Origin of the sequence: Haloferula chungangensis (assembly GCF_042664875.1) — a bacterium.
GTDB lineage: Bacteria > Verrucomicrobiota > Verrucomicrobiia > Verrucomicrobiales > Akkermansiaceae > Haloferula > Haloferula chungangensis.
The window spans coordinates 1-56784 of the sequence record NZ_JBHTBS010000011.1; the positions used below are offsets into that span (position 1 = coordinate 1).

General features: G+C 58.7%; 53 protein-coding genes (1 of these 53 only partly in view). 29 read left to right on the forward strand and 24 right to left on the reverse strand.

Annotated features, from left to right (window positions below; translation table 11 throughout):
• A partial coding sequence (locus tag ACFQY0_RS17025; RefSeq protein ID WP_379714869.1) for a LamG-like jellyroll fold domain-containing protein occupies nucleotides 1-2254 on the reverse strand: 2254 nt, incomplete at its 3' end.
• 429 nt (nucleotides 2255-2683) lie between these two features.
• On the opposite strand from ACFQY0_RS17025, the gene ACFQY0_RS17030 reads away from it, so the two are divergent.
• The 3 genes from ACFQY0_RS17030 to ACFQY0_RS17040 all read left to right on the forward strand — a co-directional run bounded on the left by ACFQY0_RS17030 (nucleotide 2684) and on the right by ACFQY0_RS17040 (nucleotide 7257).
• The gene (locus ACFQY0_RS17030) at nucleotides 2684-3952 is read left to right on the forward strand and encodes an adenylosuccinate synthase (protein WP_379714871.1); all 1269 of its coding nucleotides are present in this window, start codon (nucleotides 2684-2686) and stop codon (nucleotides 3950-3952) included.
• A 116-nt stretch (nucleotides 3953-4068) separates the two neighbouring features.
• Nucleotides 4069-4779 carry an isoprenyl transferase gene (locus ACFQY0_RS17035; RefSeq protein ID WP_379714873.1) on the forward strand — a complete coding sequence of 237 codons (711 nt, stop codon included), beginning with the start codon at nucleotides 4069-4071 and terminating at the stop codon, nucleotides 4777-4779.
• 252 nt (nucleotides 4780-5031) lie between these two features.
• On the forward strand, nucleotides 5032-7257 hold the full coding sequence (locus ACFQY0_RS17040) for an ammonia-forming cytochrome c nitrite reductase subunit c552 (protein WP_379714875.1): 2226 nt from the start codon (nucleotides 5032-5034) through the stop codon (nucleotides 7255-7257).
• A 17-nt stretch (nucleotides 7258-7274) separates the two neighbouring features.
• Here the strand turns inward: ACFQY0_RS17040 and ACFQY0_RS17045 are convergent, their stop codons facing one another.
• Nucleotides 7275-8141 carry an MBL fold metallo-hydrolase gene (locus ACFQY0_RS17045; protein WP_379714877.1) on the reverse strand — a complete coding sequence of 289 codons (867 nt, stop codon included), beginning with the start codon at nucleotides 8139-8141 and terminating at the stop codon, nucleotides 7275-7277.
• On the opposite strand from ACFQY0_RS17045, the gene ACFQY0_RS17050 reads away from it, so the two are divergent.
• The 6 genes from ACFQY0_RS17050 (at nucleotide 8140) to ACFQY0_RS17075 (ending at nucleotide 14293) form a co-directional block, all read left to right on the forward strand.
• Nucleotides 8140-10659, forward strand: coding sequence for an AsmA-like C-terminal region-containing protein (locus ACFQY0_RS17050; protein WP_379714879.1), 2520 nt, complete (start codon nucleotides 8140-8142; stop codon nucleotides 10657-10659). The genes ACFQY0_RS17045 and ACFQY0_RS17050 overlap by 2 nt on opposite strands.
• A gap of 116 nt (nucleotides 10660-10775) precedes the next feature.
• Nucleotides 10776-11216 carry an ElaB/YgaM/YqjD family protein gene (locus ACFQY0_RS17055; RefSeq protein WP_379714881.1) on the forward strand — a complete coding sequence of 147 codons (441 nt, stop codon included), beginning with the start codon at nucleotides 10776-10778 and terminating at the stop codon, nucleotides 11214-11216.
• Between the two features lie 75 nt (nucleotides 11217-11291).
• Entirely contained in the window at nucleotides 11292-11702 is a 411-nt protein-coding gene (locus ACFQY0_RS17060; protein WP_379714883.1) for a phage holin family protein, read from the forward strand.
• Nucleotides 11660-12070, forward strand: a complete 411-nt coding sequence (locus tag ACFQY0_RS17065) for a hypothetical protein (protein WP_379714885.1) — start codon at nucleotides 11660-11662, stop codon at nucleotides 12068-12070. The genes ACFQY0_RS17060 and ACFQY0_RS17065 overlap by 43 nt, the downstream gene beginning before the upstream one ends.
• Before the next feature lie 8 nt (nucleotides 12071-12078).
• Nucleotides 12079-13161, forward strand: a complete 1083-nt coding sequence (locus ACFQY0_RS17070) for a type IV pilus twitching motility protein PilT (protein ID WP_379714887.1) — start codon at nucleotides 12079-12081, stop codon at nucleotides 13159-13161.
• A gap of 22 nt (nucleotides 13162-13183) precedes the next feature.
• The gene (locus ACFQY0_RS17075; RefSeq protein ID WP_379714889.1) at nucleotides 13184-14293 is read left to right on the forward strand and encodes a type IV pilus twitching motility protein PilT; all 1110 of its coding nucleotides are present in this window, start codon (nucleotides 13184-13186) and stop codon (nucleotides 14291-14293) included.
• 621 nt (nucleotides 14294-14914) lie between these two features.
• On the opposite strand, the gene ACFQY0_RS17080 is transcribed toward ACFQY0_RS17075, so the two are convergent.
• Both ACFQY0_RS17080 and ACFQY0_RS17085 read right to left on the reverse strand, forming a co-directional pair.
• Nucleotides 14915-15790 carry a hypothetical protein gene (locus ACFQY0_RS17080; RefSeq protein ID WP_379714891.1) on the reverse strand — a complete coding sequence of 292 codons (876 nt, stop codon included), beginning with the start codon at nucleotides 15788-15790 and terminating at the stop codon, nucleotides 14915-14917.
• Nucleotides 15791-15900: 110 nt separating this feature from the next.
• Nucleotides 15901-16044 (reverse strand): hypothetical protein, encoded by a 144-nt coding sequence (locus ACFQY0_RS17085; RefSeq protein WP_379714893.1) that lies wholly within the window; start codon nucleotides 16042-16044, stop codon nucleotides 15901-15903.
• A gap of 311 nt (nucleotides 16045-16355) precedes the next feature.
• Between ACFQY0_RS17085 and ACFQY0_RS17090 the strand changes: the two genes are divergently transcribed.
• From ACFQY0_RS17090 to ACFQY0_RS17100, 3 genes are all read left to right on the forward strand, one after another.
• Entirely contained in the window at nucleotides 16356-16922 is a 567-nt protein-coding gene (locus tag ACFQY0_RS17090) for a sigma-70 family RNA polymerase sigma factor (RefSeq protein WP_379714895.1), read from the forward strand.
• A gap of 69 nt (nucleotides 16923-16991) precedes the next feature.
• A complete protein-coding gene (locus ACFQY0_RS17095) occupies nucleotides 16992-18356 on the forward strand; it encodes an FAD-dependent oxidoreductase (protein WP_379714897.1) in 1365 nt (454 codons plus the stop codon).
• A gap of 35 nt (nucleotides 18357-18391) precedes the next feature.
• A complete protein-coding gene (locus tag ACFQY0_RS17100) occupies nucleotides 18392-19636 on the forward strand; it encodes an MFS transporter (protein WP_379714899.1) in 1245 nt (414 codons plus the stop codon).
• A 101-nt stretch (nucleotides 19637-19737) separates the two neighbouring features.
• On the opposite strand, the gene ACFQY0_RS17105 is transcribed toward ACFQY0_RS17100, so the two are convergent.
• The 7 genes from ACFQY0_RS17105 to ACFQY0_RS17135 all read right to left on the reverse strand — a co-directional run bounded on the left by ACFQY0_RS17105 (nucleotide 19738) and on the right by ACFQY0_RS17135 (nucleotide 24132).
• Nucleotides 19738-20214: a rhodanese-like domain-containing protein gene (locus ACFQY0_RS17105; RefSeq protein ID WP_379714901.1), complete on the reverse strand. Its 477-nt coding sequence runs from the start codon at nucleotides 20212-20214 to the stop codon at nucleotides 19738-19740.
• Nucleotides 20215-20232: 18 nt separating this feature from the next.
• Nucleotides 20233-20901 carry a DUF1573 domain-containing protein gene (locus ACFQY0_RS17110; protein WP_379714903.1) on the reverse strand — a complete coding sequence of 223 codons (669 nt, stop codon included), beginning with the start codon at nucleotides 20899-20901 and terminating at the stop codon, nucleotides 20233-20235.
• An 8-nt stretch (nucleotides 20902-20909) separates the two neighbouring features.
• Nucleotides 20910-21407, reverse strand: a complete 498-nt coding sequence (locus tag ACFQY0_RS17115) for a hypothetical protein (protein ID WP_379714905.1) — start codon at nucleotides 21405-21407, stop codon at nucleotides 20910-20912.
• Nucleotides 21404-21991 carry a hypothetical protein gene (locus ACFQY0_RS17120; RefSeq protein ID WP_379714907.1) on the reverse strand — a complete coding sequence of 196 codons (588 nt, stop codon included), beginning with the start codon at nucleotides 21989-21991 and terminating at the stop codon, nucleotides 21404-21406. The genes ACFQY0_RS17115 and ACFQY0_RS17120 overlap by 4 nt, the downstream gene beginning before the upstream one ends.
• A complete protein-coding gene (locus ACFQY0_RS17125; RefSeq protein ID WP_379714909.1) occupies nucleotides 21972-22604 on the reverse strand; it encodes an RNA polymerase sigma factor in 633 nt (210 codons plus the stop codon). Before ACFQY0_RS17125 ends, ACFQY0_RS17120 begins: the two co-directional genes overlap by 20 nt.
• Before the next feature lie 107 nt (nucleotides 22605-22711).
• Nucleotides 22712-23890, reverse strand: coding sequence for an FAD-dependent oxidoreductase (locus ACFQY0_RS17130; protein WP_379714911.1), 1179 nt, complete (start codon nucleotides 23888-23890; stop codon nucleotides 22712-22714).
• Nucleotides 23887-24132, reverse strand: coding sequence for a phosphopantetheine-binding protein (locus tag ACFQY0_RS17135; RefSeq protein WP_379714913.1), 246 nt, complete (start codon nucleotides 24130-24132; stop codon nucleotides 23887-23889). Before ACFQY0_RS17135 ends, ACFQY0_RS17130 begins: the two co-directional genes overlap by 4 nt.
• 117 nt (nucleotides 24133-24249) lie before the next feature.
• Here ACFQY0_RS17135 and ACFQY0_RS17140 point away from each other — a divergent pair, with 117 nt between their 5' ends.
• A complete protein-coding gene (locus ACFQY0_RS17140; protein WP_379714915.1) occupies nucleotides 24250-25566 on the forward strand; it encodes a CPBP family intramembrane glutamic endopeptidase in 1317 nt (438 codons plus the stop codon).
• A 273-nt stretch (nucleotides 25567-25839) separates the two neighbouring features.
• Nucleotides 25840-26730 carry an EamA family transporter gene (locus ACFQY0_RS17145; protein ID WP_379714917.1) on the forward strand — a complete coding sequence of 297 codons (891 nt, stop codon included), beginning with the start codon at nucleotides 25840-25842 and terminating at the stop codon, nucleotides 26728-26730.
• Between the two features lie 20 nt (nucleotides 26731-26750).
• Here the strand turns inward: ACFQY0_RS17145 and ACFQY0_RS17150 are convergent, their stop codons facing one another.
• Entirely contained in the window at nucleotides 26751-27602 is an 852-nt protein-coding gene (locus ACFQY0_RS17150; protein ID WP_379714919.1) for an ROK family protein, read from the reverse strand.
• 139 nt (nucleotides 27603-27741) lie between these two features.
• Here ACFQY0_RS17150 and fbaA point away from each other — a divergent pair, with 139 nt between their 5' ends.
• Nucleotides 27742-28773 (forward strand): class II fructose-bisphosphate aldolase, encoded by a 1032-nt coding sequence (gene fbaA / locus ACFQY0_RS17155; RefSeq protein WP_379715097.1) that lies wholly within the window; start codon nucleotides 27742-27744, stop codon nucleotides 28771-28773.
• A 102-nt stretch (nucleotides 28774-28875) separates the two neighbouring features.
• Here the strand turns inward: fbaA and mdoH are convergent, their stop codons facing one another.
• Genes mdoH through ACFQY0_RS17170 form a run of 3 tightly spaced genes read right to left on the reverse strand, consistent with a single transcriptional unit; the run spans nucleotide 28876 to nucleotide 32761 of the window.
• Entirely contained in the window at nucleotides 28876-30876 is a 2001-nt protein-coding gene (mdoH, locus tag ACFQY0_RS17160) for a glucans biosynthesis glucosyltransferase MdoH (protein WP_379714921.1), read from the reverse strand.
• Between the two features lie 20 nt (nucleotides 30877-30896).
• The gene (locus ACFQY0_RS17165; RefSeq protein WP_379714923.1) at nucleotides 30897-31208 is read right to left on the reverse strand and encodes a hypothetical protein; all 312 of its coding nucleotides are present in this window, start codon (nucleotides 31206-31208) and stop codon (nucleotides 30897-30899) included.
• A gap of 8 nt (nucleotides 31209-31216) precedes the next feature.
• Nucleotides 31217-32761, reverse strand: a complete 1545-nt coding sequence (locus ACFQY0_RS17170; protein WP_379714925.1) for an OpgD/OpgG family glucan biosynthesis protein — start codon at nucleotides 32759-32761, stop codon at nucleotides 31217-31219.
• Nucleotides 32762-32870: 109 nt separating this feature from the next.
• On the opposite strand from ACFQY0_RS17170, the gene ACFQY0_RS17175 reads away from it, so the two are divergent.
• The gene (locus ACFQY0_RS17175) at nucleotides 32871-33647 is read left to right on the forward strand and encodes a VC0807 family protein (RefSeq protein ID WP_379714927.1); all 777 of its coding nucleotides are present in this window, start codon (nucleotides 32871-32873) and stop codon (nucleotides 33645-33647) included.
• A gap of 31 nt (nucleotides 33648-33678) precedes the next feature.
• Here the strand turns inward: ACFQY0_RS17175 and ACFQY0_RS17180 are convergent, their stop codons facing one another.
• Nucleotides 33679-33963 carry a 4a-hydroxytetrahydrobiopterin dehydratase gene (locus tag ACFQY0_RS17180; protein ID WP_379714929.1) on the reverse strand — a complete coding sequence of 95 codons (285 nt, stop codon included), beginning with the start codon at nucleotides 33961-33963 and terminating at the stop codon, nucleotides 33679-33681.
• Nucleotides 33964-34173: 210 nt separating this feature from the next.
• On the opposite strand from ACFQY0_RS17180, the gene ACFQY0_RS17185 reads away from it, so the two are divergent.
• A complete protein-coding gene (locus ACFQY0_RS17185) occupies nucleotides 34174-34617 on the forward strand; it encodes a hypothetical protein (RefSeq protein WP_379714931.1) in 444 nt (147 codons plus the stop codon).
• A 24-nt stretch (nucleotides 34618-34641) separates the two neighbouring features.
• The gene (locus tag ACFQY0_RS17190) at nucleotides 34642-35316 is read left to right on the forward strand and encodes a L,D-transpeptidase (RefSeq protein WP_379714933.1); all 675 of its coding nucleotides are present in this window, start codon (nucleotides 34642-34644) and stop codon (nucleotides 35314-35316) included.
• Between the two features lie 82 nt (nucleotides 35317-35398).
• Here the strand turns inward: ACFQY0_RS17190 and ACFQY0_RS17195 are convergent, their stop codons facing one another.
• The 5 genes from ACFQY0_RS17195 to ACFQY0_RS17215 form a co-directional block, all read right to left on the reverse strand.
• Nucleotides 35399-36022, reverse strand: a complete 624-nt coding sequence (locus ACFQY0_RS17195; protein WP_379714935.1) for a LysE family translocator — start codon at nucleotides 36020-36022, stop codon at nucleotides 35399-35401.
• A 35-nt stretch (nucleotides 36023-36057) separates the two neighbouring features.
• Nucleotides 36058-36360: a hypothetical protein gene (locus ACFQY0_RS17200; RefSeq protein WP_379714937.1), complete on the reverse strand. Its 303-nt coding sequence runs from the start codon at nucleotides 36358-36360 to the stop codon at nucleotides 36058-36060.
• Between the two features lie 97 nt (nucleotides 36361-36457).
• Entirely contained in the window at nucleotides 36458-36841 is a 384-nt protein-coding gene (locus ACFQY0_RS17205) for a hypothetical protein (RefSeq protein WP_379714939.1), read from the reverse strand.
• A gap of 55 nt (nucleotides 36842-36896) precedes the next feature.
• Nucleotides 36897-37259, reverse strand: coding sequence for a hypothetical protein (locus tag ACFQY0_RS17210; RefSeq protein ID WP_379714941.1), 363 nt, complete (start codon nucleotides 37257-37259; stop codon nucleotides 36897-36899).
• Between the two features lie 5 nt (nucleotides 37260-37264).
• Entirely contained in the window at nucleotides 37265-37537 is a 273-nt protein-coding gene (locus tag ACFQY0_RS17215; RefSeq protein ID WP_379714943.1) for a c-type cytochrome, read from the reverse strand.
• A 285-nt stretch (nucleotides 37538-37822) separates the two neighbouring features.
• On the opposite strand from ACFQY0_RS17215, the gene ACFQY0_RS17220 reads away from it, so the two are divergent.
• The 3 genes from ACFQY0_RS17220 (at nucleotide 37823) to acnA (ending at nucleotide 44248) form a co-directional block, all read left to right on the forward strand.
• On the forward strand, nucleotides 37823-40597 hold the full coding sequence (locus ACFQY0_RS17220) for a bifunctional aconitate hydratase 2/2-methylisocitrate dehydratase (RefSeq protein WP_379714945.1): 2775 nt from the start codon (nucleotides 37823-37825) through the stop codon (nucleotides 40595-40597).
• A 253-nt stretch (nucleotides 40598-40850) separates the two neighbouring features.
• Nucleotides 40851-41300 (forward strand): DUF6036 family nucleotidyltransferase, encoded by a 450-nt coding sequence (locus ACFQY0_RS17225; protein ID WP_379714947.1) that lies wholly within the window; start codon nucleotides 40851-40853, stop codon nucleotides 41298-41300.
• Nucleotides 41301-41410: 110 nt separating this feature from the next.
• On the forward strand, nucleotides 41411-44248 hold the full coding sequence (gene acnA, locus ACFQY0_RS17230; protein ID WP_379714949.1) for an aconitate hydratase: 2838 nt from the start codon (nucleotides 41411-41413) through the stop codon (nucleotides 44246-44248).
• A gap of 76 nt (nucleotides 44249-44324) precedes the next feature.
• Here the strand turns inward: acnA and ACFQY0_RS17235 are convergent, their stop codons facing one another.
• Nucleotides 44325-46679, reverse strand: a complete 2355-nt coding sequence (locus tag ACFQY0_RS17235) for a DUF5060 domain-containing protein (protein ID WP_379714951.1) — start codon at nucleotides 46677-46679, stop codon at nucleotides 44325-44327.
• Between the two features lie 227 nt (nucleotides 46680-46906).
• Between ACFQY0_RS17235 and ACFQY0_RS17240 the strand changes: the two genes are divergently transcribed.
• Nucleotides 46907-47827 carry a sugar phosphate isomerase/epimerase family protein gene (locus ACFQY0_RS17240; protein ID WP_379714953.1) on the forward strand — a complete coding sequence of 307 codons (921 nt, stop codon included), beginning with the start codon at nucleotides 46907-46909 and terminating at the stop codon, nucleotides 47825-47827.
• Nucleotides 47828-47865: 38 nt separating this feature from the next.
• Here ACFQY0_RS17240 and ACFQY0_RS17245 read toward each other — a convergent pair whose 3' ends face one another.
• Nucleotides 47866-48936, reverse strand: coding sequence for a DUF3500 domain-containing protein (locus tag ACFQY0_RS17245; protein ID WP_379714955.1), 1071 nt, complete (start codon nucleotides 48934-48936; stop codon nucleotides 47866-47868).
• A gap of 304 nt (nucleotides 48937-49240) precedes the next feature.
• On the opposite strand from ACFQY0_RS17245, the gene ACFQY0_RS17250 reads away from it, so the two are divergent.
• The 6 genes from ACFQY0_RS17250 (at nucleotide 49241) to ACFQY0_RS17275 (ending at nucleotide 55234) form a co-directional block, all read left to right on the forward strand.
• Complete coding sequence (locus ACFQY0_RS17250) at nucleotides 49241-50581, forward strand: Fic family protein (RefSeq protein ID WP_379714957.1); 1341 nt, start codon at nucleotides 49241-49243, stop codon at nucleotides 50579-50581.
• A 98-nt stretch (nucleotides 50582-50679) separates the two neighbouring features.
• Nucleotides 50680-52032 carry an MATE family efflux transporter gene (locus ACFQY0_RS17255; protein WP_379714959.1) on the forward strand — a complete coding sequence of 451 codons (1353 nt, stop codon included), beginning with the start codon at nucleotides 50680-50682 and terminating at the stop codon, nucleotides 52030-52032.
• Nucleotides 52033-52623: 591 nt separating this feature from the next.
• Nucleotides 52624-53124, forward strand: a complete 501-nt coding sequence (locus tag ACFQY0_RS17260; protein ID WP_379714961.1) for a nuclear transport factor 2 family protein — start codon at nucleotides 52624-52626, stop codon at nucleotides 53122-53124.
• 13 nt (nucleotides 53125-53137) lie between these two features.
• A complete protein-coding gene (locus tag ACFQY0_RS17265) occupies nucleotides 53138-53683 on the forward strand; it encodes a pyridoxamine 5'-phosphate oxidase family protein (protein WP_379714963.1) in 546 nt (181 codons plus the stop codon).
• A gap of 63 nt (nucleotides 53684-53746) precedes the next feature.
• The gene (locus ACFQY0_RS17270; RefSeq protein WP_379714965.1) at nucleotides 53747-54667 is read left to right on the forward strand and encodes a L,D-transpeptidase family protein; all 921 of its coding nucleotides are present in this window, start codon (nucleotides 53747-53749) and stop codon (nucleotides 54665-54667) included.
• Between the two features lie 63 nt (nucleotides 54668-54730).
• On the forward strand, nucleotides 54731-55234 hold the full coding sequence (locus ACFQY0_RS17275) for a methylated-DNA--[protein]-cysteine S-methyltransferase (protein WP_379714967.1): 504 nt from the start codon (nucleotides 54731-54733) through the stop codon (nucleotides 55232-55234).
• Here the strand turns inward: ACFQY0_RS17275 and ACFQY0_RS17280 are convergent.
• Nucleotides 55214-55915, reverse strand: a complete 702-nt coding sequence (locus tag ACFQY0_RS17280) for a DUF3109 family protein (RefSeq protein WP_379714969.1) — start codon at nucleotides 55913-55915, stop codon at nucleotides 55214-55216. The genes ACFQY0_RS17275 and ACFQY0_RS17280 overlap by 21 nt on opposite strands.
• Nucleotides 55916-56012: 97 nt before the next feature.
• Here ACFQY0_RS17280 and ACFQY0_RS17285 point away from each other — a divergent pair, with 97 nt between their 5' ends.
• Nucleotides 56013-56784: the 5' portion of a DMT family transporter gene (locus ACFQY0_RS17285; RefSeq protein WP_379714971.1), read on the forward strand. 116 nt of this gene lie beyond the right edge of the window; only the first 772 of its 888 coding nucleotides appear in the window; its start codon is at nucleotides 56013-56015; its stop codon lies off the right edge, out of view.

Consider the following 56784-nt stretch of genomic DNA (forward strand, 5'->3'; position numbering starts at 1 on the left):
GATCGGCCGTTTCCACATCGAAGGGATTCGAACTCACCGCCACTGCCGGATCGACGCCGATGAACGAGCCCGAAGTCACCCCATCCTGCACCGCGAGCGACAATCGATCCGCCGTGGCAAAGGTTTCGTTGTCCCCGCTTTCGGCGAGGAAGTTACCTTTGCCGACAATGGTGAACTCCGCCATGTGGGCCGACGCCAGCGAGTTGCCCGCGCGATCCTTGACCTGGGTGCCGATCGTCAAACGATAATCGCCTGGTGGCAAGATAGCGCCATTGAAGGAAAAGAAGGCCCGATTGTCCCAAGTGAAAGGACCAAAGGTCAGCGGAAAATCCTCATCGTCAGAGTTCCCGAATGTCCCATCCGCGCCAGCGGATGCTAAAGTCACGGCCCCGGCGGCAGCTAGACTCACAGGGTCAATGGGCTCGGAAAATCCGATCCACAAGCGCGGATAAATTTCATCCCAAGTGAATGCGGAGGGAGGCTCGTATCGCTCCACTCGGTAACTGCCGGCAAAGGCGCCATGGCTGCTGCTCGAAACTCCAAAACGAGAGGATCCCTCATAGAATGCCTCTCCAGGCAGGACGGTGACTTTGACCGCCCCGACTTCTCCGTCCATCAGCACACCGGCATGGATGGCTGCACGGGCGAGGTTCGAATCGTCTCTATAGACTTCCGTCCCCCAGGCACTTCCGCTGCTACTCGCACTCAACGAGTATAGGAATGATTGACCGACGTTTCCGCGGAGCGCCGTCATGTTAGACGGAGCTGGGGTTGTGCCATCGAACAGCTGGGGCGAAATCGGGACCGGGTGCGCCCGGGTAATCACCGATGGAGCGACGACGTCCCCAATGGTGCCGCGCAGCAAATAAGAGCCGTCTGGCCCCTGGCTTGTGAAACCGGCGAGGGTAGCGGTGCTCACCCCCGCCCGGTCGGGGCTGCCAGTGATCACCCCGGAAATGCCACTATTGCTCAGGTCATTGACGACATTTCCCGATTCTTCGTTGAATTGATAGTAGGCGACCAAACCCGCTTCATTGCCAACCAGCGGCGCGACACGTCCCGCTTGAATCTCGGCTTGGGTGCGAGCGACGTTCCAGATCCTGAATTCATCCAGCGACCCACTGAATGCTCCCGCATAGCCGGTGCCAATGAGCGCATTCAGACTGCTGACAGTGGCAGCAGCATACTGCGCAGTCGCCTCGGAGACCAACTTTCCGTCGAGATACCAGCGAAGCTGCTTGGGCTCCGAGTCGAGGTCGCGGACCAGGGCCAGGTGCTGCCAGCGTCCCACCTGCAGTTGCGAGTTCGAGCTGAAGGTCTGATAGCTACCACCGTTTCCGCCGCCGGTTCCGTAGTAATAATTGATCACTCCGCTCGTTTCCAACGTCATGGTTCCCTCACCGCCGTAGGCTTTTGAATAGGGATTCTGGCGGGCATTCAGATGATCCGGTTTGATCCAAAATTCGATGGTCTGTGAGCCCAAAATCTGGAGCGGTGCCGGATTGCCGAGGTCGATCTGATCGGAGTCTCCGTTGAATTGAAGATATCGCCCGTCAGGCCCCGGCATGGTGGCGCGGATACGGTAGCGACCAGCGACCGCCACGTTATGGGACAAGTTGCCCCCTGTCGCCGAGGCCAGCGGGGCAACATCATCGTCGCGGAACAACGCAATCTCGGCAGCCGATGTCTGAAGCGCGGAACTTGCAGGTGTTTCCAGATTGAAATCGACCGTATTCCCGGGAGCGAGTTCGCCCAAATCGAACCAGTCCTCCTCGTGATTCAGGGTTCCCGCAACGGCGGCGGAAAATCCCCCACCCACCAGTTTCGGCGCCAGCGGACCCGCCGAGGCCCGCAGGCTGTTGTCCCCGGATTCCAGTTCCACACCGCGTCCAAAAAGAACGTCCAACGAAAATGCGGATGGCGCGTTGTTGCTGTACGCTGTGACTCGATAAACCCCGGGCGTCTCAATCGCGAAATTCTCGACCTGTGCGAAACCCTCAACGGTCCCCACAGTGGAAAACAAGTTCGCCCCTTCCGATGTGGAAATCTGAATCCGTGGGTAGCTGTTCGTCGTCAGCGTGGTCTGCATGGCAACCGACACCCGATCGCCACCTTCGGCATTGAACAACCAAGTCACACCGTTATTCAAACCGATGCCGGAATAACTTCCGGTCTCATGCGATGTGAATAGTCCAGATGCGGCGGGGGATTCCTGAAGTCCGAGAAATTCCTGTGCTTCTCCAATCAGAGCCATGGCGCAGGAACAAAGTCCGACTAAGGACAAGCACCTAATTTTCATACGCCAAGTCCATCACTTCCCCCGAAATCCTGTCAAACCCTAGAACAAACATTATTTACAACCATCTGATTCCGAAGCGATTCCAACTCGCCGACGACAGAAATAATGATTGAGCTTACTAAAGCGATAAAAAGCATCTCCCATCGTCTGACTCACGAAAGGGGACGCCTCTGGCAAGCCGGCGGTGGGAGACGAATCGATGTTGGGACCAGCGCTAAGGGACAGATCTCCGAAATTTTTCTTTCGGTTTCCTTCAAATTCACGCACGGAACTGACGCATTTGCGAGCGCGCCACTAACGTTTTTCTGAAAACGGGCATTTCGCACGCCCTCAAAACAAGCCACAAGACCTCTGCGGGGAAAACGGACCCCGATCAACTCATTCATGAACACCATCGTCACCGGTCTCCAATGGGGAGACGAAGGAAAAGGCAAAATCGTCGACTATCTCACTGAAAGCGCCGACGTCGTCGTCCGTGGTCAGGGAGGAAACAACGCCGGCCACACCGTCATCGCCCGCGGCACGAAGTACGTCCTTCACCTGCTCCCTTCCGGCATCCTCTGGGATGGCAAAAAGAACTTCATCGGCAATGGTGTCGTCCTCGATCCGATCGGCCTCGTCGCCGAAATCGAGAAAGTCGAAGCCCAAGGCGTCTCGATCACGCCCGACAAGCTTTTCATCTCCGACCGCTGCCACGTCGTGCTTCCGCTTCACAAGGAGCTCGATGCCGCTCGCGAAGCCGCCCTCGGCGACCGCAAGATCGGCACCACCAAGCGCGGCATCGGCCCGGCCTACGCCGACAAGATCAACCGCAACGGCCTGCGCGTCGCCGACCTGCTCAACGAAGATTACTTCCGCGAAATGATCGCCCACCGCACCGCCGAAGCCAACGAGGTGCTCGAGAAATTCGACCTCCCCACCTTCGACGCCAAGCAGCAGGCCGACGAAGTGCTCGCCGCCTTCGAGCGACTCAAGCCGCACGTCACCAACACCATCCCCGCTCTTCACAAGGAATGGAAAGCCGGCAGCACGATCCTTTTCGAAGGCGCTCAAGGCGGCCTGTTAGACATCGACTACGGCACCTATCCCTTCGTCACTTCATCGAACACGACATCAGGCGGATGCTGCACCGGCACCGGTCTGCCGCCGACCGCCATCGATGAAGTCATCGGCGTCTGCAAAGCCTACACCACCCGTGTCGGTTCCGGCCCTTTCCCCTCCGTCGACGAAGGCCTCTCCCAATACCTTCACGATCTCGGTCGCGAGTTCGGCGCCACCACCGGTCGCGCCCGCGGTTGCGGCTGGCTCGATGCCGTGCTGCTCCGCCACGGCTGCATGGTCAACGGCACCACCGGCCTCGCCGTCACCAACGTCGACGGCCTCGACAACTACGAGACCCTTCGTATTTGCGTCGCCTACGACATCGATGGCACCCGCCACGAACTCCCCCCGGCCGATCGCCACGCTTGGGACCGCGCCAAGCCAGTGTATGAGGAACTCCCCGGCTGGATGAGCGACACCACTGCCTGCACCAGCTACGACGAGCTCCCTGAGAACGCCAAAGCCTACCTCCAGCGTCTTTCCGATCTCTGCGAAACCCCGATCAAATTCATCGGTGTTGGCCCCGACCGTGCTCAGACGATCATCCGTTAGTCCCATCGGCGCCCGCCACACTTCGGTTTTGAAATTGGAACATTGAACATTGGAAATTCCTTCGCAATTCACCTTTCGTTCATCCATCCACCAGGGCGTTCCGCCACATTCACCCCATGCCCGACACCTCCAACGTCCCTCGCCACGTCGCCATTATCATGGATGGCAACGGCCGTTGGGCGAAAGAGCGCGGGCTTCCGCGGTTAGAAGGCCACCGCGCTGGTGCGGAGTCGGTTCGTGAATGTGTCGAGGCCTGCAAACAACTCGGCATCGAGTATCTCACGCTCTACGCCTTTTCCTCGGAGAACTGGAGCCGACCGCCCGCCGAAGTCTCCGCCCTGATGACCCTGCTCGAACGCTTTCTCGACCAGAAAGCCAACGAGATGATGAAACAGGACGTGAAACTCACAGCCATCGGTCACCTGGAACGCCTTCCGGAGAAAACCCGCGCCAAGCTCAGCAAAGCGATGGAGCGCACCGCGAACAACCAATCGCTCACGCTTGTCCTTGCCCTATCTTACGGCTCGCGTGAAGAGATCACCGAAGCCGCCCGATCGCTGGTCAAGGATGCTGTCGAAGGCCGTCTCGTTCCTGGCGATGTCACCGCCGAGCTCTTTGCCACCCGTCTCTACACTCACGACATCCCCGACCCGGACCTGATGATCCGCACTTCGGGTGAAATGCGCGTCTCGAATTTCCTGCTCTGGCAGATCAGCTACGCCGAGCTCGTCATCTTCAAGAAGTTCTGGCCCGACTTCGGCCAGTCCGACCTCTTCGAAGCCGTCGAAGAATACTCCCGCCGCCACCGCCGCTTTGGCGGACTGTGAGCGAGTTCGGTTAGCCTTCCGGAGCATCGACCTTATTGTCGCTAGCTCAGTTCGGGGTAAGATGGACCGGACTTTTCGAAGACTGAGAAAATTGGACCCGACCGACCGTTCGCTGGCGAGGTCCATCGACAATAAGGTCGATGCTCCGAAACGAGAATCCCGCCACCGCCAATCGCCCTCCCGACCAACGACGATCGCATTTTTTTTGAGCCCACACTGGCGCGATCTTCGCCCAGCGTCTAACTCCTTTCCATGCGCTTTCGTTCCCTGACGATCCTCGTCGCCCTCTCCCTCGTCTCCTTCTCCTGCAAGAAGGACACTCCCGAGAGCGATGCGGCCACGCCATCCGCAACGATGCCACCGCGCCCGACCGGCCCGCTAGCCAAGTCTTCCGAGTGCGCGGCCTGCCACAAGGAAGCCACCGAGGCCTGGGAAAAATCCCATCACGCCCTCGCTCACCGCGATTTCGGCACGGAAATGGACGCCGAAGCCTTCGCGGGCTTCGAGGTCACGCTCGGCAATGCTTCCTGGAAATTTTCCGGAAGCCTCGATGAACCCCGCATCATCTGGTCGCACAAGGACAGCGACGTCTCGCAGCCCGGCACCCAGCAACCGAACATGGCGATCGGCGTGGATCCGCTGGTTCAGTATCTGCTCCACACCGGCGACGGACGGTATCAGGTCCCCGATCTCGCCTGGGATCCGGCAAAGAAGGAATGGTTCAGCATCTATGGCGATGATCAACGCAACCCCCACGAGTGGGGCCACTGGACCGAGCGTGGCATGAACTGGAATTCCCAGTGCGCCTACTGCCACTTCACCGGATTGGAGAAAAATCACGACCTGGAAAGCGACGGCTACCACACCACTTGGATCGAGCAGGGCGTCGGCTGCGCGCAGTGCCACGGCCCCTCCCGTGAGAACCACGGCAGCAACGAGTGCATCATCGATCCCGCACGGAAATACACCAAGGAGCAATGGATGCATTCCTGCGCCACCTGCCACGCCCGGCGCGGTGAGTTCGACGAAAAATTCTCGATCGGCGACTCCTTCCACGATCACTACTCGCTCTCGCTCCCCAGCCAGGCAGGCCTCTGGTATCCCGATGGTCAGCAGCTCGACGAGGTCTACAAATTCAACAATTTCCTGCTCTCCCGCATGGGCCACAAGGGCATCGGCTGTACTGATTGCCATGACCCCCACGCCGCCGAACCGATTGGTGGCGGAGACGATGTCGCCCTGCGTTCGAACGCTCTCTGCATGACCTGCCACGGAGCCGGCGCCAACGAAGCCACCGTCATCAATCCTGCCGAGCACACTTTCCACACGCCCGGCACCGCTGGAGCAAGCTGCATTGACTGCCACATGCCGAAGCGCAACTACATGGGCCGCGATCCACGCAGCGACCACCGATTCCCCCGCCCCGATCCGCTTCTAACAAAAGAGCTCGGCACTCCGAACGCCTGCAACAACTGTCACGAAGACAAAGGCCTCGATTGGCAGATCGAGTGGTCCCACAAGTGGTATGGCGAGGACATGAACGCCGTCAGCCGCAAGCGCACCCGCGCCGTTCATGCCGCCAACGAGCAACGCCCCGGCGCGCTTGATCAACTCATCGATGTCTTCGATGTCGAAGAAATCGATGCCTGGCAAGCCACCCTGCTGCGCCTCATGGAACCATGGGCCGCCGACAGCCGCGTTGTCCAGCGCGCCAACCGCAGCGCCAACGACGGAGGCCCACTCGCCCGCACTGCCGCCGCCCTGCTCATCGGTCGCCGCGGCGAAACCGGGCCGCTGATGGAAAAGGTCCTCTCTGATCCGATCAGAGCCGTGCGGATCGAAGCCGGCTGGTCATCGCTCGACCGACTTCCCGTGGATCACCCAGTCTTCGCCGAAATCACCGCCATGGCAAAGCACCAGTCCGACCAGCCCACCGGCGCCATGACCATGGCACGCCTCGCCGTCAAACGCGGTGACATGGAAGACGCCGAGAAGTGGTTCAAGCGCGCCGCCAAGTGGGATCCGAGCTCATCCGTTCCACGTCGTGATCTCGCGATCTTCCTCAGTGGTCAGGGCCGCACCGGCGATTCGATCAGCTGGCTCGAAGAAGCCGCCACCCTCGCTCCCGACAACGCGGAAATCCCTTATCTAACGGCACTCGCCCTTTCTGAGCTCGGCAGGCCGACCGAAGCCCTCACGAAGTTTCAGACCACCGTGCAGATTCAGCCGGGCTTCGCTCGCGCCTGGTACAATCTCGGACTCCTTCAGAACAGCCAAGGCAATCCACAGGATGCCGTAGCCAGCCTCCAGCAGGCAGCGGCCCTGGAACCCGGCAACCCCGACGCCCCCTACGCCATGGCCACCATCTATCTCCGCATGGGCAACGCCGAGTTCGCGATCAACTCCGCCGAGGAAGCCGTCCGCCGCGATCCCGGCCACGAAGCCGCCAACCAGTTCCTCCGGCAGCTGGGCCGCTGAGTTCCGCCAAGGCATTGCTAGCCAAACAATTCGTCTTTCTGAAACTCGATCCCGCACTCTTCCGCAGCCTCCTCCGCTTCGGCAGCATGCCAGGTCGTCGGTTCGTGCTGGCAGGCACAGGCGACTTCGATACCGAGCGAGCTCATCGCTGCAATGGCCACTTCCGGGTTGTTGCAATCACGACTGAGATGACCGAGCACGACGCGCCGCAGGCCCGCAGGCACCAACTCCGCGACCAAAGCCGCCGTCTGGGCATTCGAGAGATGCCCGTGACGCGACGAAATCCGCTGCTTGGTCGACCAGGGACGCTTGGTATCCGCTTCTAACAACTCATCATCGTAGTTCGCCTCGATGAACAGCGCCTGCACCCCGGCGAGCAGATCGCTGACGCGTTTGGTGACGTGGCCGGCATCACTGACCAGCCCGATCGAGCGACCACCGCGATGAAAAACGAAGCCGACCGGCTCGACCGCATCGTGAGGAACGGCGAAAGACTGGACCTCGAGATCGCCAATCGCAAAACGAGAGCCACTTTCAAAAAGTTTCCACGAAATCGCCCCGAGATTCTCACGCACCACGTGACTGGTCGACGGCGTGGCATACACCGGGACCGAGAGCGATTTCATCAGCACCCGGAGACCGGAAACGTGATCGCCATGCTCGTGGGTAAGGAGGATGCCACTGAGGCTCTCCGGCTCGATGCCGACACGCCGTAGACGCAGGACCAGCTGCTTGGCGGAAAGTCCGGCGTCCACAAGCAAGCGGGTGCCGCCGGATTCCACGACCGCCGCATTTCCTCCGCTACCACTGCCCAAAACCGCAAACCGCATGCCGGAGAGTGGAATGAAGCAACCCGGGATTGAAAGCTGAATCCAGCTCGCCATGATACTTGCAGGTTTGAAACGAATCCGGATCATCCATCGTCTGCGCGTCGCCATGGCCCTCCTCGGCTTTCTGGTGCTCGTCGCCGCGCTTGGCGGATTATGGTGGGCGAACCATACCGGTCTGCCGGATTCGTGGCGGGCCAAGATCGAGGACGCCCTCGCCAAACAAGGCATCTATGCCGAGGTGGCCAGCCTGCGCTACCGCCCGCTTCGCGGCATCGAGGCCGGTGAAGTCGTCGTCTATGCCGATGACTCCCACAGCCGGGTCGTCGCCCGCCTTCACGAACTGCTGCTCGATGTCGACCGCACCAAGCTCTCGCGGGGAGAAGTAAAAATTGACCGTCTCGATCTGGCTGGGGCCCGCGTCTCTCTCGCTGCGGATCCGGAAGTCCCCGACTCGGAAACCCTCGATATTCTCGACGCCCAGGGCCGCATCTTGATTTCAGGAGGCCGCCACATGGAGATCCAGAATGCCAGCGGCATGGTGGGCGGCGTGCGCCTGGAGCTCGACGCCGTGCTCGAAATGTTCCGCCCCAGCGCAAACCCCACTCAGGAAGAAATCGATCACTCCCGCGCTCAGCGCCGCCAGGTCCTCACCTCCGTCATTGATGCGCTCGAAAACTGGGGCCCGAAGGGCAGCTCGCCACCCAGCATCCGCATCAAGGCCAGTGGCGATCTGGAAGATCATTCCACTCTGCGCGCCACCATCGATGTCCAGGGTGCCGGCATGAAAAGCCACTCGCTCGAAGTCCGCCACCTCATCCTGCAGGCCGAGCTCCGCGGCTCCGTGATCGTCGTGCAGAACGCCGATATCAGCACCTCAAACGGCACCCTAACAGGCCGGATGGAGTATGACATGTGGAAATCGCGAGGCCGCTTCGATGCGAACTCGAACATCGACATCGCCGCCCTGCTCACGAGCCTCGACATGCCCGTCCCGGAAAAGATGCCGAGCTTCGGTGCCCCCCCCGCCATCGAGGTTCGTGGAAGCTTTTTCAAAGAAGAAGAAGCATGGGATCTCAAGCTCATGGGCAAGCTTGAACTCGATCAACCGAAGTTCGAACACCTCTCCGCCGATCGCGCATCCACCGCTTTTTCATGGGATGGAAATCAGCTCTTCCTCGAGGACATCGCCGTCCACGAAGGAGCCCACCAGATCACCGGGCGCGCTTTCATCACCAGGGAAAAGGTCCTCTACGAAGCCAGGACCGACCTGCCCCCCGCCTTCTGGCAGAACGCCATCCGGTTCGAACCCCTCAGCACCATCCTCGATCGCTTTCAGGGGAGCGAAGACACCACCGTCTCGGTGGACTTTCAGGGCACCGCCGATCCCCGCGACAAGTACCTCTGGACCTTCAAGGGTGACGCCGCCGCCACCAACATCAGCTACGAAGGCGTCCCCGCCCTGCGCGCCAGAACCACCCTGGATCTGTCCAGTCAGCGCCTCGATTTCTCCAGGAACGAAGTCGAGTTCGACTACCGCGACTACCCCCTCCGCAAAGCCCACGGAGGCCCGATGACAGGACAGGTCAAGGTCGATCTCATTCGCTACGACCGCGAACCATCCACGGTGACCATCCGAAATCTGAAAGGCGAAGCATGGCCGGGGCCGATCGCCCGGACCTTTTCCCCCAAGCTTGCGGAAACCCTCGAGACCTACGGCTTTCATAGTAATCCAGCACTCGAGGCGAGTGGCGTCATCGGCGTGAAGCACGGCGTCGCCAAACAGGACTTCACCGTTCGCTTCGCCACCGCCAAGCCCGCCAACTACGAATTCCTCGGAGCCAATTTGGAAGTCGACTCTCCAAAAGGAGTGGTCCGGGTTTTACCCGACAGCGTCAACGTCAGCGATCTGAGCCTCGGGGTCTTCGGCGGCCTCGTCCGTGGGTCGCTGAAAAGCGCCACAAGTGGCGGCAGAAAGATCTCCGGCGAACTCGACTGGACCCGAGTCTCACTTCCCGAGCTAAGCAAAGCCTACGACTTCGAAAACAAGGCCCAAGGCCTGGTAACCGGACGTCTCGACTTCACCCAACTCGGCAACGACGTCTCAGGTCTGAGCGGCGCCGGCCACATCGCGCTCGAAAAGGGCGAGCTTTTCGAGGTGCCGATTTTCGGCCCGCTCTCCCCCGTCATTTCCACGGTTCTCGGTCGACGACAAGCCGGCTTCCAGGAAGCCAACGAAGCCTTCTGCACCTTTACCCTGAAAAAAGGCGTCCTGGAGACCCAGGACTTCAGAACCGCCACCTCATCCATCGTCTTCACCGGTGACGCTCTGATCGACCTCAACAAAATGACGATGTTCATGACCCTCAGAATGAACGCGCAAGGTCTATTCGGCGTCATCACCCTGCCCCTGCGCCCCTTCTACGGCATGTTCCAGTTCCGCGGCACCGGCCCGATCCGCGAACCCGAGTGGACCAACGTCATGTTCACTCGTCCGCCGAAACAGCAGGAGGAAACCCTCCTCGAGCCACCCCGGGCGCGACGAATCGAGCCCCCCGGTCCCAGAAAACCCTGAAGCCACCCCCGCATTTTCTCCCCCTCCGCAAAAAGTCATGCCTTGCACGCCTACTGCTTCGATGGCAGCTTAACCACGAAGGAAGCCTCCTACATCATTCTTAAAACATCACGACCATGTCCGATAATTTTGCCAATCCCAAGTCCCTCGATCCTGAAACCGGTTTCTCCCAGAACCCTTCGGTTTCCCAAGCCGCCAACGAGCTTCGCGCCGCCGCCGGCGAGCGCGCCAAGGAAGTCGCCCATGATACAGCCGATCAGGCCAAGGCTCTGAAAAGCAAAGCCGTCGAGTCCGCCCAGCATTTCCGCGACACCGCCACCGAGAAGGCCCAGGCGCTCAAGGCGACCGCTACCGAAAAGGCCACAGTCCTCCGCCAGGCGGCTGAGGAAAAGGCCACCCACCTGCGAAGCGTTGCCGACGAACAATGGCACCAGACACGCGACCGGGCGAAAGACATCCACGTCACCGCCGAGGACTACATTCGTGAAAACCCCACCAAGTGCGTCCTTGGCGCGCTCGGCATCGGTTTCTTCATCGGCCTCATTTCACGCCGCTAACAATCAGCCCGGAAAAGCTGGTTCACGCCCTACGCCTCCGGCCGAACGCCGGAGTGCGCACGGACCCGCCGACCAATGAGTGACGCACCCGAGAACCCGGCACCCCCAGCATCTCAGTCAGATGGCTGGGTGGCCGCCGCATCATCCTTCATCTCCACGAGGATCGAGCTCATCAGGCTCGAAGCGCGAGATGCCAGTCAGGAAGCCGCAAAGCGCGGCGGCCTGCTCCTCGTAATCCTCATCGGCACCTTCCTCGTCTGGTTACTTGGAGTCGCCGGATTGATCGGCTGGATTTCCCACAGCCTCTCAGTGAGCTGGTACTCCATCACCCTCATCTTTGCCGCCGCCCACCTGCTCCTCGTCATCATCGCCGCCGTGCTTCTCAAGAAACCGGCAGCCCCCTCCTTCCCCATCACCCGCGCGGAACTCTTAAAAGATCAAGCATGGCTCGAGACCCTCAACAAAGACCCGAAATCGCCGAACTGATTCGCCGCATCGAGGACTCGCGTGCAAACGTCGGGAACCATGTCGCCCAGCTCAGGCGCTCGCTAGACGTCCCCTCGCGGATCAAGCATTCCGTCACCTCCAGCCCCCTCGCATGGTTCGGCGGCTCACTCGGTGCCGGCGTGCTCGCCAGCCGCATCTTCCGGCGAAAGCCCAAAAAGGTGGCCACCAAATCAAAAGGCATCATCGGCCTGCTGATCGCCACCATCATGACGATGGTCAAGCCCGCCATCCGCGGAATCCTCGTGTCTGAATTACAACGTCGCTTCAAAGTCCATACCAAGTGGCAAAACCCATCTCAGGAGACACACTTGCCGCTTTCCAAGCCTCGGACCCCACCTTCTAACTAAGCCCAATCATGTCTGATCACCAAGTGCTCGACCACGTCGACCAGTATCTCCGCCTCGGCCGCGAATACGGTTGCTCCGATGTCCACCTCGCCGCCACTTTTCCACCTGCCTGGAGACGATTTGGCCAGCTCCAGCCAATTTGGGACGATCACCAACCTCTCACCGCCGAAGACACCGAACGGCTCGTCCGCTCATTCCTCGATGAGCGCGAATGGAACCGCCTTCAGGAAAAAGGTGACGTCGACTTCGCCTACGCCAACGATGAAGGCCGATTCCGCGCCTCGGTGATCAAACAACGCCTCGGACTCGACATGGTCTTCCGGATCATCGACTCCAAAATCCGCTCCATGGAGGACCTCCAGCTCCCCATGGATCACCTCCTCCCCCTCACCCGCTATCAGAACGGACTCATCCTCGTCACCGGCGCCGTCGGCTCCGGCAAGTCCACCACCCTTGCTGCTCTCGTCGATTTCATCAACGCCGACCGCGAAGACCACATTCTGACCCTCGAAGACCCCATCGAATACGTCTTCGACTCCAAGAACTGCCACGTCAATCAACGCGAAGTTCACCTTCACACCGAATCTTTCGCCAAAGCCCTTCGGGGAGCTCTCCGGGAAGACCCCGACGTGATCATGGTCGGAGAAATGCGCGACCTCGAGACCATCCAGCTCGCTCTAACAGCTGCAGAAACCGGCCACTTGGTCCTTGGAACCCTCCACACCGGCAACGGACCCCGGACCTTGGACCGTATCCTCGACGTCTTCCCCACCGACCAGCGCGACCAGATCCGCATCATGGTCTCCGAGTCCCTGCGAGGCATCCTCTCCCAGCAACTCGTCCCCCGCGCCGACGGCGAAGGCCGAGTCATGGCACTCGAGCTACTCGTCAACACCGCCGCCGTCTCAAACTGCATCCGCGAAGGAAAAACCTTCATGCTCCCAGGCGTTATGCAGACCGGTAAAAACGTCGGCATGATCACCATGGATGAATCCCTCAGGCAGCTCTACATCAAAGGACTCATCGCCAAAGAGGAAGCCCTCTACCGAGCCGAAGACAAGGTCCAGATGGAGGCCTTTTTCCAATCCTAAAAAGCCCAAACCGTAGACCATCATGGCCGAAATCGACCGCCTCTTTCAACACCTCGTCGCCACCAAAGGTTCCGACCTCCACCTTTCCGAAGGCCAACCACCAAAGACTCGCGTCCACGGTGCTGTCACCGCCATCGAAGGTGAAGAAGTCCTCGATCACGACACCATCCACCGGATGCTCGAGGAGATCTGTGACCCGAAGGCATGGGAAATCTATCTCGAAACCGGCGACCTCGACTTCGCCTACTCGATGGACGAGGAATCCCGCTTCCGTTGCAACTACCTCAAGCAAAACTACGGCCTGGCCGCCGTCTTCCGCCTGATCCCGACCGAGATCATGTCGCTTGAGAGCCTCGGTGTCCCGGAAGTCGTCAAACGCTTCGCCCACATTCGCTCCGGGCTTGTCCTCGTCACCGGCCCTACCGGCTCCGGCAAGTCCACCACCCTGGCCGCCCTGCTCGACTACATCAACTCGAACTACGCCCGGCACATCATCACCGTCGAGGAGCCGATCGAATTCGTTCACCGCAACAAGAAATCCATCCTCACCCAGCGCGAAGTTCCCATCCAGACCCCATCGTTCTCCGATGGTCTGCGTGCTGCCCTCCGTGAAGATGCCGACATCGTTCTCGTCGGTGAGATGCGCGACCTTGAAACCATTTCGCTCGCCCTAACAGCAGCCGAAACCGGACTCCTCGTCTTCGGAACGCTTCACACCAACAACGCACGGAAAACCGTCGACCGTATCATCGACGTCTTCCCCGCCGACCAGCAGGCACAGGTCCGCACCATGCTCGCCGCCTCGCTACGCGGCGTGCTCGCCCAGCTCCTCTGCAAGCGCATCGACAAGCCCGGCCGAGTCGCCGTTCACGAGATCATGTTCGCCACCCCGGCGGTCTCCGCGATCATTCGTGAAGGGGCCACCCAGAAGCTCTACGACGTTATCACCGGTGGTAAAGGCGACGGCATGCAGTTCATGGATGAAGCCATCTGGGCCCGCCTCCAGGAAGGCATGATCGCCCCCGCCGAGGCCTACATGAAGGCTATCGACAAAACGCGCTTCAAAAAATTCCTACCTCCCGCAGACGCCGCCCTCGGCGAAGCCTCTGGCGAGAGTCCCATGGAACACTGATCCGGAAGCCTCACACCGAGGGATCCAGCCAAGTCCAAGGACCCGCCGCCAGATTCTTCATCAGGCAGGCGGGTTCTTCTTGTTGCGCTCCGTAAGATCGAGAGTTGGAAATGGTGGGCTGTTGCGTCGTGGAAAGCTCCGATTGGAAACTCTCACGCTACGATCGCGGCCGCCGGGAATCATGCTGATTTATTGGATTCGCATGGCAATCGAGGTATGGCAACCAGGGCATGGCGTGGTCGTGGGCCTGATGCCGACGGTGGTCATGGACGTTCTTCCACCCGGCCCGCCATCCGTGCCGATTTCGGTGCCGTTTGTTCTGAAGGCTGGATCCAGTCGCGACGCAGAAATTGCTGTCCATCGTATCGACCAACTCCCGAGGCCGCATCGCCCGCAAGTTCCCCTCCATGATTGCTTCAAAATCGATGATCGCGCCAAGGTAGGCGTCCCCCTTCGCCACCGGGTTGGAGGTGGATGTCATCACGCCGGATTGCGTCGACCGTCATTGAGCGCCCTGCTCTCTCATAGGTCGGGAAAAAGCGAGTGCTCCTTGATCGGCTTAGTGGTCGTCGGCTCGGAGCCCACCACGTGAAGTCGCCTTATTCGGGGCTTCCACCTCATTTATTCTCCATAAATACCCATCGATATGTCTCCTTGAGGCTTTCGCAGAATAATCCGTCCATCTATCTCAGTGGTCGCCTCTACCACGCCCCCTCCCCAATCTTCGTCGAGCGGGGATTGCCCGCGATTCATTTCGATGGTGGGTTCGGCTAGCGTCAGATCATCGAGTTCAAGCTCTGAATTATCCTCAACGAATTTCCAACTTCCGGGATTGGGACTCATAATATTGACATGAACAAAGTTCACCCCCGGGGAATCATTCGTGAAATGAAGGTATAGGTTCGTAACCCCCGGGTTCACTTGCTTGAAATAAACCGAGAATTTCGACTGCCAATTGAACCTTCTTATCAGGTGAAATCGAATGTTGTGACCGTTGTTATATCCCGCATAACTATTATATCCGACGCTGAATTCACAGAGCGCCGAAGAGTTCGCAGAATGACCTTGGCCGCCGATCATCAGCTGGTGATAACCAACCCTGAACTCACCCAGCGGCACGATGTACTCCGCTCCCGGCTGGAGACTTGCCTTCACAAAGTGCATCCCCATTGCCATTTTCCCCGTCGTCGAGTCAGCCTGAGTCATCGAAAGATCTGCACTACCAAATTCGATCTCGGCAACTTCTCCTGCGGCCTGCATGGCTAACGTCAGACTAAGCCCTATCAAACCCGAACATTTAACACCTCCAAATTTTTTAAGTTCCCGCTTCATCTCATCTAAAGTAAGAAGATTAATACTACTCCCCGCAAGTACTTTCTGAGAAAAAAATATTTCGCCCGAATAATCATAGCAAATAGGGAAGGCCCAGCAGCCTGAGGAAGCACTGCGGATGATTCGATTGGATCGAGCAAAGTCGGCTGGGAGATAAGATAACACCACTTGATAGGACTCCTCGAAAACTTGCCCTATGAACGCGCCATCACGAGTCGTGATGCTTCTTCGCTCTTGAGGTGAGCCAACCTGCGATGACCTCTTCCTGAACGGGATCACGCAGAGAGGATCTTCGGGCAGCCATCGAATCTGTGCTCGCCGGTCTGAGCGATGATGGCCTGCGCGAAACCGTCCACCGTAACACCAACAAACAACACCAGAGAGGCACGAAATGCCTCGCCAGCGAATCGGGAATTCATCCCAACGACGCCACCGCCGTGAGCCGCTTTGAATGATAGGCGGGAAGACGGCGAAAGCCCAACCCTCGCCAAGTGACAAAAATCGCGTCAATCCGGGATGGCGCTGATTGAGCCCGTTTTCACCTTCTCTCACCACGTAAGGAAGGCGCCGTGTGGGGGCTTGAGACGCAGATGCTCGATGAGTTCATGCACCGTGACTTGCATCTTCCTCGTGGCGGTGGCATGAACGCTGCGCGGAAAGTCTGGCAAAAGAGTTGGATGTTCACCCCGTGCCTACCGATCCTCGAAAGCACTTCCGCCTTTCACCTATCATGCCTCACTCCGCCTCAGCGATCAATCTTGAGCGACTTTCGAGTCACGAGTTAAGGAACTCCATATTGAGGTTCGTGCAATCCAGAGTCAGGGACCCCCACCTTGCCGAAGATCTCACACAGGAGATTCTACTTCGGGGCTTATCCAAGCTTTCAGGGCTGCGCGATCAGAAGCGGCTTGAGGCGTGGCTTTTTCAGATCGCACGCAATACGATCAGCGATCATTTCCGAAAGTCGAAAGCCACGGAAATCAGCATCGAGAAGATGCCCGAGAATTGTGATCCGAATGAAGCCATCACCGAGGAGGAGGTTCTGCTTCGTGAGAATATCGCTGCCTACATTCGGGGCGTGGTGGAGGCTCTCCCGGAGATCTATCGAAATGCTCTTTGCTACACGGAGTATGAAGGCCACACGCAGGTCGAACTCGCCAAGAAGGAAGGAATCTCGCTATCCGGGGCCAAGTCCCGTGTGCAACGCGCCCGGCAGGAGGTCCGCACGGCTGTCGAACAATGCTGTCACGTTGAGACCGACCGCTATGGGCAGATTGTCGAGATGAAGCGCCGCTAATCCCGGGTGCTGACAAATTTCTGAAAATAGGCTGCGTCCATGTTTGTTGGAGCCCGTCTCCCTCCATGCATGAACACTGATCAGAAGAATCTGCCTGTCGCCGTCATTGGAGCTGGCCCTGTGGGTCTCGCCGCCGCCGCTCAGCTCATCGAGCGAGGGGAACGCGTGGTGATTTTGGAGGGAGGCTCAGCCGTTGGACACTCGGTGAGAAAATGGGGACACGTCAGGATGTTTTCGCCCTGGAGCTACAACATCGATGCGGCAGCGCGACGTCTGTTGGAAATATCCGGCTGGGACGAACCCTGCGGAAAAGAGCTTCCGACGGGTCGAGACATCGTCGAAAAATACCTGGAACCACTGGCATCCATCGATGCGGTGGCGAGCTCGCTGCGTTTGAGCCATTGCGTCATCTCCGTGACTCGAGAAGGTCTGGACAAGGTGCGAAGTCACGGGAGAGCTGAGCGTCCTTTCGTGATCCGGACGCTCGACGCTGCGGCGAAACTCACCAGCTACCGCGCCAAGGCGGTGATCGATGCAAGCGGGACCTGGGAAACCCCGAATCCACTGGGCGCAGACGGACTTTGCGTGCCGGGCGAGGACCGTGTTTCATCCCACATCGACTACGGTATTCCGGATATTGCGGGAAGTCGCAGGGGAGATTTCGCCGGCGCGCACACGCTGGTGGTGGGTAGCGGTCACTCGTCGTTTAACGCCATCCTCGATCTTCTTCGGCTGAAGGAAACCCAGCCCGAAACCACGGTTTCATGGGCCATGCGAAAGGCCAAGCTCGGCAATACTTTCGGCGGGGGCTCGGCGGACGCCTTGCCTGAGCGGGGCGAGTTGGGGCAAAAGGTTCGTGCGGCGGTGGAATCTGGCGCGGTGAACTTGTTGAACCCGATGGCCATCGATCGGCTGAGCCAGGCGACGGTCGACGGCAAAATCATGGTCGACGCGATCGTAGCGGGATCGTCACTGGCACTCGAAGTGGACCGCATTGTGGTGACCACCGGATTTCGCCCGAACCTCGAGTTCAGTCGGGAAATCCGGCTCAGGATCGACCCAGCACTGGAGTGTGCCGAGAAGCTCGGTCCTCTCATTGATCCCAACGAGCACAGCTGTGGCAGCGTGCGACCTCACGGGGCGGCCGAGCTCGCGCATCCCGACCCGGGTTACTATATTGTCGGCATGAAGAGCTACGGACGTGCGCCGACATTTCTGTTAGCAACCGGCTATGAGCAGGTGCGATCGGTAGTGGCAGAAATTTCCGGTGATCATGAAGCTGCCGCCAGAGTTGAGTTGAAGCTTCCGGAAACCGGCGTGTGCTCACTCAGCGAACCCGTCGAGGTCGCCAAGGAATCTCGTTGCGGGGAAACGGAATTGGCGACCCTCCCCGTCGTTCCTGCCGTCGAGCCGGGCTCCCGCTGCTGTGGATGAAAAATGCAGAGCGCCATCCTCGATTGGCAGGATCCATGGAAGAGAGCGTGAAGCCCCCGTGGGGGCTGGCCTGGCGTCTTGCATGGGGGCAGATTCTGTTGTGGGGCATCCTCTACTATGCATTCACCGCCCTTTCCGCCCCCATCCATGAAGATACGGGATGGAGCCGCCCGCTGATCCATGGTGGTCTTTCCTTGGGACTGCTGACCTGGGGAGTTCTTGCGCTCCCAGTGGGAATGTGGATTCAGCGGAATGGCGCCAGAGGGATCATGATGGCAGGCTCACTGCTTGGGGGACTGGCCTTCGCGTCTTTCGGACTCGCCAGCGAGCCCTGGCATTTCTATCTGGCATGGGTCGGCACTGGTGCCGCGATGGCAGCGACACTCTACGAACCAGCGTTCGCAGCGGTGACGATGGCATTCGGGAACCGCTACAAGCAGGGCATCGTCCTCGTCACGCTTCTCGGCGGACTCGCGAGCACGGTCTTTATCCCGCTGACACATTTTCTAACCGAGCAGATCGGATGGCGCCAAACCTGTCTCGTTCTCGGTCTGAGTGTCGTGGCGCTCGGGGTGCCGCTGCATCGCACGAAAATTCAGGCCGCCCCCGCTAACAGCCGTCGCTCTCCGAATCATCGGAGATGGTCTTTCTTCGATGCGATCGCGGGCTTCAGGAAGGACTTCAGCGACAGAACCTTCCTGCTGCTCTCCCTCTGGTTTTCAGCGCACACCGCCGCCTTCTCCGGGCTCATCTTCCTCATCGTCCCGGCGATGAGTGCGGCGGGCGCAAGTTCGGGGGCCCTGCTGGGTGCGATGGCGCTGATCGGGCCGATGCAGGTCCTGGGGCGCTTAGCCATCGCTGCACGTGGCGGAGAGTTTTCCTCCATCCAAACCGGTAGCTGGGCGATGATCTCCATGACGCTTTCCCTTATCATTCTCATCGTCATGCCTTCCAACTTTGCCTGGCTTGCCTGCTTTGGCGTCCTGTTCGGCCTGGGCAATGGCATCATGACCATCATGAAGGGGACCGCGATCGCAGAATTTTTCGACAGAGCGCGTTATGCCGAACTCAATGGTGCGATTGCCGCGCCCTCGGTAATGGCAAAGGCCGGCGCTCCGCTGCTGCTGAGTGCCGTGTGGCAAAAAACCGCCCAACCCGAGCTTGTCTTCGTGGTCCTGTTGATCCTGATGCTCATCGGGCTGGCTGCAGTTCTCGGCCTGGCACGAATGAAGTCGCAACGGATCGTCCCGCCGAATTCCTCGCATGGTGACAGCCAATGACGGACAATTTCTGTTAGACCGCTGAACAGCTTTCGGATGAACATCCCATCGAGAGGAAAGCCATGGGCTCGATCGAACGACAAAGGACCGAAGCTCGGAACTTAGGGACTGGAACTGGTGACGAGTCCGGCCGCGCGGAGCACGGTCATTCCTCCGTGAAGGACGAGGACTTCTCCGGCCACGAAGTCGCGGAATTCGCCCTTCAGCTGCATGCTCAAATCATGGCTGACCGAGCAATGCACGTCGTCGCAATACACAATGACCCTCTTTGATCCAAAGAGCAGATCCGCGTGGCGGGCGAGTTGGTCGGCGAGGGCTTCATCCGAAAGCATCGTGATGTTGATCGAGTCCGTCTTCCGCTCCTTTTGCCACAGGGCTGCGGGCCGGGCGTCGATCCAGACCAGACCATCGTCCGCTTCTTCGAGTGCTGTCTCGAGACGGATCTCCCCCTCTTTCAAGGGGATTTTCTGAACTTCCTCGGCGGGATCGCCGGAGGGTCTTCCGCCGACCAACCAGTTGCCCAGCCCGCCAAGTGCGGCAATCCCGGCAATCAGCCCCAGTTCGACAGCGCTCTTCATTTCCTGATCCTGATCGATTCAGCCTGGCTTTCTAACAATCGTGTATGCCCGCTGAGTGGCATGCCGCTTGATCGGACAATCCGTCTCGATGCTGATCAGACCGATGCTCTGAGAACTGGTGTCGGTAGGAGTCACCTCCAGCTCATACTTTTTGCCTTCTTCAACGGTCTTCTGTTTGATTTTGAAATTGGGATTCTGGCAGCTCACGGAGGTCACCTTGATCGGTTCATCGTGCATCATGGTGACCGTGATGGTCTGGCTGGTCATCTCTCCGCCGACGTCCCAGCGCAGCGTCTTTGGTTCGACATCGACCAGCACGGGAATATGGATGCGGGTGGTCAGGGTCACCGATGGAGCATCCTCCGGGTCGCCGTCGAGCCAGATCTGGACCGCCTTGTCCACGGTGCCTGAAAAATTTCCCATATCGAAGACGCCGCGGATCACGCCACTTTCGCCAGGGGCGTAACTGAGTTTCCCGCCCTTCACCTGGACCGTCATGCAGGAGCAGGTGGCATTGTATTTGGCGATGGCGACATCTTCGTCGCTTTTATTCTCAAATTTGAAATCCGCGGTGACTCGGCGCCCATCGAGGGGCACTTCGACTTCTTCGAGTTTCGTCTCAAAGGTCAATTCACCTGCCAAACCTGGCAGGACTAATCCGAAGAAAATCGGCAGGAGCGTCTTCATTGGCGACACTATTGCCCCTTGTTTGCCGGTGGCGCAAGCTCGACCGAGACGATCATCCGTCCGCCTCGCCATTGCGGGCCGAGGACTACGACTGGTTTTCCTGCCGTCAGGGCCACTCCGGATTTGAGGATTTTCTTCCGGCTCAGCCAGAGCTCGAGGTCGATTCGGATTGAATCCTTCGAGAGCCGGCTGGCCACTTCAAAGCGGCAGAGGATTTCATCGCTGCCGGAGATGGGCTGTGCCCAGTTCTCGTAGCTTCGATAGAGTGGTTTGGAATCCGTGCCCAGCAGGCGGTAGTGTTCGAATTTGAGGCTCTCTTTTGAAGCAAGCCACTTGATCGTCTCCTGCGGCACTTCGAGCGCCTTGTCGCCTGCCACCTTGGGGTCGCCATTTGTGGCGTGGTAGACCATCACCTTGACGTTTGAGATCTCATCTCGCCCCGGATCAGCCGCCATCAGGGAGGCGGGCAAAAGCAGGCAGAGCAGCCACATCGCGATCAGCTTCATTTCAACTCGCGGGATGCGGTGCGTGGACCCTCTTTCTCCAGAACGGCAGTTTCGGGAATTTCCCAGCTATCAGGAATCGCATCGACGCCGGCAAGCACGATCACCGTCGCATCGTCGGTCGATACATACTCGGCCTTCACTCCCTGGGTCGGGGTGTAAAGAACCGGTGCCAAAGTGGCCGTCGGCAGCTTCGCCCCATCCGTCGCGACTTCGGGTCCTCCGCGTCCGATTACAAAGCCGAAGACCATGCCCGCCGCCGCCGCAGCCGGGAGGAACCACGCCCACTTCGGCGTGCTGCGCATTGGCACGACCTTAGGAGCCACCTGCTGAGCGGCATCCGGGACAGCTTCAGCGCTGGCCTCGATCTCACGGCTGATCCGCGCATTGAAAAATTCGGCGTGGGGCACTTCCTCGCTGGCAGGCAGCACGCCACCGATGAGTGACTTCCACGAACGCGCTTGCTCGCGCCGCTCAAGCCACTCGCTTTGCTCCGATGCCCAAGCATCGACCGTGCTCAGCGATTCTCCGCTCAGTTCGTCTTCGACCCACAGGGCCAACAGTTCGTCATCGGGCTTCGTATTCATCTTTCAGCAGGGTTTGCAGTTTCTGGCGGGCGTAGTGGAGACGGCTCATCACCGTTCCGATCGAACAATCCATGACTTCGGCGATTTCTTTATACGCCAAGCCCTGGACATCTTTCAACACCACGCACTCGCGATGTTGCGGGGAAAGTTGCTCAAGCGCCGCCTCGATCTTGTCGCGCAGCTCGCCACCGGCCATCTCCGCATCGGGAGCGCGGTCCATCGTCGGGGTGGTCACCGATGCCGGATCGATGCGGTCTTCGCCAAAAATCTCATCGTTGAGCTCGCCGCCTGACTCCGGTCGCTTCCGCCGAACCCAGTCGTAGACGGTGTTGTGGGCGATTCGATAGAGCCACGTCGTGAAGCGCGCCTTGGCCTCGAAGCGGGGCAGCGCTTTCCAAGCCTTGATGAAAGCCTCTTGAGAGAGGTCCCACGCGTCGGCTTCGTTTTTGATCATTTGGCGGATCATGGCGTAGATTCGGCCCCGGTGACGGGTAACGAGAGCGTCGTAGGCACGGGAGTCCCCCGCCTGAGCGCGGGCCACCAGCACCTCGTCGGTCTCTTCATTTTCGACCTCGGGTGCACTATTCGACGTTGATGGCTCGGGATTATTCATCTCCGTGTCATTTTTGGTGCTCTACCAGGCCGATCCACGCGGAAAGGATGGAGTCCCTCTCCCCCGCTGGCAAATCATTAGCCGCGAACGGGGCTGAGCCGGTTGACTTATTCAGCCGGGCTGCCGGCGACCATCCGCCCCGCTGCCTGACCGGTGGCGAAGCAGGTCCCCATCACCCGGATTGAAGCCTGCGCCTGGTGGTCGCAGGAAATGCAGCGCCCCGCGACGTAGAGGCCAGGCATCCCCGCCACCCTCAGGGCGCCCGCCGGGATTCCCGCAGGCTGGCCACCTTCGGGATAGCGAAGCTTCGGACCACGGTTGGTTTCGCGCAATTCCAGCGGCCAGCTTGCCAGAGCGACCTCATCATCGAAGCGCCGAGCTGAAAGCACATCGTCTCCTGTTAGGACCCTGTCGCCACGATAGCGGCGGCTCTCGCGCACGCCTGCCCGAGCTGGCCAATGGGAAACGTATGCCCGCTCCCAGCCTTCCTGCTTTGCCTGAAAATACCTCATCACCGCGCCCGTCACCGTCCGTCCGGCTTCCTCCAGCGCTGAAAGGCATGCCGGATCAGTGGGATCGTAAGCACCGCTCTCTTCACCTGATAGATCGAGTGTTCCAAAGATTTCCCCAGGGCGTCCGCTGCTGCGGAAATGCATGCCGAGCGCCGCTTTCGGCAAATCCCCCGAGCGGATCCCTTCGACGATCCTTCCACTCAAGGTCAGCCCTGCAAGTTCACCGATCACGCCCTGGATGCCGCTCACGTAGGCCGGTCGCTGCAAGCGGTCGGCCGCCGCCCGCTGATCCTCCAAGCCAAGCATCGCCGCGCCGACCGCATCGCCACTCGCATCGATCACCGCAGCCGCCTCCACCTTATGGAATTCACCACGGCAAACGACCTTGGCCCGCCATCCAGGCTCCAGCGAAACCACTTCCGAGTGAAAGAGCACCTTCACGCCGCTTTCGCGCAGCAGTTCATCAGAAATGCGTGCAAACTCGACGGGATGCTGCGGCAGCACCCACACGCGACCCATCTTCACGGGTCCGCTGCGCGTCGCCATGATCATTCGATCCGCGATTTCTTCCGGCAAACCGACATTCGCATGGCGAGCCTCATCGCCGTCGATGAGATAAAGTCCGCAAAATGTGTGCACCAGCGATGCCGTACCCATGCCGCCCGCCATGCCATGCCGCTCGACCATCACGGTGTTCAAGCCCGCGCGCGCCGAGGTCACCGCCGCCGCCAGTCCGGCGCTTCCGCCACCGATGACCAAGACATCGACCTTCATCGCTTTGAGTTGATCGTAGCCGCCATGTTCAGCGGCGTTCCCAATGCTTCACGGCTTGCATCCGCAACGCCGAGCGCCACGCCGTAGCGTTCCTCGATGATCACAATCAGCTGCATGACCGCCATCGAATCCAGACCCGCCTCAAAGAGATCCACCTCCACGCCACAATCATCCGCCAACTCAAGGATTCCCTCCTCGCGCAGCATTTTCAGCACATCATCCGGATCGCACTCAGCCGTCATCGTCCGGGAGCATCCCTCCATCTTCCTCCCGGATCAAGACCCGCCATGCATTCTTCGGTAGCGAAGCTAGCAGATTGCAAAAGCGAAGAATTCTGATTGAACGCTCCCGTGCCGGACATGCTCAGCCGCTATCGAATGATCGGATCGCGTCGGATCCCGAAGTGGATCTTCGGCATTCTCCTCGCCTGGTGGTTCGCTTCATTGATCAGTTACTATCAGCAGGAGCCCGACACCTCCGAAGCTGCCGAGTCCGCTTACCGTCTCTGCGAACCCACGTGGGCGATCGCGACCGAACTCGAAGACGATCCGCTCTGGCTGCAATATTTCCTGCTCTTCGATTCGTCCGAGGGCGCGAAAGCATCCTGCGTCGACTATTTCGAAAAACTCCGCGAGGCCGATCTCCTCAACGGCAAGGGCGAGCAGTCCCTGCGCCTGATGAAGTCGCTCAGCAGTTCAAGTCCCGAGCCTCCCAGTGACACGATCCTGAAGCGCTGGAAAAGGGAGAGTTACGATGAGGGCCACTGGGCATGGGAAGTCGAGGCAATGCAAGGCCACTTCGGTGACAACCCGCCCCAATGGGCTGCCGCCACGATCCGCGACGAACTGCGCCAGCGGAAGACGATCCTTCGTCTCTGGATCGCCTCTCTCGCCATCTGGGTCGCGGCGTTCGTCGTCGGCCTACCCTTCATCCCTGCGGCTCTTGCTTGTTTCAGGACGGTCAACCATCAAGCCGCCTCGCCGATCACCCGCTGCTGGCATCCACTCTGGATTCTGGGACTCATCTTTATCATCATCCTTTCGGGCGACTGGTTCGTCGGCCTTGCCTACTCGCTCGTTCCCCTACCTGTTAGCTGGCAGGGATCACTCTGGGAAAGCGTTCTCCTCGATGGGCTTTGGCGATTTGCAGGTCCGGCATTTCTGGCATCGGTAGCCTTCGCAAGCTGGCGTCATGGAAGCCGCATTCTCAAGCTGCACACTCCCTCTCAGTGGAAGCCGCTTTTCGGCATGTTACCCATCGTCATCACCTATGATCTGATCATTTGGAAACTCTGCGAATGGGCCAATCTCACCGATACCACGAGCCACATTTATTTCGAAGAAGACGGCATGAGTGGGCTCGTCTACTCGATCATCTCGGCAGTCATCTTCGCCCCGATTGCCGAAGAACTCGTCTTCCGTGGATTCCTTTTCCAAAGCCTCGAACGTCGCTCGGGTTTCTGGCCGGCCGCGCTCCTCTCGACCTTCCTCTTTGCCATGATTCACTTCTATGGTTTTCAGGGGAGCTTGTCGGTCGCCAGCTTCGGCATCGTCGCTTGCGTGCTCTATCGCGCCACCGGTTCACTCTGGACTCCCATCATCTATCACGCCCTCACCAACGGCATCATCACCGCGGCAAGCTGGCCCCTCTACAACGGGCTCTACTCTGACTTCTAATCTGCCAGTCCACTGCTCATGGAAGCCTGCGGCTTGCATTCTCAACGTCCCGCGCCCAGGTTTGCTCCAAGCTTTCCTGATGGACGGAAGTTGAGAGTCTAACGGCTCGTCCGCAAAAGAATGCGCCCAAACTGGTTGGCAGGATCGGAGCCACCGGGCGCCAGTCATCCTTGAAATACTCTCACTCGAAGAAAAACTGACGGGCAAGAAGGGCGAGCACTGCCCGATCGAGTGCTCGCTTTACTTCCTGAACTGTTGGACCAAACCACTCCCGTGTCCTGGCTCGCCTTATCCATCCTATCCGCCCTGCTGCTGGGCTTCTACGACTATTTCAAGAAGCTCGCCCTGAGGGACAACGAGGTGATGCCCGTGCTCTTCGGCAGCGTCGCGGCGTCTGCTGCCGTCTGGCTCCCCTTTGCGATCTGGTCGGCGATTTCTCCGGACTCACTGCCTCACGAATTCTTCAATGTTTCGCAGATCAGTGGATGGGCTCACCCCCTGCTTTTTGCCAAAGCGGCCTTGGTCGGTTCGTCGTGGCTGTGCGGCTATCACGGGCTCAAATCGCTTCCGCTTTCGATCGCGTCGCCGATTCGTGCCACCGGTCCGCTGTGGACGATTGCCATTGCCGTGTTGTTTTTCGCCGAGTCACCCTCGGCGAAGCAGTGGGGAGGCATCAGCATGATCCTCGTTTCATTCTTCGCATTCACCTTTGTCGGAAAGAAAGAAGACATCCATTTCCATAGGGACAAGGGGGTCTTCCTGATGATTGGCGCCACCCTGCTCGGAGCCCTTTCCGCGCTCTATGACAAGTTCCTCCTGCAGAGCGAAGCGCTCGCACCTTCCGCAGTTCAGGCCTGGTTTACCATCTACCTTGTCGTGCTCCTCGCCCCCGGAATGATCATCGCCAGCCGATCCTCCAAACGCCGGCCCTTTCGCTGGCACTGGGCGATTCCGGTCATCGGACTGACGCTGCTCGCGGCCGACATCCTCTATTTCATTGCCATCAGTCAGCCAGACGCCCTGATTTCCCTGATCTCGCCGGTACGGCGCAGTTCGGTGATCGTTTCGTTTCTGTTAGGCATCCTGATGTTTCGCGAGCGCCATCTCGGCCTCAAGGCACTCTGCGTTGCCGGCATCATCGGCGGCGTGCTCCTACTCAACTAGCAGCGGTGCTTCACCGGCTGTCATGCCAGGAGCATCAGGGCACCTCGAATGCCCGCCTGCTGAGCATGAAGCGGAGGCACGACGAATGGGGTGTTTTCCTCCAAAGCGGCGAAGTATCCTTTGGCCATGGTGCGCAGCTTTTCCTCGACCATGGCATGGAACCCCTCCGCCTGTGAGACGCCGCCACCAATCACCACGCGCGACGGATTCACCGAAGCGAGCAAGGTCATGCAGGCCTGCGCCAGGTAGTAGGTTTCAAACTCCCAAGCTTGAGGGTCCGCCAACAACTCTTTTGGTTCCTTGCCCCAGCGCTTCGTCATCGCCGGACCACTTGCCAGACCTTCCAGGCAATCGCCGTGAAAGGGACAGACGCCTCCAAAATCATCGCCTGCCGCCTTCCTCGGAAACCAGTGTCCGAATTCCGAGTGCACGGCTCCATGAAGCAGCTTGCCATCCGCCATCACGCCTCCGCCGATGCCCGTGCCAATGGTGATGTACGCCACATCCGCCAAACCGTTCGCCTCTGCCAGCACCGCGGCATTCACATCAGTCTCGATCTCGACCTTCACATTCGGAAAGGCCTCCTTCAGCGCGCCGACGATCGAAAACCCTGCCCAACCCGGTTTGGGTGTCTTGAGCATTTGCCCATAATCCGGACGTGCCTTGTTCACACTAACCGGTCCGAAGGCGGCCACCCCGATCGCCCTCGGTTCACCGCGTTCGCGCAACCATTCGATCGCCGTCTTGAAAGTTTCTTCCCCGTCCGTCGTCGGATAGCGAAATTCCTCCAGAACCGTCCCATCCGCCTGTCCGACAGCGACCACCGTCTTGGTCCCGCCCATTTCGATTCCTGCAATCACGCCCTTTTTCATGGGCTTGTCAGCGCGCAAAGCCAAGGCCGAACTCGGATTCCACGCGACGATCGAGAGGAGAATCCCGGACAGCGTGTGTCAAAATCCGGGCAAACTCCGCCTTGCGCGTTGGCATGTGAACCGCTACTCCAGCGTCGCTATGCCAGTCGCAACTCCAGCACAATACGCCGCCATGCTCGATGCCGCCCAAAAGGGTGGGTATGCTTATCCAGCAATCAATGTGACCTCGCTCACCACCATCAACGGTGCGCTGAAAGCCTTCGCCGAAGCAAAATCGGACGGCATCATCCAGGTTTCCACCGGTGGCGGCGAGTTCGCATCCGGCACCGCCGTCAAGGACGCCGCTTTCGGTGCGATCATCCTCGCCGAAGCCTGCCATGCCCTCGCCGAGAAATACGACGTGCTGATCGGCCTCCACACCGACCACTGCCATCCGGAAAAAGTCGAAGGCTTCCTCAAGCCCCTTCTTCAGGCTTCGCGTGAGCGCGTTGCCGCAGGAAAAGGTCCACTTTTCCAATCCCACATGTTCGATGGCTCCGTCGTCGACCTCGATGAAAACCTCAAGATTTCCAAGGAACTCCTCAAGGAGTGCGCCGAGCTCGGCATCATTCTCGAAGTTGAAGCCGGCTGCGTCGGTGGTGAGGAAGACGGTCACGACACCTCCGGTCTCCCGATTGAAAAGCTCTACACCACTCCAGAAGACATGGTGCAGGTCTACGAAGCCCTTCAGCCCATCGGCCGCTTCCTTTTCGCTGCCACCTTCGGCAACGTCCACGGCGCGTACAAGCCAGGCTCCGTGAAGCTCAAGCCCACCATCCTCCGCGATGGTCAGAAGGCCGTCACCGACAAGCACGGTGCCGACGCGGAAATGGATCTCGTTTTCCACGGCGGCTCCGGAACTTCCAGCGAAGACCTCCAGGAGACCCTCGACTACGGCGTGGTGAAGATGAACATCGACACCGACACCCAGTATGCCTTCACCCGCCCCATCGTCACTCACATCTGCGAGAACATCGAAGGCGTGCTCAAGATTGACGGAGAAGTCGGCATCAAGAAGGTCTACGACCCACGCTCCTACCTCAAGAAGGGCGAGCAAGGACTCTGCGATCGGATGAAGCAGGCCTGCGACGAACTCAAGTCGACCGGCAAGACCATCTTCGGCACGGTCTGACCGAAGTCGGGCGTTCATGCCCGATGATACGATCCAACAAAAAGCCCGGAGCTGTCCGCTCCGGGTTTTTTTTGTGACCTGATCCCAAATCCGCAGATTCGTTCAGGCTTGTTTGACCTCTTGATGATGGACGACGTTCATGAGTTCCATGCGCTTTCCGCTCCAGGCATGATGGAGCTCGCCATTGGGCAGTTGCCATAACTTCTCGTGAAGGGATGCCATCCAGGCAGGGCTATTCAGAAGCAGCATCTTCTCCTCATTCGTCAATTCTTCCGGCCCATCCTTGAGCAAGCGCTCCTCGAGACCGAAGGGGATCGGTGCGGCGTCCCCGTCACCAGCGATTGGCTGCAAGGCGAGGTGGGCCGCATTGATCACAGGATGAAGCATGACATCAGCCAGTCCCCCGTCGGAAGCCTGCGTCGGAGAAGGCAGCGAGACTGCCTTCAGAACCTCCGGGGGCGAGAGATCCTCCGGCGTAATCAGCAGGGAGGCCGACTTTCTGGGGCGGCTGGTTAGAACTGATACTGCGACGCTGGAGAGAAGCCCAATGATGATCGGCGAAGCCAGGATCAGGCCGGCGGCGCCACCGGAAAACCCCGCCAGGAGCGCCAGGAGCACACCCGAGATCACGTGCCCATAGTGGGCCTTCCATGCCTCCGCCCAGGTCGTTCCGGCCGACTCCCGATTTTGCGTGTTCCAGCCCACCTTTCGGCCCATCAGGTTCCAGATCACGAAACGGGTATGAAACATCATATTGATCGGCGCCAGCAGCGCGGACAAGCTGGTTTCTAACAGCACCCCCTTCAGCGCGTTGCCGATACCACCAAAACTCTCGCGGCGTTTCTCATCCGACATCAGGTCGATCAGACAAAGCAGCTTGGGCAGAAATAGCAGAATCGCGGTAAACACAAGCAGCTGGGTCGCCACCACCACCTCGTTGGATTCCTGGGAACCGAGAACCAGCAGACCGAGAAGCGTCAGGATCAGCCACAAGGGTGAGGAGAGATAACCGAGGATGCCGTTCAGGAAGTGAAGACGCGAGCGACCACTCATGCCGCGTGCCACCAGCAACAAGGAATGCTGAAGATTTCCCTGACACCAGCGCTGATCCCGTTGAGCCGCATCAATGAGGGTAGGAGGACCTTCTTCATAACTGCCGCCCAGGTCCGGCGCCAGCCAGACTTCCCAGCCCGCTCTCACGAGCAGGCTGGCTTCGACAAAGTCATGCGACAGAATCGGCCCCCCAAAGGGTTCCGGACCAGGCAGCTCGGGCAGTGCGCATTCCTGAATGAATGGCTTGAGCCGAATGATCGCATTGTGCCCCCAGAAGTTTCCATGATGCTGCTGCCAGAATGCCAATCCATCCATGAAGACCGGACCATAGAGGCGATTGGAAAACTGCTGAATGCGGCCATAGAGCGTATTCGCACCGAACAGCGCCGGCACCGTCTGAATCAGGGCAATCTTGTTGTTAGAGAGCAGTCTTCGACGCATCTCAAGAAGCGTTTCGCCACTCATCACGCTATCCGCATCCAGCACCACCATCGCCTCGTAGGCCGCACCACAGCGACGGCAGAATTCCGCCACATTGCCCGCTTTCTTTCCAACGTTATCACTCCGGTGTCGGTAGAACACCCGACCTTCCAGACCCTCCTCCTGAATCCATTCAAGCCACGCGAGTTCCTCTTTGATCCACTGCTGCGCAGAAGTGGAATCGCTCAGAATGTGGACGTCGAAGTATTCCTCGGGATCCAGTTCTCGCAGTGAGTTGAATGTCGCCTTGAGTCCACGGAATACGCGTTCCACCGGCTCGTTGTAGACCGGCATCACGATCGCGACCCGAGCGTCGGACGGCACCTGGACCGCTTCGTCAGGATGGAGCACATCGCGATCTCCCCCCCATCTCACAAGAATCCCAATCAAGGCATGGGCAAAGCCGAATGAAAGATATCCGAATAGAGGCACGAACACCGCCATCAGCAACATCTCCCCCACGGTCCATCCACGTGCCCCGACCACCAGACTGAAAAGGCAGACGCCAATCAGTGTGAGAGTCGCCACGAAGAAAGCGAATAGTGGCGCCGTCCAGCTTCTCTGATTCATATGATCTCAGTGTCGAACTGCTAGTTCTTGAGCGTCAGGGAACCATTCCCCCGGCTCGACCAGCTCGACCAGCTCAACCAGCGAACCCAGCTGGCAATCATGCCCTTACGGCCGCTGTGGGCGGGACGCTGCCAAAGGTAGCTGAGAGTTTTGGGGACCATTTCCTGTGCTGAGTGATCCGCTTCGACGAGGCAAATCTTCCGCTCCTTCAAACTGGCGCTCACACTTTCCATCAGGGATTTCACATCTTCGGCACCGTCAACCTGAGCCAGTCGGCGGTAGCACGACATCCTGCGTGCAAGCTCGTTGTCTTTTTCAGTTATCGTATTCATTGTTTTCGTTAGTTTTTATTTTCAGGTAACCATTGATAGCTCCATGTCTCTGTGAGGGTCTGGCCTTCAGGCTGAAGCTTGAGGAAACATCTCAACTCCACAGGATCCTGGTTGTGATCGTCAGTATCGAGTTTGAATGCGACTCTCCACCCGCCGGTCTGCTCGTTCTTGAAGCAGCGATTTTCCGTGATGTATCCATTCGGGCCCGAATCGATGACGGCGTACACAGCACTCGTCTTATCCATCGACCTCAGGGTGGGTCCATCAAAGTCCACCACGAAGCGTCGGGTATCTCCATAGATCGGATCCACTCCGACGCGGGTCGCCACCACCCGTTCAGGGGAAAGGCCCTCTTCCAGATGCATCGTCGATTTCAACACGTAGGAAAAACTCAGAGCCTCACCGGCTTCAGGCATTTCATCAGGTTCAAAGAAGGCCACGATGTTATCATAAGTCTCATAGGGCGTGGGAAGTTCGATGAGCCGGACCTTGCCCTTCCCCCAGTCGCCCTGACACTCGACCCAGTAGCTCGGCGTCAGGTGATAGGGATTATCCAGGTCCTGGTAGTGGGTAAAATTCCGGTCCCGCTGCATCAGCCCGAATCCTCGGGGGTTCTCGACCTCGAAAGCAGAAAACCTGATTTGTTCCATATTCAGCAATGGCCGCCAAACCAGCTCTCCCGTTCGCGTTGCGACAAGCAGACCATCCGAATCGTGGACCTCCGGACGCCAGTCACGAAACGGCCGCTCACGTGAGTTCTCCCCATAGAGAAACATCGAGGTCAGAGGGGCCATGCCCAGCGATGCGACTTGATTGCGGAAGAACAACGAGACTCTCACATCCACTTCCGTGCTGACTCCCGGGACGATTTGAAACTCATAGGCTCCGGTGACACTCGGCCCCTCTAACAACGCATAAATGGTCAGCCCACGATCCCCTGGCTTCGGTTTTACCAACCAGTAGGCGATGAAGTCGGGGAACTCCTCGAGGGTTCCCGAGTTGGCCACATTGATGGCCAACCCCCGAGCCGACAGTCCATAGCGCTGGTCCTGGCCAAGGACTCGAAAATAGCTCGCTCCCACAAAGGAGCCGATCTCGTCCCATTGTTCGCTCCCCCCGTTCAGGGGATGCTGAATCCGGAATCCCGCATAACCCGTGAGCGAGGACCAGGACTTTGGATCATCATCCACAATCAGGTCGGCATAATCATAGCGCTGCGGGTCGAATCCAATTTCAGAGACCTCACCATTTTCGCCCGAGACTTCGTGCAATTTGACCGGACGCTTGAAAAGATAGCCGGAGTGCAGAAGTTCGAGACGAAATGGCAGCCCCTCTTCCTGCCAAAGTCTCCCCTCAGGCCGGTTCTTGATCGCCCGATACTGATCATAGTTCATCAGCTCCAGCGACTTAGGCAGTGTCGCCCCGTCTTCCTTGCCACGGTATGGCTTCTGAGCCAGGTCACGAGCCAGGCTTTCCACATCGTCGAACTGGAATGCAAATGCACTCCCCAACGTTGCAAAATTGAGCAGAAAACCATGAATCAGTCCCTTCATACGGGGGATCTTCGCATGATTCATACCAACCCGAATTGCCGCTTCTTTGGGCTGTGCCGATTTTCTGGTTTGCGCGGAAGGCGTCACTAGGTCTCTCTGGGGCTGACCCATGCCTGAGAACAAAACGCATCAAGAGCACCCCCTGGCGAACATCCTGATCAACGTGCTGATCCCCGTGTTGATCCTCAGTTACCTGAGCAAGGATCCCGCGCTCCAGGAACAGTTGGGCAAGACCGCGAGAGTCTGGCACATCGGACCTCTCAAGGCGATCATCGTGGCTCTCGCCCTGCCCCTCGGCTACGGCATCTGGCATTTCGCCAAAACAAGGAAGTTCAACTTTTTCTCCGGCCTCGGACTCTTCTCCGTCGTGCTCACTGGTGGCCTCACTCTTTATCTCTGGAATCAGGATGGCTCGGTCAAAGAGCATGCCGGCATGCTTTTCGGGATCAAGGAAGGAGCCATCCCCCTGGCCCTCGGCATCGCCGTCCTGCTCTCGCAGAAATCCGCGACTCCATTGATCAACGTCTTCCTCTACAACGACTCGCTCTTCGACATCCCGAAGATTGAAAAGACCGTTGGTTTGAGAAATGCGGAAAGCGGTTACCAGACCGTCATCAGACAAGCCACCCACCTCTTTGCCGTCTCCTTTTTTGTCAGCTCGATCCTGAACGTGCTGCTCTCTCTCTGGTTCTTTCGCGGCTTCGACCGCACGGCGGCCGATGCTCTGGAAGTCTACAACGGCATCATCGGCAAACTCACCGGTTGGGGCTTCGCCGTGATCGGCATCCCGCTGCTCATTTTCCTCTACTTCACCCTCCAGAAGCTCCTCAAGGGCCTGCGTGAAGTTACCGGTCTTAAGGACGAGGAATTGTTGCTGCCAAGATAGGTCATGCAGGATTTAAACCCGCAGCCTTTCTTCAATCCACGAGATTGCTGATCCGATCGGCCAACTCGATATCGTCCTCGGTGATGCCACCGGCCTCGTGGGATGTCAGACTGATCGTCACCTTCGTGTAATTGATCGTGATGTCCGGGTGGTGCTGGGCTTCCTCGGCGACTTCCGCCACCAGATTCACGAAATCGATCCCCTCCATGTAGTCCTCGAACTCGACCACGCGGGTGATCGACTTCCCTTCGAGATCCCACTCCGGGCGCTTCTTCAGGGCGGACTTCAGTTCCTCTTGATCGAGCAGGTCAGACATATGGTTCTTGGGTTTCTGGTGGAAGACTGAGCCTTCATCTTCCGCCTTGGCAAGCGAGATTCCCGGAGTTTCTTGTCAAGTTTCCTCGATCAATAGGAGAATGAGCAAAGGTGATCGCACTTCGATCTGAAAGAGAATGCCGCGAATCGCCGCCACTCGATTCCCACCGTCGCAGTTGCGTCCGACCCGATCCGGGCTCATGTTTCTCCCATGCTCCTTCGCAGCCTTGCATTTCTTTCTCTCCTTCTGCTCGCCTCCTGCGTCCCTACGACACCGGAAGCCCGGATTGAGCAGAGCCCTGAAAAGTTCTGGAAACTCAGCGACAAGGATCAGGCCCTCGTCCGCCAAGGCCAGATCCGCCGAGGCATGAGCCCGGATGCCGTTTACTACGCCTGGGGAAAGCCTTCCCGTGAATTCGTGGGAGCCGACGAGAACACCTCCACCCTTCGCTGGGACTACACCGGCTCGACCCCCGTCTACTCCTCGAATTTCTATGGAGGCGCTTACGGCGGATACTATGGACGAGGATATTATGGCCGACGCTATCCCGGCTATGGCTACGGAGTCGGCCAACAGGTCACTTACATCCCTTACGAAAAGGCCTCTGTCTGGTTCCGTGACAATCAAGTCACCAAATGGGAAAGCGCCCGCTGATCGAATTCCTGCACGCCTGTTTTCATGAGAAAAGCCCAGCTTCTCATCGTCGCGACTCTTGCTCTCAGCCTCCCCGCCTGCATCGATTTAAGAGGGCCTCAGCCCTCAGGTATCGAAGCCTACGACGCCTACGAACGTCCGGCCACCCGCCCGACCGACCCCTCGGCTGTTAGAGTCAAAGTCTCCACCTCCCGCCAGCGCGTCTACGTCATGGAAGGTGACAAGCCCCTGCTCGTGATGCCTGTCTCCGTCGGCATGCCCGACAGCCCCACGCCTCTCGGAGAATTCCGCGTGACCCGCAAAGACGCCAGGGAGCGATCCCGAAATCTCGGCTACGCCTTTTCCGGCGATCAAAGCAAACGATGCACGCGTTCCAACAAGCCCGCCGGCTGGTCATTCAAAGGAGCTCCCCTTCCCTACTGGGTCGAATTCAAACCCGGCATTGGATTTCACACCGGCTGGATCAAGCACACCCCCTGCACCGACGGCTCCATCCGCATGCACAAGAATGTCGCCCCCAAGTTCTTCGAACTCGTCTCCCGAGGCACCCCGATCAGCATCGCCCTCACCCAGGCTGAAGACTACAAATACGGGAGCATTCCCCTCCCGCCCGACAGCGGCCCCCTACCCGACCACTCCACAAGCTACTACCTCTCCGATGCGTCGTTTTCTGATCACAAGCCACTCAGTTTCGAGTGAGCGACTTTAGCCCCGAGGAAGAAGAGTTTGAGGACCAAGGATCCTGGTCCATTACTTCCCTCACGCGGCCCTAACAAAGCCCTCACCTCACCAGCAACATCACCGCCAAACCTAACAGGACCAGGCCAAAACCAAGGGTGATCCATGGGCCTGCGCGGCGGTAGCCTTCGCGGATCGATTTGATTTGCAGCACCAGCGCCCAAAGCGCCCAGAGGGTGAGCCCTTCGAAAACAATGATCGCCCACAGCGCCCATGGCCACCATGCCGGGCGATCGCCGGCGAGAAATGGTGCTACCACTGCGGCAAGAAAGACCACGACCTTCGGATTGAGGAGGTTGCATAGCAGACCCTGAACGAAGGCACTCTTGCTTGTGGTCGGCTTGAGCTCGTCGTAGCGGGCACCCGAGTAGACGTGGACGAACCACTCCACGATCATCCGGTATCCGAGCCATGCAAGGTAGCCCGCCGCGACCCAGCGCATGCCGTCCCTCAGCCAGGCCACGCGTTCGAAAACGACGGCCATTCCGCCAATCGCGAGGGCCGCGTGCAGGCTCAGACCCGTGGCGATTCCCCAGGCCATCACGACCCCATTCCGCGCCCCGTCCCTCAACGCCGTGCGTGTCAGCAACAGCATGTCCGGGCCGGGACTGAACTGGCCCAAGGCCAGCACTCCTGCGAAAGCGAGCAACTCCAAAGGGATCGACATCACGACTCAGAGAAGCCCTCTTCGAGAATTCCGCATTACTGAGCGAGCACCGCCTTAATGTAGGCTTCGACCGCGTCCTCGTCCGCTTTGCTGATCCCGGCATTCCACGCCATTCCCGGCAGGATGACGTGCCAATCTTCCGATGAAATTTCCTTCGGCATTTTCGCGTCGTGACAACGAGCGCAATCCGACATGTAAACCGCGCGTCCGCGCTGCAAGGTGACTGCCGACTCTCCGCTGGCATCCACCATCGCCTCATCCGGAACGGATGGTCCATTCCGCTCCGTGGCACAGGCGGCAAGCAGCGCACCAATAAATCCAAGCATCAACTTCTTCATCGCCCTGTCACTCTATCAGCGCTGGTTCCTTTCGGCAATGGCTCCGTCCTTCCGGCGGGCTGCCATTCTGCATTCCCGGAAGGAAACCTCAGGTTTTTCAGCTCCCCTCCACCTTCTTCACGGCTAACAGATAGTCGAGCACCGCATCCTCTTCCGTCTGGCCCAGGCCCGCGTGCTTGATCATCGTCGGCATCGCATCTTCCAGCTCATCTTCGAAGAAATTCTCCGGCAGCATGTATTCATGGCACTGGGCGCAGGTCAGCATGTAGGTCGAGTGCCCGATCTGAAGTGTTTCCAGCGGCGTTCCGCTGGCCTTTGCCATCTGGGGCGAGGGGTTGGGCACCTCGGAAATCCCTCCGACCGCTCCGTCGTCCTGGATGTCACCCATCTCACCGCTCGCTGCTCCCGCGCCACCACCTGCTCCGCATGACATCAGCAGCGACACAAAAACCCAGGCGGCGAGAAATTTCAGGAACGGCATGCGCGGAAGCCTAAAGATCATGAGCTCAATCCTCAACCCCGGATATTGCGGAGCCTCATTCTCCGGCCGCCACCTGCAGGTAGCCGATCAAGGCCTCTTCATCCGCCTCGTCAATGCCCGCATTCCATGACATTCCGTGCATCGTCAGCAGCCAACTTGGATCCGCCGTCTCCACCGCAATTCGCGGCTCGTGGCACTCGGTGCACTTGATCATGAATACCGAGTGCCCCCGCTTGAGCTTCTCCAGTGATTGCCCGGAGCGCTGTGCCATTGCCTCGTCGGGCATCGGGACGCTGGACTTGGTCTTCAGCACCCGCATCGGGTCATTCGGAAAAGCGTCTGGTTCACTCGTCGAACATGCCGCCATGGCCACCACCATCCATCCCGCACCCAACCACTTCAGCAGATCCCTATTCAAAATAATCAATGTTCGAGGTTCAGGCCGTGGACGGTTCCATGAGCGGCCATCAGATAAATCAGCACATCTTCCTGCTGGCTCTCGCTGAGCTCGGCGTTGCGGGCCATGTGCGGCATTACCCCGCGCCAGTATTCAGGATCCACCGTCTCGGGGAGTACCCGATTGTGGCAGCGGTTGCAGTTCGCCAGGTACATCTCGCGACCTCGCGCCAATTGTTCCTGCTCGACCCCCATTTCGAGTGCCATTTCGGGCGTCGCTTCAGGAATCGGATCGCTCATCAATCCGCAGCCTGAAACCAATAAAATGGCCCCGAATGTGCTCTGCCGCCATGTCATGACACGACGCTAGCCCACCCATTCCCCGCTAGGCAACCGCCAAGACCCATCATTCTTTGACATTTCCCCGCCCATTCCTAATCTCGCGCCGCCGTTCCGAAGGGGTGCTCGCTCGTTGCCGATACGATCAACCTTCAGACACTCAACCAACGATGGAAATCCGGCGATCTTCCGCCAGCCACCGGTCGCCGACCAATCCCACTGCCAATTTTTAGCCACTGACTATCCATGAGCCTGTATCAGGAATACCTTAAAGAGATCGAGGAGCGCAAAACCGAAGGTCTGCATCCTAAACCGATCGACAGCGGCGAGTTGCTTGCCGAAATCATCGAGCAAATCAAGGACCCCGCCAATGAGCACCGCGCTGAGTCCCTCAATTTCCTGATCTACAACACCCTCCCCGGCACCACCAGTGCGGCCGGTGAGAAAGCCCGATTCCTCGAGGAAATCATCCTCGGAAAGTCGGTCGCGGCGGAGATCTCCCCGGACTTCGCCTTCGAGCTGCTCTCCCACATGAAGGGTGGCGCTTCGATCAACTCGCTCCTCAATCTCGCCCTCAGCGATGATGCCGGCATTGCCAAGCAGGCCGCCGATGTCCTCAAGACCCAGGTTTTCCTCTACGAAGCCGACACCGCCCGCCTCGAAGCCGCTTTCAAGGCCGGCAACGCCGTCGCGAAAGAGATCCTCGAAAGCTACGCCGCCGCCGAGTTCTTCACCAAGCTCCCCGAGGTGCCGGAGGAAGTCAAAATCGTGACCTTCATCGCCGGCGAAGGCGACATTTCGACCGACCTCCTTTCCCCGGGCAACCAGGCCCACTCGCGCTCCGACCGCGAACTGCATGGCAAGTGCATGATCTCGCCGGAAGCCCAGAGTTCCATCCAGGCCCTGCAAAAACTCCACCCCGACAAGAGCGTCATGCTCATTGCCGAGAAAGGCACCATGGGCGTCGGCTCGTCGCGCATGTCCGGCGTCAACAACGTCGCCCTCTGGACCGGCAAGCCCGCCAGCCCCTACGTCCCCTTCGTCAACCTCTTCCCGATCGTCGCCGGTACCAACGGCATCTCGCCGATCTTCCTAACAACTGTTAGCGTCACCGGCGGCATCGGCATCGACCTCAAGAACTGGGTGAAAAAGACCGACGCCGAGGGCAATACGGTCGTCGATGACAACGGCGATCCCGTCCTGGAGCAGAAATACTCGGTCGAAACCGGCACCGTCCTCACCATCAACACCAGGGACAAGAAACTCTACAGCGCCGACGGCGAGGAGCTCGTCGACATCGCCTCCGCACTCACACCGCAGAAGCTCGAGTTCATCAAGGCCCAGGGTTCCTATGCGATCGTCTTCGGCAAGAAGCTCCAAACCTTCGCCGCCAAGACCCTCGGCATCACCCAGCCGAATGTCTACGCGCCGTCCAAAGAGATCTCCCACGACGGACAAGGCCTCACCGCCGTGGAGAAAATCTTCAACCGCAACGCCGTCGGCACCACCCCGGGCGTCACCCTTCACGCCGGTTCCGATGTCCGCGTCGAAGTGAACATCGTCGGATCGCAGGACACCACCGGCTTGATGACCGCACAGGAACTGGAAGCCATGGCCGCCACGGTCATTTCCCCGACGGTCGATGCCGCCTACCAGTCCGGCTGCCACACCGCCTCCGTCTGGGATAAAAAGGCACAAGCCAACATCCCGAAACTGATGGCCTTCATGCAGGGATTCGGGCTGATCACCGCGCGCGACCCTCAGGACCGCTATCATCCGATGACCGACGTCATCCACAAGGTCCTCAACGATCTAACAGTCGACGACTGGGACATCACCATCGGTGGCGACTCGCACACCCGCATGTCGAAGGGCGTTGCTTTCGGCGCCGACTCCGGCACCGTCGCTCTCGCGCTCGCTACCGGCGAAGCCACCATGCCGATCCCCGAGTCGGTAAAAGTGACTTTCAGAGGACAGCTGAAACCGCACATGGATTTCCGCGACGTCGTCCACTCCACTCAGGCGCAGATGCTGAAGCAATTCGGCGACAACGTGTTCCAAGGACGCATCATCGAAGTCCACCTCGGCACGCTCTCCGCCGACAAAGCCTTCACCTTCACCGACTGGACTGCCGAAATGAAGGCCAAGGCCTCGATCTGCATTTCCCAACCCGAAACCCTCATCGAATCCCTGGAAATTGCCAAAGGCCGCATCCAGATCATGATCGACAAGGGCATGGATAATGATCGCAAGGTGCTACAAGGACTGGTCGACAAGGCCAACAAACGCATCGAGCAAGTCCGCTCCGGCGAGAAGCCACCACTCTCTCCCGACGCCAATGCAAAGTACTTCGCCGAAGTCGTCGTCGACCTCGATGAGATCGACGAGCCGATGATCGCCGACCCCGACGTCAACAACGAAGACGTCTCCAAGCGCTACACCCACGACACCATCCGCGCCCTTTCCTACTATCAGGGTGAGAAGAAGGTCGACCTGGGATTCGTCGGTTCCTGCATGGTTCACAAGGGCGACCTCAAAATCGTTTCCCAGATGCTTCGCAACCTCGAAGCGCAGCAGGGTGAAGTGAAATTCCACGCTCCCCTTGTCGTCGCCGCTCCGACCTACAACATCATCGACGAGCTCAAGGCCGAGGGCGACTGGGACATGTTGGAAAAGTATTCCGGCTTCGTCTTCGACGACAGCGCCCCCAAACAGGCCGCCCGCACCGAATACGACAACATGATGTATCTCGAGCGTCCCGGCTGCAACTTGTGCATGGGCAACCAGGAAAAGGCCGCCAAGGGCGATACCGTCATGGCCACCTCGACCCGTCTTTTCCAAGGTCGCGTGGTGGAAGATTCGGAGCGCAAGAAAGGCGAATCGCTGCTCTCCTCGACACCCGTCGTCGTCCTCTCCGCCATCCTCGGCCGGACCCCGAATCTGGAAGAATACAAGACCGCCGTCGAAGGCATCCCGCTCACCCAATTCGCCCCACCGGTGGGTGAGTTGGTTGCGAATTAAGGGATATGGAGCAAGTCTCCCTTTTCTCCTTCATTGCCTTTCGCCGCCGTCCCGTTTAGATTAGCTCCCGAAATGGATGCCACGAATCCACGCAAAGACCGCTCTCACTGGCCGACGGCAAAGTTTACGACCTTCGACGAAGGCCGTGCTTACCGTATCCGTCAGTGGCAGGACGCTGGCTGCACCGCTCGACTTCAGGCCGCATGGGAGCTCGTAGAGGACTATTGGGTCGGCATGAAAGGAATGAAACCCGATGAACTCCGACTTCAGAGATCTGTTACGCATATTCGAAGCCGAGGGCGTTGAATATCTGATCGTTGGTGCTTACGCGGTCATGCACTACACGCAACCGCGCTATACCAAAGACATCGACATCTGGCTCAAACCTTCGCGGGAAAATTCGAAGCGCATTGCCAAAGCATTCCATGAATTTGGCGTGCCGATGGTCGAAATTTCCAGGGAAGACTTCGAGAAGGAGGGACTCCAATACCTCATCGGTATGCCTCCCTCCCAAATCGATTTCCTAACATCTCTCCCGTGCCCCTTCAATTTCGACGAAGCGTGGGAGAACCGCGAATCAAGAGTAACCGAAGGAATCACCATCCACTTCCTCGGAAAATCCGAACTCATCACGGCAAAGAAGATCGCAAGTCGCCCTCAAGACCTCGCCGACCTCGATGAAATCCGCCGGGCTGAAGAATAGATTGAAAGGGCTCTCCTGCCCAATCGACCGTGGCCGCTTAGAACCACCCTTCTCCATATTCCTCCGATTTCCCGGGAGACGTGGCGTGGCTTCTGTTATAGACTGAGGTCATGGACACACTGCGCACTTTTACCACGGGCTCCGGAACCGACGGAAAATTCCACTCGCTCCCCGCCCTCGCCGAACAGGGTTTCCCGAATCTCTCGCGACTACCCGTTTCCATCCGCATCGTTCTTGAGTCCGTTCTGCGCAATGTCGATGGCCGCAAAGTCACCGAAGACGACGTCCGCAATCTCGCCAACTACGACGCGCAAAACCCCGGCGACTACGAAATCCCCTTCACCGTCGCCCGCATCGTCCTCCAGGATTTTACCGGCGTGCCTCTGCTCGTCGACATCGCCGCGATGCGTGACGCCGCCGTCGCACGAGGAGCCGATGCCTCGAAAATCGAACCGCTCGTCCCTGTCGACCTCGTCGTCGACCACTCCGTCCAGGTCGACTTCGCCGGTTCCCAGATGGCCCTTGATCGCAACATGCAGATCGAGTTCATCCGCAACCGCGAGCGCTACGAGTTCCTCAAGTGGGGCCAGCAGGCCTTCGACACCTTTTCCGTCGTCCCTCCTGGCATCGGCATCGTCCATCAGGTGAACCTCGAATACCTTGCCAAGGGCGTGCTTTCGAAAGACAACGTTTTCTATCCAGACACGCTTGTCGGCACCGACTCGCACACCACCATGATCAACGGCCTCGGCGTTGTCGGTTGGGGTGTGGGCGGCATCGAGGCGGAAGCCGGTATGCTCGGTCAGCCGGTCACCTTTCTCGTCCCCGAAGTCGTCGGCGTCTACCTTCACGGCTCGCTCGCCGAAGGCGTCACCGCCACCGACCTCACCCTGCGCGTCACCGAAATGCTGCGCGCCCACGGGGTCGTCGGCAAGTTCGTCGAATTCTTCGGCCCCGGAGCCGAAGCGCTCTCGCTCCCCGACCGAGCCACCATCGCCAACATGGCTCCCGAGTACGGCGCGACCATGGGCTTTTTCCCGGTCGATGCCGAAACGATCAACTACCTGCGCGGCACCGGCCGCAGCGAGGAACTCTGCACGACCGTGGAGAACTACTACCGAGCCCAGGGCCTCTTCGGCATTCCCGCCAAGGGCGACTGCGACTACAAGGACTTGTTAGATCTCGACCTCGCAACCATCGTTCCCTCCGTCTCCGGCCCGAAACGTCCGCAGGACCGCATCGACGTCCCGGATCTCGGCGATCGCTTCAACGCGCTTTTCACTGCCAGCACCGGCGACGGTGGCTTCGGCATGAGCGCCGATCAGCGCGACACCGTCATCCCCGTCAAGATGCCCGAACCCGCCGGCTACGCCGTTGGCTCACTGCTTGAAGACACCGACCCGGGTGCGGAGAAGGACAAGGCCGAGATGACCACCAACCGTCCGACTCCGGAACCGATCCTCGCCAAGGAAGCCTTCGATCCGATCGACACCAGCCTCCGCCACGGCTCGATCCTGATCGCCGCGATCACCAGTTGCACCAACACCTCGAACCCGAGCGTGATGCTCGCCGCAGGTTTGCTTGCCAAGAAGGCGAATGAAAGAGGCCTGAGCATCGCGCCCTACGTCAAAACCTCGCTTGGCCCGGGCTCGCGCGTCGTCACCGACTACCTCGACGCCACCGGCCTCACCAAAGAGCTCGACCAGCTCGGCTTTGAAACCGTCGGCTACGGCTGCACCACCTGCATCGGCAACTCCGGCCCGCTCCACCCGGCGCTCGAGAACGCCGTCAAGGAAGGCAACCTCGTCTGTGCCTCGGTCCTTTCCGGCAACCGCAACTTCGAAGCCCGCATCCACGGCAACATCAAGTCGAACTTCCTGATGAGCCCGCCGCTGGTCGTCGCCTACGCCCTCGCCGGCCGGGTCGACCTCGACCTAACAAGTGAGCCACTCGGCCGCGACCCCGATGGCAACCCGGTTTTCCTCAAGGACCTCTGGCCCAGCCAGGCCGAGATCAGGGCCCAGCTCGAAGCCGCGCTGAAACCCGAAGTCTACAGCAAGCTCTACGGCAACGTCGACACCGCCAACCCGAAATGGGGCGAGATCGATGGTTCGACCGGCGACACCTATGATTGGGACGACAAATCGACCTACGTCCAATCGCCGCCCTTCTTTGAAACCAAAGTCGGTGGCAGCGAGGACATCCTCAACGCCCGTCCGCTCGGCATCTTCGGCGACTCCGTCACCACCGACCACATCTCGCCCGCCGGCGCGATAAAGCCGACCTCGCCAGCCGGCAAATACCTTCTCGAAAACGGTGTCGAGAAAGCCTCCTTCAACTCCTACGGCGCCCGTCGTGGCAACGACCGCGTGATGACCCGTGGCACCTTTGCCAATGTCCGCATCAAGAACCTCCTCTGCCCCGGTATCGAAGGTGGCTACACCCAGTTCTTCGGCACTTCGGACGTGCCCGCACCGGATGTCGAAATTGCTGCGGTCGACGGCGCCCAGCCGACCTTCATCTACGACGCCTCGATGGCCTATCAAATGGAGAACACCGCTCTTATTGTCATCGGGGGCGAGGACTACGGCATGGGCAGTAGTCGAGACTGGGCCGCCAAGGGCACCCGACTGTTAGGCGTCTCCGCCGTCGTCACGAAAAGCTTCGAGCGGATCCACCGCTCGAACCTCATCGGAATGGGCGTGCTGCCACTGAACTTCGTCGACAAGGCCGACTACGAAAAGGTCAAGGGCCTCACCGACGCTACCTTCGACATCACCGGCATCGCCGGAGAACTCAAACCGATGCAAGCGGCGACGCTCGTCGTTCGAAGCGGCGGCAACACTTTCGAGATCCCGCTCAAGGTCCGTCTCGATACCCCTGCGGAAGTCGACTACTACAACGCCGGCGGCATCCTGCCTTACGTTCTGGATCAGATCCTGGCGTAATATGGAGAAGGAGCTTGAAACTCCTTCCACCTCGCCCGAAGACCATTACCCGCCCGCAAGGCAGCTTCATCTAACATTACCGAACCACCGCCAGCCAGTCTTCCTTGTCCGGAGCGGTGAGCGTTTTTCCGTCGAGCGGCTTCGCTTCACCCATCTCACCGGTGCGTGGATTGAACCAGGCGAGCGTGAACGATTTGCCCGCAGGGAGCTGAAGATCCGTCGATCCGCCCTCCGGGAGATAGACGAGGTAGACCTCACCTTCCTTGGCGTAGCAGTAGCGTGAGTTGTCGTTCTTTTCGTTCCCTACCAGTTCGTCGCGGCAGCTCATATCCTGGAATGGAATTTTCTGGTCACGGAAGAACTCGAGCGCATAGCGGGCATAATCCCAGCTGAGATCGCGTGAACGCCAGTCTTCGGCAATGAGATCGTTCTCGGGCAGCTTGTAACCAAAGTAGTATTCCACGCCACCACCACCGGCGAGAATCGTTCCCCAGAGGGTATACTTGCGCACATCGTCCACGGTAGGCGCCTTCTTCTCCTTGCCCTTCCGGAGTTCGGCCATGTTCGCGTAGCTGTCATCGGGCGGCATGCCATGACCGGCATCTCCCGGCTCGTCGAAGCTCACCACCCAGGGCTTGCCTGCCTTTGCGGATTCCCGCGTCCATTTCGCCACCTGATCGTGGCAGTTCCTGACGCTACTATTCTGAAGGGACAGCCCATCGAGCAGTGAGTCTTTCGTCATGTGAGGTTTGTAGACCTTGTCCTGCTGATCAGGGTAGGTGTGGAGCACGATCGGGTGGGCGTAAGGATCCATTTTCTTGATACACTCGGCCATGTCCTTCTGCTGGGTGAAGGCCTGGGTATTCTCTTCACCCAGATTCCAGTTCAGCGCCAGATTGTGACCATAGCGCGCAATCATTTCGCGCAGGTAGAGTTTGCGCTCGGGTCCACAGTCCCCGCCATCAAGCGATTGCGCTCCACCCGGTCCCTTCAGGTCGTCGTTCTCCGTCTCCTGCAACTTGAAGTGCAGATACATCCCCTTGCTCGTTCCGTGTTCGAAGACGATGCCCCATTGATCCAACTTACTACAGTCATAGTGGACGCTGTCGTTGCGCTCGATGAATGGCCAGACGTTGTCGCCATCACCCCCTGCATTGTAAGGAAGGAAAGAAAAGGCATTCATTCCCTCGCTCGCCAGGTAGTTGATTGCCCCGATCAAGCCCTTGCCCTTGCCGTCTTTCCACGTCGGATCACCTTGCTGCCAATCCCCGACATGCTTGGCGTAGGCCTTGAGCGGCACTTTTCCGGGTTTGTGGGCACGGGTGCCGTCGAAGTCCTTGTATCCCAGCAGTGTCTCCGGGGCATCGGCACCGGCTTTGAGGAACCAGCTCTTGTCTCCAGCGAACTGCAAGTGGTGCTTGCCGACATACTGCAATCGACCTCTCGCACGCAAATCCGGCGCCTGCTTATCGCTCGCCGCCACCTTGAAACTTCCGCTCTTGCCATCGAATGGCGCAAGCGCTTCGCCCTTTTCGCCGAGAGCGGCGCTTGTCCCACGGTCGAAGTGAACCGTGTATTTCCATTCCCCGGCACTATCCGGCGAGAGATGAGCCCGCCAAGTCGTTCCCGATTCCGCCGAGCTGTTGGCGGCATTTCCATCGGCTGCAAAATAGCCTGGCACCGTGTAGCTCGGCGATCCGGATGAATGCGTGAAGGTGACGGTGAAGTTGTGATCGGTGAAGGCGTTCGGAGCGTTGTCCTTCTCATGCGCATACGGGCCGCTGAGATCCAGCGTCACCTTGTGCCAAGCCTTGAGCTCACCGGAAATACTGACCGATCCATCCCCATCGGGCTGACGCGGCATCACCAGTGGGGGCCCCGCTGGCTTTGTCGAAGCGGGCTTCTTGGCGATATCCTCGGGCATCGCCGCAAGGTCCTTCGCCGTCTGCTCGTTCGCAGCTGTAAACTTCAATCCCGCCCAGCGCGCCCGTGACCACTCCTTGCCATCGGCGGAAGCCACCGTCGATCGCACGGAGATAATCGCGTCCGCATGAACTTCGATGCTCTTCCAGGTTCTCCAGTACTTCGGCTTGGCCTCGAAAGTGTCCTTTGAGATGGGGGCCGTGTGCTTACCCACTAGCTCCCCGCCAACCATGACCTCGTAGCTTGATCCTCCATCATTCTCTCCCACCGCCTGAAGCGTGATGTCATAGCGACCCTCCGGAAAGCGGAACACCGTACGCGCTTCCGCGGTCTTGTGCTTGTCGGGGTTGATCGCCAACCACTTTCCCTGATCAAGGTAGTAGCCTTTGCCAGCATCGAAGGTCGCAGCTGACACGGTCTTGGAAGGGGCGTGACTGGCTACCTCTTTCGCAAAAAGCGAGGCCGGCATGGCGACAAATACGAGGGCGGAAAGAATCGGTGATTTCATGAAATTTCGGGAACAGTTCGAAGCGCGATGTTTCGGGGTAAACTGGGAACCACGCTAAATGCCTGATTCTTTCAAAGAGGTGACAAAAATAGGTCATAAAGCACCTGTGATGCCCGCTTGCCTTCAGATGATGCCAAGCTCTCGCCCGTTCCACCGGGACACTTCGGTTCCCTCTGTGCATCGACTGATCTGATTGACGCCCGCAACGAAACGGGTTGGATTCAAGCATGCAAGAACGACGCGACTTTCTCAAACAGGCCGTGGCCGCCGGAGCCTTCGCCGGCTTCGCCCGGGCCGACGAATCACTGCCGAGAAACGAGTGGCCGATTCTGCTTTTTGAGAAACCCGTCCAAGCTCTGAGCTACGACGAGATCGGCGAACAGCTCGCGTCCATGGGGGCGCAAGGTATCGAGGCCACGATCCGAAAAGGCGGACACATCCTTCCGGAGAACGCCGCCAAGGAAGTCCCCGGGATGATCAGGTCGCTCGAAAAATCCGGTCTCCGCAGCATCATCGCCGCCAGCGACGTGACCAAGGCCGACAAACGAACTGAAGAATTTCTGAATGTCCTCAAGGACAACGGCATCACCCGCTACCGGCTTGGGTTCTATCGCTACGAAAAAGGAGTCAACCCCTTCGACCAGGTCCAAGGTCTCCGCGACCGCCTGCAAGCCCTTGCGGAACTGAATGAAAAGCTCGGCATGCAGGGAGTCTACCAACTCCATTCCGGCCACGATGGCGTCGGATATGTCGGGTCACTTGTCTGGGATATTGCCTGGATGCTTAAAGACATCGACCCCGACCACTTGGGTCTCGCCTACGACCTCCGACACACCCGCAATGACACCGGCCATTCGTGGAAGCAAGCCGCCGACGTCGCCCACAGGCACATCCGCGCCATTTACATCAAAGACGCGAAGTGGGAAGGCGAGCGCAGCGACAAACGTGTTAACTGCGCTCTCGATACCGGCTTCGTCAATCAATCGATATTCAACTACGTCCGAAAAGACCTCCAACCCATGCCGATCAGCCTTCACATGGAATGGGGCAGACAGCAGATTTACCCAAAAGACACCGCGCATGAAGCTTGGGCAATGATCCGCAAGGACATGAAGGTCCTCATCAAGTGGCGAAATGCCGGCTCCTAAATCGCTGAACTACCGTTGGCTTGGAATTCCCCCGAGCCTCACTCTTTTCCGCTCCACTTCACGCCGTATTCGTTGGAGGGATCTCGATAGATTGAGTGCAGATGATCCAGAGGATCCCCTCCGAGATCCTGGCCGCTGTATTCGATGATCACTCCGGGACCGGAGAGGTGATAGGACATGTCGCTGCCAAGATTGTAGGGACCGTTCCAGGCAAAGACCGTTTGATCAAGTTGTGCCTCAATCTCCTTGAGCCGCACTTCTGCAGCCGCCTTCGGCAGATCGTTGACCCAATGAGCGATCAACTTCATCAACTTCGTCCGTTGCTCGGGCGATAGCCCACCACAGGACATGCCGGTCAGCTTCGGCTTCTTTCCGTCCTTGCCGGCCCCCGCCATCAGATTGGCACGCCGGGCACCCTGAATCGCCTCCTTTCGCTGTTCTTCGCTGAGACTGCCGATGAAGCGGTAGCCACTCGCCGTCTCGCCCTTCATTGGAATTATCTCCTCGTTCCCGAGCATGAATCGATGTGGTTGAGTCCCAATGAATGACGGTGACATGGTGATCTTCTCCCCTACGATGCTCAAATTGATCGCGACATGATGACCGTCCCACTGCACGCCCCATGGCTTCGTTTCGGACGGGGTGCCAAAGATCGCGATCCAAAAATTTGCCGAGCCAAAACCCCCACGTCGATTCGCCTGTTTCTCCGACCTCAAGAGCAAGTCATCCGCCAACATGATGTTTCGCACTTTCAGGTAGCCGGACCTGCTCATAACTGTCGAGAGGAAGGCGCAGGCGCTTTCTAACTGCTCTCTGTTCAGGTCGCCGAGGCGCAGACCGCCGTCATCACGATCAGGCGGCACATTCCTCCACTCACGACGCTCGGGGTCATCGATCGGCAGCAACAACTGCTTGCGCTGCTCAGATGTTAGTTTCGCCAAAAGGGCCTCGGCTGCCGCCACCATTGCCTTGGGCGAATGATCCGTCTCTGCAGGTTCAGCGGCTGCAAAAACTTCACCGGTGAGCGTCCAGGCTTTGTGAGTTCCGGCCAATCCCGACGAAACATTGAGGAAGGCCGCCAAGAGAATCAGAGAGAGAGTCGCTTTCATGGAAACTCCGACTCTAGACACTGAATCCCCAGAGCAAAGGAAATCGTCTCGCATGTAGGCCGAGCCTCCTGATCACCAAGTTGCATCTCCCCCCTGATCGTGCCAAGCCAGCAAGCGAGACCTCATCATTTGTGCCATTTTTTGGCACGTTTATGGGGGAATGCTGCTAAAATGCTTGTAACTTGGCACGATTGAGCGATATTTTGTGCCCAGAGTCATGAAATCAAGGCGCAACAGGGAGGAATTTGGCACAATTTGCCAGGTGATGGCACGTTTCCCTGAGGGTGTGCCTCTTCGCGCCTTGATGAAGCAAAAAGAACTCGCCAGCTACGCGAAGCGGACTTTGCAGCGGCGGCTCGACGAGATGATCCAGAGCGGACTCGTCCGGTCGGAAGGAGCAGGTCGAGGCTTTTGCTACCACCTTGTGGAAGCTCACGACGAGTCGCTTACTCCCGTTTCGAACAATCGGCTTCAGGAAGACTCCATCAACTACCCTGTCCCCGCTCGCGATGAGCGAAAAGGAGACTGGCTCTCCCCAGCCTCCAAGGAACTTCGTGCGGCGGTAACTCGCCCGATCCAGGAACGAAGAAGCGCTCCCTATAATGATTCGCTGCTGATTGCCTATCAGCCGAACGTCACCGAATACCTGTCGCCGGCACTGCGCCAGGATCTCGCCAAAATGGGGAAGGTCGGCATGGAGGATCATCCGGCCGGGACCTATCTGCGCCAGGTGATGGATCGCTTGATCATCGACTTGTCATGGAATTCCAGTCGGCTTGAAGGGAACACCTACTCGATTCTCGAAACGCAGAGGCTCTTCGAAATGGGTGAGGGTGCGGACGGCAAGTCACTTGCCGAGGCTCAGATGATCCTCAATCACAAGAATGCGATCGAGATTCTGGCCGACATGAGTGATGAAGCCGGCTTCAACCGCTACACGCTTTTCAACCTGCACGCGGCACTGGCGGAAGGTCTTCTCCCCCACGAGGAGGCCAGCGGACGGCTGCGCCATGAACCGGTGGGAGTCACGGGAACCTCCTTCGAGCCCCTCCAGGATCCTGCAAGAATCGAGGAGAACTTCGAACGCATCCTGCTGAAGGCGGAGGCGATTGAGAATCCCTTTGAGCAAGCCTTCTTCTCGATGGTTCATCTTCCCTACCTGCAGCCGTTCATCGATGTGAACAAACGGACCTCGCGGATCGTCGCCAATATCCCACTGATGAAGCACAATCTTTGCCCGCTGGCATTCGTCGGCGTGTCGCGGGAAGACTACCTGCAAGCTACACTTGCACTTTATGAACTACGGCGTGTGGAGTACTTGCGTGACGTCTTTGTTTCGGCCTACCAGAAATCCTGTGATCGCTACTCGGCGATTCGTCAGGTTCTCGGCGACCCCAATCCGCTTTACGTGCGCTATCGCCGGGACGTTCATCGCTACATCCAGCACGTCGTTGGTAGCAACTTTGACAAGAAGCAGGCAATCCGCTGGATTCATGATGAATGCGAACGGGAAATCGCCAAAGAGAACCGTGCGGCCTTCATCGAGCTGGTGGAAACCGTGCTCTCCAGCCTCCACGAGGGAAACATCGCCCGCTACCGCCTACGTCCGGGACCCTTCCGGGAATGGCTGGCAGGATGGCGCTAGAAGATTCCGATCGACACATTCCGACCGCTTGCTCTCGCCATCCTGCACCTGGGCACGCATCGTAACCGGGCCGCCGCAATCCATGGCGAACTGACCTCGTGAAGCCCGCGCTCTCACTCACCACCGACCCCATCCCAAAGCTCATCTGGCAGATTGCCCTGCCGATGAGCATCGGAATGTTTTTCAACACGATGTTCAACGTGGTCGATACATTCTGTGCGGGCTGGCTCGGCACGGAAGCTCTGGCGGCGCTATCCCTGTCCTTTCCCGTCTTCTTCTTTGTCTACGCCTTCGGGAGCGGCATTTCCCAAGGGACCACCGCGCTGCTTTCCAACTCGCTCGGCGGCGGCAACGCAGCCGACGCTCGTCGTGTTTTCGCCCAGGCTTTGCTGTTCGTGACGATCGCCGGAATTGCTCTATCAATCATCGGCTGGCTCACCGCTCCCTGGCTCTTCGAGCAACTCGGTGCTGAGGGCAAGTACCTCGGCACGACGCTCGCCTACATGAATGTGATCCTCGCCGGCGGTGTCTTCGTCCTCCTGCCGATGGTCATCAATTCCGCTCTCTCTGCGGAAGGCAACACCCTGCCCTACCGAAATTTCCTCATCGCAGGCTTCTTCGCCAACCTCCTACTCAACCCGCTCTTCATTCTCGGCTGGATGGGACTCCCCAGGATGGGAGTCGGCGGTATCGCGCTGGCCACCGTGATCGTTCAAATCGGCGGAGGAATCTACCTCTGGTCCCATGCAATGAAATCGGAGATCCACCGTGGACTAAAATTCCGAGACCTGAAGCCCGAGTTCACCATCCTACGCCAGATCGCCGGGCAAGCGATTCCCGCATCATTGAACATGCTGACCATCGCGATTGGCGTCATCGTCATCACCTGGTTCGTCAAACACTTCGGTCAGGAAGCGGTGGCGGCGATCGGCATTGCGACGCGTATCGAACAAATCGTCCTGATGCCATCCATCGGGCTCAATTTCGCGGTGCTGAGCATCGTCGGCCAGAACTACGGGGCCGGCCATCATCACCGAGTGCGCGACGCATGGATCACCAACGTCAAATACGGAGCGTTGATGATGGTTGCTGGCGGACTGATCATTATGCTGACTCGTGAATTTGCGATGCGAGTCTTCACCGATGATCCAATCGTCATTGCCCATGGGCGCGATTACCTGCTCTCCGCATCAATCACCCTCGCCGCTTACCCGATTCTATTCATCACCGTCTTCGCCCTGCAGGGACTGAAACGCCCAATCTATGGTCTCTGGATCGGGCTTTATCGCCAGCTTATTGCGCCCATCATCGTCTTCCACACGCTGACCTTCACACTCGCATGGGGTCTGTGGGGAATCTGGTGGGGCGTCTGCCTCGTGACCTGGAGCGCTGCCATCTTCTCTTTTATCTGGGGCTGGCGGAAGATCGGCACCAAGCCGCTGCAAAAATAGCCCCTCGGAGGTGCTAGCCCGCTGATGCGTTATTTGCCGCGCGTCGCCACGTCAGAGCAGTCAGCCAAAACGCAAAGGCCAAAACTTCGAACTCCGGCAGGCGACCATCGATCGAAGCTCTCCGAGTAAACATGTGGGAAGGATCGATCCTCGCATCCGCATTCGGTCCACGAAGGCGCATTGCGCGAGTTCCGAAGAACTCAGCTTCAAGAATGTAAAAATCCGATGGACCCGAGATATCGAATGATCGAGTGAAAGCCGTCTGCTTTTCAGCACCTAAGATCACACCCCCTCGATCCACAAGATGCCACTTTCCACTGAAAACCCCCTGTTTCTGAACTTCATATGTCTTCCCATCCACACAGATCCAACCCTGCTCGGTCGGCCAGCCAAACCCAAGCCTTGCCACATGGCCTTCGCCACGAAGCTCAAAATCCCAGGAACAGATCCCAATCGGACGGCATTCAATCACAGTCGGATGTCAGCATAGGGCAGCCCGCTCGGCGATGGTAGAAAGCCGGGAAATATGTAGCCGCCATCCAATCTCATAGCGAACTCGCCAAATTCATCTCGTACCGCTAACTGTCGCTCATGAGGCCGACACTACTTCTGACCTTCTTCCTGCCGATTGGTTTCCTAGCCTGCAAACCTCAGGCGGACACCCCTGAAAAAGCGGATCACGGCTGGGGCAAAGATTCGTCCGAAATCGATGTGCTCCAATCGCTCAACGACAAGCTCACCGACGCTTACGAACGCGAAGATATTGCACTGTTGCGGGAACTGCTGTCCGAAGATCACATTCACAACAATGTCTTCGTTTCACGTCTCACCAAGGATGAATTTCTTAAGGATATCGAATCGGGTGTCCTGATTTTCGAATCCTACCAAACTCCGGAGATCGAATGGTACATCACCGATCAACTTGCCGTCGCCACCGGCGTGATTGAAGCCAGAGCAACCCGAGCAGGCAATCCCGTCCCGGCCACGACCTTTCGCTTTACCCGCATTTACCATCGTGAAGCTGGCGGATGGAAGGTTCTGCTTTTTCAGAACGCGATGATTCCCGCAAAGGCACCGACAACCGACCCTTAACCCCTACTGAAAAATGGCCAAAACCTACCCCGAAATCGATTCGAAGATTCGCGACTGGGTCGCAAAGCAGAGGATCTTCTTCGTCTCCACCGCCCCCCTTTCCGGCGATGGTCTCGTCAACTGCTCGCCGAAGGGCATGGATAGCTTTCGTATCCTTGGTCCGCAAACGGTTGCCTACTTCGACCTCACCGGCAGTGGCGTTGAAACCATTGCCCACCTCAAAGAAAACGGCCGCATCGTGATCATGATGTGCGCCTTCGAAGGCCCCCCTCAAATCGTCCGCTTTCACGGCAAAGGCCGAGTCCTTCCAAAAGGAACTGCGGAATATGATGAAATGATCTCAAATTTCGAGGAGTACCCCGGAGCCAGGGCAATCATCGTCATCGAGGTCGACCGCATCAGCGACTCCTGCGGCTATTCGGTTCCATTCTACGACTACAAAGGCGAACGCGATACCCTGCTGAAATGGGCCAAGGTCAAAGGTGACGACGGGATTGCCGAGTATCAATCGCTGAAAAACCGCACCAGTCTCGATGGATTGGAAGGGATCGTCCCATGAGGATCAGAACGAGGAAAATCTCCGATTGCCATCGCGGGTGATCTGTCCAAGCTCAGCGGCAATATGGCCATCTTCCGAAACCTGACCATCGCTGCCGCCCTCCTACTTCCCGCACTTGCTGAAGACCGTCAGCGAAATCCCGACTCCTACACCTGGAATCCTGAACTCTCAAAAGAGGGGCCGGTTCTTGTCACCGTTAGTCTGCAGAAGCAGGTCGCAGCCGTCTATCGCAATGGGGTTCGGATCGGGTCCTGCGAGGTGAGCTCGGGCAAGCCGGGGCACGAAACGCCAACCGGGGTTTTCCATATCCTCAACAAGGATGCCAATCATCACTCCAAGACATATGGCAACGCCCCGATGCCCTACTCCGAAAGGCTCACATGGGATGGCGTCGCCCTTCATGCCGGTGGACTTCCGGGGTTTCCTTCGTCACACGGTTGCATTCATATCCCCTACGAATTCTCCAAGCAGCTATTTGGCATCACCCACACCGGCACGACGGTGCTGGTGACCAACGATTCGCCTGATGTTCATGTTTCCAACGAGCACTCAATGGCCTTCCAGGGAGGTGAGAGCAGTGACTTCAGCTGGACACCGGAAGCCTCACCCTCCGGTCCCGTCTCCCTCATCTACAGCAAGCCTGACCAGAAGCTTTTCGTCGTTCGCAACGGGATTACCATCGGCGAAGGAAAAGCAGACAGCGGGTGGTTCTCGAAGCGCCCCAAAGGCACCCAGGCCTTCGTCTTTTCAGGATGGAAGTCGGATGGGAGTTCGTCATGGACCCAGGTTGGAGGAGTCAAGAAGGACCACGCCAAAGCGCTTGATGAATGGTTCAAACTCGACCCTCGCTTCCAGCATCTCCTGATGGGCTTGCTCCAACCAGGCACCAACCTCGTGGTCACTGCCGAGTCCGTGACACAGCAAACAAGCAGCAAGCCGGGATTTCGCGTGCTGCAGGGTGTCAAGGAGGAGCAGGTGGAATGATCGCGGCGACAGGGATCCTGTATTGCGATGGGCACTCTGATGTGGTAGATCGGATCTCAATCGATGAAAGACTTCCCCGAACACGCGACCTGCTCACGGGAGATCGACAGCCCCGTCGGCACGCTCATGCTTTTCGCCACAAGCAAAGGTCTCGCTGGATTGTTTTTCGGACACCGCGTGCCGGATAGCGAGTGCCCGCCGGATAACCCGCAGAATCCGCACCTCAATGCTGCGGAAAAGCAACTCGCAGAGTACTTTGCAAAGGAGCGCCAGGACTTCGATCTTTCCTATGATCGCCGCGGTACCGCATTCCAGGAAAGCGTCTGGCAACAGCTCTCGAAAATCCCCTTTGGGGAAACCTGCAGCTATGGCGATATCGCCAGACGCATCAACAATCCAAACAGCGTCCGTGCCGTGGGGCTCGCCAATGGCTCGAATCCCATCTCGATCATTGTGCCCTGCCATCGTGTGATCGGAGCAAACGGCTCTCTAACAGGATTTGGGGGAGGCCTCGACATCAAGCAGAAGCTTCTGACTCACGAAGGACTACTCCTCGGACTTGGCTGAGTGCGCAGGGCTCTCCACTGCGGAAGTGATTTCTCCCAGCAAGCCCCTCCCGCCAATCTCCCCCAGCAGCTCAAGTTCATCGCCGAGCACTTGCCACGCAGGCTTTCCATCGGAGGCCTCCATCCCACAGGGGGTGCAGGCGGAGAATCCAGGATATCCAGGCTTCGCGGCTGGATCATTCCCAGGACTTGGCAAGGTCAGAATCGGCCGTCCACCACGCTCACCCGGCTTGAGAACCAAAGGGTGCATCCAGCATGAAATGGGCTTCCAGAACCAGGGATGCCGTCCCGCGTCCATCGCCAAGCGCTGCAGCACACAGCGGTGACCAGCATCGAGAAAGACACAGCGCGTGCGCGGAAAGTGAGAGGGAAAGCGCGCTCCCGGATTCTTGTTTCCCAGCGTGATGCTTTTCGCGCGACCTCCTTCGTCTCCCAGCCACGCTTTTTCAGTCCATCCGTACTGATCAAGACGTTCACGACCCTCTTCGATGACCTCGCCGATCACCCGCTGCTCCTCGCCTGTTAGGAACACGCCATCGTGGCAGCAGGTCGCCCGACAAGAGCCAAGGTCGCAGAGTTTCAGATTCTGGGAGAAGCTATCATAATCCACCGCCGCCTCGCGAATCTGGCGAGCCAGCTCCCCTTCCAATTCGGGATACGCCGTGATCGATTCCATTCGCATGTCCCGACTCTAGTTCATGTCACCCCCGCGCGACCAAGACCAAAAGCGGCCCTCTTGAAAGGATTGCATGCTCGGCCTCAGGTCCCACTATCCCGCCATGCCCATCGGGGATTTTTGCGCCATCGCCTCGGCCCTGGTTTGGTCGATCTCGGTCATCCTGATGAGGGTCTCGGGCTATCAGGTCCCACCGCTTCCCCTGAACTTTTTCAAAAGTTCCATCGCCCTGATCTGCCTTGTCCTAAGTCATGCGGCCGTTCGTGAAAATTGGTGGCCGGAACTGTCCCCTACCGAGCATCTTCGGATGATCATCAGTGCTGTCATCGGCATTTCGCTTGCCGACACGATGATCGCCGCGGCATTGAACCGACTCGGAGCCAGCTTACAGGCTCTCGCCGATTGCCTCTATTCGCCAGCTATCATCACGGTTGGGTTCCTGATGTTCGGTGAGACCCTCAACACCTGGGAAATGATCGGAGGTGCGCTGGTGATCTCCGGCGTCTTTGTCGGCGCAACCATGACCGCCGAAGTCAAACACCCCCGAGACCTTTGGACCGGCGTCGCCCTCGCCGCAGGAGCCCACGTCCTGATGGCGGTCGGCATTCTGATGGTGCGTGATATCTACATCGATGGACAACTCTTCTGGCTCACCGGCTACCGCTTTCTCGTCGCGATTGCCGTGCTCTTCATCTGGTCGCTGCTTCGCTATGGAAAGCGCATGCCTGAAGTGCTTTTCACGGGATTCCGTCGACGCGACACCTGGTTCACGACGATCCCGATGGCCATCCTGGGACCCTTCCTCGCGACCTTGCTTTGGGTCACTGGATTCAAATACCTCATCGCCGGGCGCGCCGCCATTTACAATCAGCTCT

Coding starts and splice junctions, on each gene's coding strand:
- ACFQY0_RS17030 (WP_379714871.1), top strand. CDS start 2,684: ATGAACACCATCGTCACCGGTCTCCAATGGGGAGACGAAGGAAAAGGC.
- ACFQY0_RS17035 (WP_379714873.1), top strand. CDS start 4,069: ATGCCCGACACCTCCAACGTCCCTCGCCACGTCGCCATTATCATGGAT.
- ACFQY0_RS17040 (WP_379714875.1), top strand. CDS start 5,032: ATGCGCTTTCGTTCCCTGACGATCCTCGTCGCCCTCTCCCTCGTCTCC.
- ACFQY0_RS17050 (WP_379714879.1), top strand. CDS start 8,140: ATGATACTTGCAGGTTTGAAACGAATCCGGATCATCCATCGTCTGCGC.
- ACFQY0_RS17045 (WP_379714877.1), bottom strand. CDS start 8,141: ATGGCGAGCTGGATTCAGCTTTCAATCCCGGGTTGCTTCATTCCACTC.
- ACFQY0_RS17055 (WP_379714881.1), top strand. CDS start 10,776: ATGTCCGATAATTTTGCCAATCCCAAGTCCCTCGATCCTGAAACCGGT.
- ACFQY0_RS17060 (WP_379714883.1), top strand. CDS start 11,292: ATGAGTGACGCACCCGAGAACCCGGCACCCCCAGCATCTCAGTCAGAT.
- ACFQY0_RS17065 (WP_379714885.1), top strand. CDS start 11,660: ATGGCTCGAGACCCTCAACAAAGACCCGAAATCGCCGAACTGATTCGC.
- ACFQY0_RS17070 (WP_379714887.1), top strand. CDS start 12,079: ATGTCTGATCACCAAGTGCTCGACCACGTCGACCAGTATCTCCGCCTC.
- ACFQY0_RS17075 (WP_379714889.1), top strand. CDS start 13,184: ATGGCCGAAATCGACCGCCTCTTTCAACACCTCGTCGCCACCAAAGGT.
- ACFQY0_RS17085 (WP_379714893.1), bottom strand. CDS start 16,044: ATGAATTCCCGATTCGCTGGCGAGGCATTTCGTGCCTCTCTGGTGTTG.
- ACFQY0_RS17090 (WP_379714895.1), top strand. CDS start 16,356: ATGCCTCACTCCGCCTCAGCGATCAATCTTGAGCGACTTTCGAGTCAC.
- ACFQY0_RS17095 (WP_379714897.1), top strand. CDS start 16,992: ATGAACACTGATCAGAAGAATCTGCCTGTCGCCGTCATTGGAGCTGGC.
- ACFQY0_RS17100 (WP_379714899.1), top strand. CDS start 18,392: ATGGAAGAGAGCGTGAAGCCCCCGTGGGGGCTGGCCTGGCGTCTTGCA.
- ACFQY0_RS17105 (WP_379714901.1), bottom strand. CDS start 20,214: ATGAAGAGCGCTGTCGAACTGGGGCTGATTGCCGGGATTGCCGCACTT.
- ACFQY0_RS17110 (WP_379714903.1), bottom strand. CDS start 20,901: ATGAAGACGCTCCTGCCGATTTTCTTCGGATTAGTCCTGCCAGGTTTG.
- ACFQY0_RS17115 (WP_379714905.1), bottom strand. CDS start 21,407: ATGAAGCTGATCGCGATGTGGCTGCTCTGCCTGCTTTTGCCCGCCTCC.
- ACFQY0_RS17120 (WP_379714907.1), bottom strand. CDS start 21,991: ATGAATACGAAGCCCGATGACGAACTGTTGGCCCTGTGGGTCGAAGAC.
- ACFQY0_RS17125 (WP_379714909.1), bottom strand. CDS start 22,604: ATGAATAATCCCGAGCCATCAACGTCGAATAGTGCACCCGAGGTCGAA.
- ACFQY0_RS17130 (WP_379714911.1), bottom strand. CDS start 23,890: ATGAAGGTCGATGTCTTGGTCATCGGTGGCGGAAGCGCCGGACTGGCG.
- ACFQY0_RS17135 (WP_379714913.1), bottom strand. CDS start 24,132: ATGACGGCTGAGTGCGATCCGGATGATGTGCTGAAAATGCTGCGCGAG.
- ACFQY0_RS17140 (WP_379714915.1), top strand. CDS start 24,250: ATGCTCAGCCGCTATCGAATGATCGGATCGCGTCGGATCCCGAAGTGG.
- ACFQY0_RS17150 (WP_379714919.1), bottom strand. CDS start 27,602: ATGAAAAAGGGCGTGATTGCAGGAATCGAAATGGGCGGGACCAAGACG.
- fbaA (WP_379715097.1), top strand. CDS start 27,742: ATGCCAGTCGCAACTCCAGCACAATACGCCGCCATGCTCGATGCCGCC.
- mdoH (WP_379714921.1), bottom strand. CDS start 30,876: ATGAATCAGAGAAGCTGGACGGCGCCACTATTCGCTTTCTTCGTGGCG.
- ACFQY0_RS17165 (WP_379714923.1), bottom strand. CDS start 31,208: ATGAATACGATAACTGAAAAAGACAACGAGCTTGCACGCAGGATGTCG.
- ACFQY0_RS17170 (WP_379714925.1), bottom strand. CDS start 32,761: ATGAAGGGACTGATTCATGGTTTTCTGCTCAATTTTGCAACGTTGGGG.
- ACFQY0_RS17175 (WP_379714927.1), top strand. CDS start 32,871: ATGCCTGAGAACAAAACGCATCAAGAGCACCCCCTGGCGAACATCCTG.
- ACFQY0_RS17180 (WP_379714929.1), bottom strand. CDS start 33,963: ATGTCTGACCTGCTCGATCAAGAGGAACTGAAGTCCGCCCTGAAGAAG.
- ACFQY0_RS17185 (WP_379714931.1), top strand. CDS start 34,174: ATGCTCCTTCGCAGCCTTGCATTTCTTTCTCTCCTTCTGCTCGCCTCC.
- ACFQY0_RS17190 (WP_379714933.1), top strand. CDS start 34,642: ATGAGAAAAGCCCAGCTTCTCATCGTCGCGACTCTTGCTCTCAGCCTC.
- ACFQY0_RS17195 (WP_379714935.1), bottom strand. CDS start 36,022: ATGTCGATCCCTTTGGAGTTGCTCGCTTTCGCAGGAGTGCTGGCCTTG.
- ACFQY0_RS17200 (WP_379714937.1), bottom strand. CDS start 36,360: ATGAAGAAGTTGATGCTTGGATTTATTGGTGCGCTGCTTGCCGCCTGT.
- ACFQY0_RS17205 (WP_379714939.1), bottom strand. CDS start 36,841: ATGCCGTTCCTGAAATTTCTCGCCGCCTGGGTTTTTGTGTCGCTGCTG.
- ACFQY0_RS17215 (WP_379714943.1), bottom strand. CDS start 37,537: ATGAGCGATCCGATTCCTGAAGCGACGCCCGAAATGGCACTCGAAATG.
- ACFQY0_RS17220 (WP_379714945.1), top strand. CDS start 37,823: ATGAGCCTGTATCAGGAATACCTTAAAGAGATCGAGGAGCGCAAAACC.
- ACFQY0_RS17225 (WP_379714947.1), top strand. CDS start 40,851: ATGAACTCCGACTTCAGAGATCTGTTACGCATATTCGAAGCCGAGGGC.
- acnA (WP_379714949.1), top strand. CDS start 41,411: ATGGACACACTGCGCACTTTTACCACGGGCTCCGGAACCGACGGAAAA.
- ACFQY0_RS17235 (WP_379714951.1), bottom strand. CDS start 46,679: ATGAAATCACCGATTCTTTCCGCCCTCGTATTTGTCGCCATGCCGGCC.
- ACFQY0_RS17240 (WP_379714953.1), top strand. CDS start 46,907: ATGCAAGAACGACGCGACTTTCTCAAACAGGCCGTGGCCGCCGGAGCC.
- ACFQY0_RS17245 (WP_379714955.1), bottom strand. CDS start 48,936: ATGAAAGCGACTCTCTCTCTGATTCTCTTGGCGGCCTTCCTCAATGTT.
- ACFQY0_RS17250 (WP_379714957.1), top strand. CDS start 49,241: ATGAAGCAAAAAGAACTCGCCAGCTACGCGAAGCGGACTTTGCAGCGG.
- ACFQY0_RS17260 (WP_379714961.1), top strand. CDS start 52,624: ATGAGGCCGACACTACTTCTGACCTTCTTCCTGCCGATTGGTTTCCTA.
- ACFQY0_RS17265 (WP_379714963.1), top strand. CDS start 53,138: ATGGCCAAAACCTACCCCGAAATCGATTCGAAGATTCGCGACTGGGTC.
- ACFQY0_RS17270 (WP_379714965.1), top strand. CDS start 53,747: ATGGCCATCTTCCGAAACCTGACCATCGCTGCCGCCCTCCTACTTCCC.
- ACFQY0_RS17275 (WP_379714967.1), top strand. CDS start 54,731: ATGAAAGACTTCCCCGAACACGCGACCTGCTCACGGGAGATCGACAGC.
- ACFQY0_RS17280 (WP_379714969.1), bottom strand. CDS start 55,915: ATGCGAATGGAATCGATCACGGCGTATCCCGAATTGGAAGGGGAGCTG.